45 protein-coding genes, 1 tRNA gene, 1 pseudogene and 2 riboswitches (2 of these 49 only partly in view) are annotated in these 57,671 nt (G+C 53.3%); of the genes and pseudogenes, 40 read left to right on the forward strand and 7 right to left on the reverse strand.

From position 1 onward, the window contains the following. The 3 genes from IDM49_RS02990 to ygfZ form a co-directional block, all read left to right on the forward strand. On the forward strand, window positions 1-324 hold the final stretch of the coding sequence (locus tag IDM49_RS02990) for an MDR family MFS transporter (protein ID WP_228008168.1). It extends 2,136 nt beyond the left edge of the window; the window shows 324 of its 2,460 coding nt (coding positions 2,137-2,460); the start codon falls outside the window, past its left edge; its stop codon occupies window positions 322-324. Window positions 325-461: 137 nt separating this feature from the next. Beyond that, window positions 462-1,136, forward strand: a complete 675-nt coding sequence (locus IDM49_RS02995) for an FABP family protein (protein ID WP_190724980.1) — start codon at window positions 462-464, stop codon at window positions 1,134-1,136. Then, window positions 1,136-2,275: a CAF17-like 4Fe-4S cluster assembly/insertion protein YgfZ gene (gene ygfZ / locus IDM49_RS03000; RefSeq protein WP_190724981.1), complete on the forward strand. Its 1,140-nt coding sequence runs from the start codon at window positions 1,136-1,138 to the stop codon at window positions 2,273-2,275. The genes IDM49_RS02995 and ygfZ overlap by 1 nt, the downstream gene beginning before the upstream one ends. A gap of 93 nt (window positions 2,276-2,368) precedes the next feature. Here the strand turns inward: ygfZ and IDM49_RS03005 are convergent, their stop codons facing one another. After that, window positions 2,369-3,397 carry a 6-phosphofructokinase gene (locus IDM49_RS03005; protein ID WP_168614527.1) on the reverse strand — a complete coding sequence of 343 codons (1,029 nt, stop codon included), beginning with the start codon at window positions 3,395-3,397 and terminating at the stop codon, window positions 2,369-2,371. Between the two features lie 373 nt (window positions 3,398-3,770). Here IDM49_RS03005 and IDM49_RS03010 point away from each other — a divergent pair, with 373 nt between their 5' ends. After that, entirely contained in the window at window positions 3,771-4,013 is a 243-nt protein-coding gene (locus IDM49_RS03010) for an NUDIX domain-containing protein (RefSeq protein ID WP_190724982.1), read from the forward strand. Window positions 4,014-4,115: 102 nt separating this feature from the next. Then, the gene (locus tag IDM49_RS03015; protein ID WP_190724983.1) at window positions 4,116-4,838 is read left to right on the forward strand and encodes an HAD family hydrolase; all 723 of its coding nucleotides are present in this window, start codon (window positions 4,116-4,118) and stop codon (window positions 4,836-4,838) included. 80 nt (window positions 4,839-4,918) lie between these two features. Here IDM49_RS03015 and IDM49_RS03020 read toward each other — a convergent pair whose 3' ends face one another. Continuing rightward, window positions 4,919-6,121 carry a pyridoxal phosphate-dependent aminotransferase gene (locus tag IDM49_RS03020; protein ID WP_190724984.1) on the reverse strand — a complete coding sequence of 401 codons (1,203 nt, stop codon included), beginning with the start codon at window positions 6,119-6,121 and terminating at the stop codon, window positions 4,919-4,921. Between the two features lie 305 nt (window positions 6,122-6,426). On the opposite strand from IDM49_RS03020, the gene IDM49_RS03025 reads away from it, so the two are divergent. The 12 genes and pseudogenes from IDM49_RS03025 (at window position 6,427) to IDM49_RS03085 (ending at window position 18,147) form a co-directional block, all read left to right on the forward strand. Further along, window positions 6,427-6,499: transfer RNA gene (locus IDM49_RS03025), tRNA-Trp, on the forward strand. Window positions 6,500-6,585: 86 nt separating this feature from the next. Beyond that, window positions 6,586-6,852 carry a preprotein translocase subunit SecE gene (gene secE / locus IDM49_RS03030; RefSeq protein WP_168614530.1) on the forward strand — a complete coding sequence of 89 codons (267 nt, stop codon included), beginning with the start codon at window positions 6,586-6,588 and terminating at the stop codon, window positions 6,850-6,852. 134 nt (window positions 6,853-6,986) lie between these two features. Beyond that, on the forward strand, window positions 6,987-7,748 hold the full coding sequence (gene nusG, locus IDM49_RS03035; RefSeq protein ID WP_190724985.1) for a transcription termination/antitermination protein NusG: 762 nt from the start codon (window positions 6,987-6,989) through the stop codon (window positions 7,746-7,748). Between the two features lie 267 nt (window positions 7,749-8,015). Continuing rightward, window positions 8,016-8,444 (forward strand): 50S ribosomal protein L11, encoded by a 429-nt coding sequence (gene rplK, locus IDM49_RS03040; protein WP_168614532.1) that lies wholly within the window; start codon window positions 8,016-8,018, stop codon window positions 8,442-8,444. A 120-nt stretch (window positions 8,445-8,564) separates the two neighbouring features. Continuing rightward, window positions 8,565-9,260 carry a 50S ribosomal protein L1 gene (rplA, locus tag IDM49_RS03045; protein ID WP_168614533.1) on the forward strand — a complete coding sequence of 232 codons (696 nt, stop codon included), beginning with the start codon at window positions 8,565-8,567 and terminating at the stop codon, window positions 9,258-9,260. A gap of 623 nt (window positions 9,261-9,883) precedes the next feature. After that, complete coding sequence (gene rplJ / locus IDM49_RS03050) at window positions 9,884-10,420, forward strand: 50S ribosomal protein L10 (RefSeq protein ID WP_168614534.1); 537 nt, start codon at window positions 9,884-9,886, stop codon at window positions 10,418-10,420. A gap of 108 nt (window positions 10,421-10,528) precedes the next feature. Beyond that, window positions 10,529-10,903, forward strand: a complete 375-nt coding sequence (rplL, locus tag IDM49_RS03055; protein WP_168614535.1) for a 50S ribosomal protein L7/L12 — start codon at window positions 10,529-10,531, stop codon at window positions 10,901-10,903. A gap of 389 nt (window positions 10,904-11,292) precedes the next feature. Then, window positions 11,293-12,714 (forward strand): annotated as a pseudogene (locus IDM49_RS12195) (glycoside hydrolase family 32 protein). Window positions 12,715-12,821: 107 nt separating this feature from the next. After that, entirely contained in the window at window positions 12,822-14,327 is a 1,506-nt protein-coding gene (locus tag IDM49_RS03070; protein WP_190724987.1) for a glycoside hydrolase family 32 protein, read from the forward strand. Between the two features lie 184 nt (window positions 14,328-14,511). Continuing rightward, entirely contained in the window at window positions 14,512-16,593 is a 2,082-nt protein-coding gene (locus tag IDM49_RS03075; RefSeq protein WP_190724988.1) for a sucrose-specific PTS transporter subunit IIBC, read from the forward strand. A gap of 222 nt (window positions 16,594-16,815) precedes the next feature. Further along, window positions 16,816-17,385, forward strand: a complete 570-nt coding sequence (locus IDM49_RS03080; protein ID WP_190724989.1) for a PTS sugar transporter subunit IIA — start codon at window positions 16,816-16,818, stop codon at window positions 17,383-17,385. Between the two features lie 126 nt (window positions 17,386-17,511). Further along, entirely contained in the window at window positions 17,512-18,147 is a 636-nt protein-coding gene (locus IDM49_RS03085; protein WP_190724990.1) for a GNAT family N-acetyltransferase, read from the forward strand. Here IDM49_RS03085 and IDM49_RS03090 read toward each other — a convergent pair. The 5 genes from IDM49_RS03090 to moaA all read right to left on the reverse strand — a co-directional run bounded on the left by IDM49_RS03090 (window position 18,144) and on the right by moaA (window position 22,443). Continuing rightward, window positions 18,144-19,151, reverse strand: a complete 1,008-nt coding sequence (locus IDM49_RS03090) for a LacI family DNA-binding transcriptional regulator (protein ID WP_190724991.1) — start codon at window positions 19,149-19,151, stop codon at window positions 18,144-18,146. The genes IDM49_RS03085 and IDM49_RS03090 overlap by 4 nt on opposite strands. 102 nt (window positions 19,152-19,253) lie before the next feature. Continuing rightward, the gene (locus tag IDM49_RS03095; RefSeq protein ID WP_190724992.1) at window positions 19,254-20,459 is read right to left on the reverse strand and encodes a molybdopterin molybdotransferase MoeA; all 1,206 of its coding nucleotides are present in this window, start codon (window positions 20,457-20,459) and stop codon (window positions 19,254-19,256) included. 21 nt (window positions 20,460-20,480) lie between these two features. Beyond that, window positions 20,481-21,071: a molybdenum cofactor guanylyltransferase gene (gene mobA / locus IDM49_RS03100; RefSeq protein ID WP_190724993.1), complete on the reverse strand. Its 591-nt coding sequence runs from the start codon at window positions 21,069-21,071 to the stop codon at window positions 20,481-20,483. A gap of 6 nt (window positions 21,072-21,077) precedes the next feature. Then, the gene (locus tag IDM49_RS03105; RefSeq protein ID WP_168614544.1) at window positions 21,078-21,347 is read right to left on the reverse strand and encodes a MoaD/ThiS family protein; all 270 of its coding nucleotides are present in this window, start codon (window positions 21,345-21,347) and stop codon (window positions 21,078-21,080) included. Window position 21,348: 1 nt separating this feature from the next. After that, window positions 21,349-22,443, reverse strand: a complete 1,095-nt coding sequence (gene moaA, locus IDM49_RS03110) for a GTP 3',8-cyclase MoaA (RefSeq protein WP_190724994.1) — start codon at window positions 22,441-22,443, stop codon at window positions 21,349-21,351. Window positions 22,444-22,570: 127 nt separating this feature from the next. Here moaA and modA point away from each other — a divergent pair, with 127 nt between their 5' ends. The 23 genes from modA to rpsJ form a co-directional block, all read left to right on the forward strand. Beyond that, window positions 22,571-23,356 carry a molybdate ABC transporter substrate-binding protein gene (gene modA, locus IDM49_RS03115; protein WP_190724995.1) on the forward strand — a complete coding sequence of 262 codons (786 nt, stop codon included), beginning with the start codon at window positions 22,571-22,573 and terminating at the stop codon, window positions 23,354-23,356. A 69-nt stretch (window positions 23,357-23,425) separates the two neighbouring features. Beyond that, complete coding sequence (locus IDM49_RS03120; protein ID WP_228008221.1) at window positions 23,426-24,184, forward strand: ABC transporter permease; 759 nt, start codon at window positions 23,426-23,428, stop codon at window positions 24,182-24,184. Further along, window positions 24,181-25,515, forward strand: coding sequence for a molybdopterin molybdotransferase MoeA (locus IDM49_RS03125; RefSeq protein ID WP_190724996.1), 1,335 nt, complete (start codon window positions 24,181-24,183; stop codon window positions 25,513-25,515). The genes IDM49_RS03120 and IDM49_RS03125 overlap by 4 nt, the downstream gene beginning before the upstream one ends. Before the next feature lie 43 nt (window positions 25,516-25,558). Beyond that, window positions 25,559-26,059, forward strand: a complete 501-nt coding sequence (moaC, locus tag IDM49_RS03130) for a cyclic pyranopterin monophosphate synthase MoaC (RefSeq protein WP_190724997.1) — start codon at window positions 25,559-25,561, stop codon at window positions 26,057-26,059. Then, on the forward strand, window positions 26,060-26,545 hold the full coding sequence (locus tag IDM49_RS03135; RefSeq protein WP_190724998.1) for a MogA/MoaB family molybdenum cofactor biosynthesis protein: 486 nt from the start codon (window positions 26,060-26,062) through the stop codon (window positions 26,543-26,545). Next, on the forward strand, window positions 26,535-27,014 hold the full coding sequence (locus tag IDM49_RS03140; protein ID WP_190724999.1) for a molybdenum cofactor biosynthesis protein MoaE: 480 nt from the start codon (window positions 26,535-26,537) through the stop codon (window positions 27,012-27,014). Before IDM49_RS03135 ends, IDM49_RS03140 begins: the two co-directional genes overlap by 11 nt. Further along, complete coding sequence (locus tag IDM49_RS03145; protein WP_190725000.1) at window positions 27,011-28,210, forward strand: ThiF family adenylyltransferase; 1,200 nt, start codon at window positions 27,011-27,013, stop codon at window positions 28,208-28,210. Before IDM49_RS03140 ends, IDM49_RS03145 begins: the two co-directional genes overlap by 4 nt. A gap of 76 nt (window positions 28,211-28,286) precedes the next feature. After that, window positions 28,287-32,009 carry a nitrate reductase subunit alpha gene (locus IDM49_RS03150; RefSeq protein WP_190725001.1) on the forward strand — a complete coding sequence of 1,241 codons (3,723 nt, stop codon included), beginning with the start codon at window positions 28,287-28,289 and terminating at the stop codon, window positions 32,007-32,009. Further along, entirely contained in the window at window positions 32,009-33,643 is a 1,635-nt protein-coding gene (narH, locus tag IDM49_RS03155; RefSeq protein WP_168614554.1) for a nitrate reductase subunit beta, read from the forward strand. Before IDM49_RS03150 ends, narH begins: the two co-directional genes overlap by 1 nt. A gap of 5 nt (window positions 33,644-33,648) precedes the next feature. After that, window positions 33,649-34,404, forward strand: coding sequence for a nitrate reductase molybdenum cofactor assembly chaperone (gene narJ / locus IDM49_RS03160; RefSeq protein WP_168614555.1), 756 nt, complete (start codon window positions 33,649-33,651; stop codon window positions 34,402-34,404). A gap of 3 nt (window positions 34,405-34,407) precedes the next feature. Continuing rightward, window positions 34,408-35,214 (forward strand): respiratory nitrate reductase subunit gamma, encoded by an 807-nt coding sequence (narI, locus tag IDM49_RS03165; protein WP_190725002.1) that lies wholly within the window; start codon window positions 34,408-34,410, stop codon window positions 35,212-35,214. A gap of 42 nt (window positions 35,215-35,256) precedes the next feature. After that, complete coding sequence (locus IDM49_RS03170; RefSeq protein ID WP_190725003.1) at window positions 35,257-36,474, forward strand: MFS transporter; 1,218 nt, start codon at window positions 35,257-35,259, stop codon at window positions 36,472-36,474. A gap of 114 nt (window positions 36,475-36,588) precedes the next feature. Further along, window positions 36,589-36,694, forward strand: a riboswitch (glycine riboswitch). Continuing rightward, a riboswitch (glycine riboswitch) is annotated at window positions 36,695-36,805 on the forward strand. A gap of 55 nt (window positions 36,806-36,860) precedes the next feature. Beyond that, window positions 36,861-39,704 carry an aminomethyl-transferring glycine dehydrogenase gene (gene gcvP, locus IDM49_RS03175; RefSeq protein ID WP_190725004.1) on the forward strand — a complete coding sequence of 948 codons (2,844 nt, stop codon included), beginning with the start codon at window positions 36,861-36,863 and terminating at the stop codon, window positions 39,702-39,704. 183 nt (window positions 39,705-39,887) lie between these two features. Further along, window positions 39,888-41,003: a glycine cleavage system aminomethyltransferase GcvT gene (gene gcvT, locus IDM49_RS03180; protein WP_190725005.1), complete on the forward strand. Its 1,116-nt coding sequence runs from the start codon at window positions 39,888-39,890 to the stop codon at window positions 41,001-41,003. 104 nt (window positions 41,004-41,107) lie between these two features. Continuing rightward, window positions 41,108-42,589 (forward strand): L-serine ammonia-lyase, encoded by a 1,482-nt coding sequence (locus IDM49_RS03185; protein ID WP_228008169.1) that lies wholly within the window; start codon window positions 41,108-41,110, stop codon window positions 42,587-42,589. Window positions 42,590-42,985: 396 nt separating this feature from the next. Next, window positions 42,986-46,483, forward strand: coding sequence for a DNA-directed RNA polymerase subunit beta (gene rpoB, locus IDM49_RS03190; protein WP_190725006.1), 3,498 nt, complete (start codon window positions 42,986-42,988; stop codon window positions 46,481-46,483). A gap of 73 nt (window positions 46,484-46,556) precedes the next feature. Beyond that, window positions 46,557-50,447 (forward strand): DNA-directed RNA polymerase subunit beta', encoded by a 3,891-nt coding sequence (locus tag IDM49_RS03195; RefSeq protein ID WP_190725007.1) that lies wholly within the window; start codon window positions 46,557-46,559, stop codon window positions 50,445-50,447. A 476-nt stretch (window positions 50,448-50,923) separates the two neighbouring features. Next, window positions 50,924-51,298: a 30S ribosomal protein S12 gene (gene rpsL, locus IDM49_RS03200; protein WP_168614562.1), complete on the forward strand. Its 375-nt coding sequence runs from the start codon at window positions 50,924-50,926 to the stop codon at window positions 51,296-51,298. Beyond that, window positions 51,298-51,768, forward strand: coding sequence for a 30S ribosomal protein S7 (gene rpsG / locus IDM49_RS03205; protein ID WP_168614563.1), 471 nt, complete (start codon window positions 51,298-51,300; stop codon window positions 51,766-51,768). Before rpsL ends, rpsG begins: the two co-directional genes overlap by 1 nt. Before the next feature lie 75 nt (window positions 51,769-51,843). Beyond that, window positions 51,844-53,961: an elongation factor G gene (gene fusA, locus IDM49_RS03210; protein WP_168614564.1), complete on the forward strand. Its 2,118-nt coding sequence runs from the start codon at window positions 51,844-51,846 to the stop codon at window positions 53,959-53,961. A gap of 199 nt (window positions 53,962-54,160) precedes the next feature. Further along, window positions 54,161-55,351, forward strand: coding sequence for an elongation factor Tu (gene tuf, locus IDM49_RS03215; RefSeq protein ID WP_168614565.1), 1,191 nt, complete (start codon window positions 54,161-54,163; stop codon window positions 55,349-55,351). 241 nt (window positions 55,352-55,592) lie between these two features. Continuing rightward, on the forward strand, window positions 55,593-56,978 hold the full coding sequence (gene brnQ / locus IDM49_RS03220; RefSeq protein WP_190725008.1) for a branched-chain amino acid transport system II carrier protein: 1,386 nt from the start codon (window positions 55,593-55,595) through the stop codon (window positions 56,976-56,978). Between the two features lie 491 nt (window positions 56,979-57,469). After that, window positions 57,470-57,671, forward strand: the 5' portion of a protein-coding gene (gene rpsJ, locus IDM49_RS03225) for a 30S ribosomal protein S10 (protein ID WP_168614567.1). 107 nt of this gene lie beyond the right edge of the window; the window shows 202 of its 309 coding nt (coding positions 1-202); it begins with the start codon at window positions 57,470-57,472; its stop codon lies off the right edge, out of view.

Raw genomic sequence — 57,671 nt, forward strand, 5'->3', positions numbered from 1 at the left:
GAAGATCCTGCAAAGACCGAAGACAAGGTTGAATCTAAGCCTTCAGCATCCCGCGATTTCACCTACTCGGATGCGGCTCCCGTTGCAGCTGTAGTAGCGCCCGCGCCGGAAATTGCAGACCGTGAGGCCGTGCGCGCTCACGACAGCCGTGCGACCGCAGAAGAACCAGCAGAGCAACCGGTGTATAACGTGCGCGTTGTACCTTCTGCTGATCACTCGGCACCGGCGCAGCGCATTTCAACGGAAAGCATGATTGCGCTTGCCACCTCTACAATGTCGATGATCGTTGCAACTATTGCCTTGATTAAATCAAGCAAGAAGTAACAACTTTTCGACACAAGCGGCCAGAACCCCAGACGGTTCTGGCCGCTTTTTCGCATCCTGAGAGAAACGTTGTGAGGCCTGTTCACCGCAGGGATAACTCTCTGTGCCAACCTATAGCGCCGTAATAGACTAGAGACATGGCTATTGAAATTCCTTCAAATCTTTCACCCGAACTCGTACCGCTTTCTTGGATGCTTGGCACCTGGGAAGGTACCGGTTCCCTCTGGTACGAAGGCGAGGAGCAGACTCCTTTCGGTCAGATCATTACCTTTACTCAAGACGGTTTGCCCTTCATCGAATACCGCGCGGAGTCTTTTTTGCTTGACGATGACGGCAACAAATTGCGTCCTATTTCTGTCGAGACAGGTTTTTGGCAAATTGACCGCGAACAAAAAGACGGCGACGTTGGCCCCGGTCTGGTAGCGGCAGATATCGTCCCCGAGTTTGCAGACGCAGAATCCGTCGAAAAGCTGCGCAACGCTGACGACGGCTTCAACATCATGGCAACCATCAGCCACCCCGGCGGCATCAGCGAAAATTACGTGGGCATGGTTAAAGGCCCCGTTGTGCGTATGCAGACCGGTAACCTCATGCGCGATGAAATCTCTAAAGAATACGCGGGATCTGTTCGTCTGTGGGGTCTTGTAAACGGCAACCTCATGTGGGACTGGGAAACCGCCAATCCCGAGACCAAGAAGCTCGAGAAGCACGCATCCGCAGAACTGCGCAAGACCTCCAGCATGAGCGGTGAATCGCTGGGTACTACCATGTTCGGCTCACTGGATGAGAGCGAAGAAAGCAACGACAAATAATGAGTGATTACGTCAGCCCTTTGATGCAGCGATACGGCACGTTCTCTGCAACGGGAGCGGACGCTGGCGTCGCGGCACACTATGGCGATCCAATGCGTGAACAGCGCCGTTTGGCACGCGCTACCGATCAGCCCGTTATCGTTGATTTTTCTCATCTGGGTGTTGTAACAGTCACCGGTGCTGACCGAGGGACATGGTTGACCACCTTGTCATCCCAGGTCATGACTTCTCCCGATGTTGCTCGGGGCAGTGAGTTGCTTTTGATGTCGGTTCAGGGGCGCATTGAGTTTTACGCTCACGCCGTTGAAGCTCACGACACCGTGTGGCTAATTGTCGAACGCGACCAGGCTCAGCCGCTCACTGATTTTTTGAACAGCATGAAGTTCATGCTGCGCGTTGAGATTGAAAACCGCACAGCAGAGTACGCGGTAGTGGGATCAACTCAGAACATGGCCCAGCTTGATGCTGCACCCGATACTTTGAAGGACGCAGTAACCTGGTGCGACCCTTGGCCTGGCATCGTCACCGGTGGCTTCAGCTATGCTGCAACCGACAATCACCCTGGAACGGAACGCAACTGGTATCTGTATATTCTTCCCGCTGAGCACCTTGAGGCTCTGGGGGAGAGCTGCGAACTAGCCGGTACGTGGGCTGCAGAAGCACTACGCGTAGAGGCATGGCGTCCTCGCGCAGCTTACGAAATCGATGAGAAAACAATTCCTCACGAGCTCGACCTCATGCGCACCGCTGTCCACCTCAATAAGGGGTGCTATAAAGGTCAGGAAACCGTGGCACGCGTGCACAACCTGGGTCACCCGCCGCGCCGTCTGGTCTTTCTGGACCTCGACGGCACGGAGCATACACAGCCTCCGGTAGGTTCAGCGGTGTATGCGGGAACCAAGAAGGTCGGACGCGTCACCTCGGTAGCCTTGCACCACGAGGCAGGACCAATCGCGCTTGCAGTTATTAAGCGAAACGTAGATCCTAAGGCGCAGTTGATTGTTAGTGAAGAATCGTTAGCTGATGACGGTGAAAAGAACGCACCTACTGTCGACTACGCAGCCTCACAGATGGTGATTGTTGCACCCGACGCCGGTCAGGTTGTCGGACGTCGAAATATGGGAGACTTCCTCCGCTAGGAGCCTAACAGCCCTCTAAACTGCAAAAGAAAAGCGTCCGCACTCACTACCGAGTGCGGACGCTTTTCTATAACTTCCTAAAAGAGCCTTGGCTTAGCGGCCGAAGAGAACCTTAGCCTCCTCCCAGCGGTGCTGGGGAACGGTCTTAAGACCGTCGAGTGCCTCTGAGAAGTCAACACGCTTGATATCGGTGCCCTGCAGAGCAACCATCTTGCCCCATTCCTTGTCATGGATCATGTCGACAACGCCCATGCCCAGGCGGGTTGCAAGCACGCGGTCAAAACCGGTGGGGGCGCCACCGCGCTGGATGTGACCCAGGGTGGTGTTACGGGTTTCGATGCCGGTGATGCGTTCGATTTCGTGGGTGACGTATTCGCCGATGCCACCGAGGCGGGGACGACCGTCCTTCTCTACGCCCTTGTCGTGCATTACTTCTTCGAAACCTTCGGGAATGAAGCCCTCAGCAACAACAACGAGCGGTGAGCGGCCGCGGTCGTGTACTTCTTTGACCCACTGTGAAACCTGTTCCATGGAGACCTTCTGCTCGGGAATCAGCACAGCGTGAGCACCTGCTGACATACCTGAGTGCAGAGCAATCCAGCCTACGTGGCGGCCCATAACCTCTGCGACCATGCAACGGTGGTGTGATTCGCCGGTGGTGCGGATGCGGTCCATTGCGTCGGTTGCGATGGAAACAGCGGTGTCGAAACCGAAGGTGTAGTCGGTTGCCTGAAGATCGTTATCGATGGTCTTGGGAACACCAACAACGGGAAGACCCGCGTCAGCCAGGCGCTTTGCACCAGCGAGGGTGCCTTCACCACCGATAGCTACGATTGCATCGATGCCGTTCTTTTCAAGCATGATTTCGATGTTCTCGGGGCCACCGTTGCCATCGAAGGGGTTAGTGCGTGAGGTGCCGAGGATGGTGCCACCTTGGCGTGCCAGACCGCGAACCTTGGTACGGGGGAGATCCATGTAATCGCCCTCTACAACACCGCGCCAGCCGTCGCGGAAGCCTACGAATTCGTAGTCGTATGTTTTGATGCCGTTGAGTACAGCACCGCGAATAACAGCGTTGAGGCCGGGGCAGTCGCCGCCGGAGGTGAGCAGACCGATCTTCATGGGAGGATCTCCTAAAATTTTCCAGGTGGAAATGGTTGATGTTGGCACCGTGATGTATGTTTGTGATCTTTTTGCACGAGTTTTCATCTTGTGCGACGACTGTAAACACCAATGCCAGTTGGTTTCTATTGTAGTAAATCTGTTGTTATGTGGGTAGCTGTGGAAGTGGTTGTTGAGTATGAACTTTCCCTCTGCATTAGGTGTATTTTTACCTAAACAAACCGCGGAGAAGCAGTGGGGTTAGCGTAATACTTCAGCATTGTGGCAAGAATGTATGGATGCGATGGCGACAGTCGCTACGATGAGGCGAGCCCTAATATCGAGTTGAGATGATGTTGACCATTCTCAGCATGTCACGCAAAGCAGGTAAATTATGTCGAATGACCGTCCCACCTATGCTCTCAATGACCCCATCCAAAAATCAGCATTGGTGACAGTACGTGACGGCAAGCTTTTGGTGGCTCGTAGCTATGGTAAGGACGCGTTTTACGTGCCCGGCGGTAAAATCGAGACTGACGAAACCGCTGAGCAGGCTTTAGAGCGAGAGGTTCAGGAGGAGCTGGCAACGAAGCTGGTTGAAGAATCCGCGGTCGAGCTCGGCGTGTTTACCGGTTAAGCCCACGGTAAGCGCGAAGGTGAACAGGTCAATCTTCACGCTTTTGCGGCCGTCCTTGAGGGGTCTCCGCAGGCGTCCGAAGAAATTGAAGAGCTGCGGTGGGTGGGCGGTGCAGAGGCAGAGCAGGTTTCATCTGCCGGGCAGTTGATTCTTGCTGACCTCGCCAAAAAGTCTGTGGTGACCGGTGCTGCTAACTCGCGTCGTGCTGTGCTTTTTGACTTGGACGATACCCTGTTTTTAACGCGTGAGGTCAAGTGGGAGCACCATCGGTTTGTTGCTAAGGATTCTTTCGGTATCGACCTGACGGACGAAGAACTTACCGAGCACTGGGGTAAACCGTTCGAAGAAATGATCGCCCTGCTCTATGGCGGACTGGGAACACCCGAGGAACGTCTTGAGGCCAATAAAGCTAGCAATGAGCGTTTTCCTAAAAAGCCTATCGACGGTGCATTGGACGCGGTGAACGAACTGCTGGATCGCGGTATTGCGGTGGGAATCATTACATCTACAGTGACGGAACGAGCGGTCGCTGAGTTGACACGCCACGGATACCCGATGGATCGCCTTTTGCTGGTGCAGGGAGCTGATCTTACTGACTTCCATAAGCCTGATTCTCGCGTCTTTGGCAGAGCGTCCAAACTTTTGAAGGCGTTAGGGAAAACCGAGGTTACCTATGTTGGCGATGCACTGACAGGCGAGCAAGCGGCATTGGATGCCGGGTTCAACTTTGTTGCGGTAACCACCGGTCTTTTTGAAGCTGATGACTTCAGCTCTCGCAGCACTGTTCTATCGGATCTCAAGAATCTGCCTGAGCTTTTCGCATAGACCTTATCCATGGATAAGGGACAACAATAGCCTCTTGCCAGCACAAAGTGGCAAGAGGCTATTGTTTGAAAAGAAACAGTTTACTTGGCGGTTGCCAAGAGCTTCTGGATGCGTCCTACGCCTTCTGCGAGGTCGTCATCGCCGAGTGCGTATGAAAGACGCAGGTAGCCTGAGGGACCAAATGCTTCGCCCGGAACCACAGCAACTTCTGCTTCGGTCAAAATGATTTCGGCAAGCTCAGCTGAGGTCTTCGGGGTCTTGCCCGCGATTTCCTTACCCAGTAGCTCACGCACATCCGCATACACGTAGAAGGCTCCCTTAGGAGTGGGGCAGTGGACACCCTCGATAGCGTTGAGAGCTTCGACGATGGTCTTGCGGCGGCGATTAAATGCTTCGTGCATCTTGTTGACGGCATCCAGTGAACCTGAAACTGCGGTGAGCGCTGCAATCTGAGCTACGTTGTTGACGTTGGAGCTCAGGTGCGACTGCAAGTTGGTTGCTGCTTTGACAACGTCGGTGGGGCCAATCAGCCAGCCCACGCGCCAGCCTGTCATAGCGTAAGTCTTTGCTACGCCATTGAGGATGACGGTGTTCTCAGCCAGTTCGGGAACGGCTTTAACCATGGAAGTGAAGGGAACGCCGTCGTAGGTGAGGTGCTCGTAGATTTCGTCGGTGAGAACAAAGATGCCCTTAGCCAATGCCCACTCACCGATAGCTTTGGTTTCTTCGGGAGTGTAAACAGCGCCGGTGGGGTTAGACGGAGAAACAAAAATGAGTGCTTTCGTCTTTTCGGTGTAGGCTTCCTCGAGCATCTCGGGGGTGACCTTGTACTCAAGCTCAGATCCGGCAAAAACTTCAATGGGGTTACCACCGGCTAGGCGGATTGCCTCGGGGTAGGTCGTCCAGTAAGGAGCGGGCAGCAACACATCGTCGCCCTCATCAATGACGGTTGCAAAAGCTTCGTAGACTGCCTGCTTGCCGCCGTTAGTAACAATCACCTGAGCAGGATCAATGTCGATGCCTGAATCACGCTTGGTCTTCTCAGCGATTGCCTTCTTGAGCTCGGGCAAACCAGCGGCGGCTGTGTAGCGGTGATTTTTGGGGTCGCGAACGGCTTTAGCTGCTGCTTCGACAATGTAGTCGGGAGTGGGAAAGTCAGGTTCACCCGCGCCGAAGCCAATAACCGGGCGTCCTTCTGCTTTTAGAGCCTTAGCTTTGGAGTCGACAGCCAAGGTCGCACTCGGAGCAATCGCCGCAATCCGGCGTGAAATTCGTGATGACATGGGACGCTCTCTTTCCGTGGTGCACGTTTCTAGCGGTGCGATAACAGTAATGTCCGTGGTTAAAAGCATAATGATGCGCGCGGAGCGGAGCGTGTATTGTCGCCGTGAAATACCGCAGTGAGACATAATCAACTGTGTTTTGGCGGGCCGCAGGGGTGCAATAGGGCGCACGGTGCAGAACGCTGAGACCAGCTGAATTGCAAAATATTTTTTTATCCCTTAGAGTTGTACCTGTTGTTCGCAACCGGACAACTGTTTTATGTCTTGTATCAAGACATAAACCCTAGAAGTAATTAGTACTTCAAAGGGCGGTGGCTCAATTGGTAGAGCAGCGGTCTCCAAAACCGCAGGTTGCAGGTTCGAGTCCTGTCCGCCCTGCTTTCAAGCCTCAGTTATATTATTTTTTCAAGCGGTTCATCTGGCGCGATATCCGCTCATGAATCAACGAAAGGGGCGTCGCATCTATGGCTAAGTCTGTTGTTGCTTCTGCCGGACGCACACCCGAAACTGACAAGCGTCGTGGATTCTTTGGTCGCATTTTGCAGTTCTTCCGCGAAATCATCGCAGAACTCAAAAAAGTTACTACTCCCACTAAAAAAGAACTGGCCAACTATGTAGCTGTTGTTCTGGTATTTGTGGTTTTCATGATGCTCCTCATCTTTGGTCTTGACTACCTCTTTGGTCAGGCAGCATTCTGGATTTTCGGTAACGGAGATATGCCTGGCGCTTAGCGTTGAGTGCTTAAGTTACCAAAATAATTTAGACTTGAGTTTAGAGATTTAGACTTAACTGAACGAACTAAGAACCTTCGTTACATTTTGTGTGTAACGCGAGGTTCTTTCAGTATCACGGAAAGCAGGCAAAAGTGTCCGACCAGGAACTTTCACCCGAAACCGAAGAAGTTGTAGAGACTTCTTCTCAGCACACCGAAGAAATCGACGCGGAGTCAACCGGCGCCGAAGAGCCCGCTGAGGCTGTTGAGGTAGCTGCTGCTCAGGTAGCGGAAGAAACTGAAGATGCGCCTGCAGTGGATCCGATGGAAGAATTCAAGTCCAAGTTGCGTCGCCAGGAAGGTGAATGGTTCGTCATTCACACCTACGCTGGCTACGAGAACCGCGTGAAGACTAACCTTGAAACCCGCGCTCAGACCTTCAACGCCGAAGAAGACATCTTCGAGATTCAGGTTCCGATGGAAGAGGTCATGGAAGTTAAGAACACTTCCAAGAAGCTCGTTCGTCGTGTGCGCATCCCCGGTTATGTTTTGGTTCGCATGAACCTGACCGATGAGACCTGGGGCGTTGTCCGCCACACTCCCGGTGTGACCGGCTTCGTGGGCCAGGACGCTTACAACCCTGTGCCCTTGCGCTTGGATGAGGTTGTTGACATGTTGGCTCCTGTCTTCGAAACCGAGCAGGCCGACGCAGGCGAGGCACCTGCGGCTGCACCCCAGTACGAGACCGGCTGGGAAGTTGGCGAGGCTGTCACCGTCAAGGAAGGCCCGTTCGAGGGTATGCCCGCGACCATTTCAGAAATCAAGCCCGAATCATCCTCAATGGTTGTTCTTATTTCTGTCTTCGAGCGCGAGACCCCCGTGACCTTGAACTTCAACCAGGTCACCAAGATGTAAAACTTTTGATACGAAAGCCCCACTCCCTGTTCAGGGAGTGGGGCTTTTGTAGTGGTAAGGACGGTTGTTCGGATAGTTGGTGTGAAGAAAAGAACACCGGGGGAATTCAGCTTTCATTGGTTTTAAAACCTTAAAGCCACTAAGATATTTAGTTGCATGTGTTCGCTCACGCTTAGCGGGCTCATGCAGGGCAACCGCGCCACGGTTGCCAACCGCCAACGTCACGCTCCTGTGCGTTGGTTCCACAGCTAAGAAAAGGACGCTACATTGGCTCCCAAGAAGAAGGTCTCAGGCCTCATTAAGCTGCAGATTCAGGCAGGCGCTGCTAACCCGGCTCCTCCCGTTGGTCCCGCACTGGGTCAGCACGGCGTGAACATCATGGAGTTCACCAAGGCTTACAACGCTGCAACTGAACACATGCGCGGCAACATCGTTCCGGTTGAAATCACCGTTTACGAAGACCGTTCATTCACCTTCATCACCAAGACCCCTCCGGCGTCAGGCCTCATCAAGAAGGCTGCTGGCGTTGCTAAGGGTTCAGGTGTGCCCCACACCAACAAGGTTGGTTCAATCACCGAGGCACAGGTTCGCGAAATCGCTGAAACCAAGATGCCCGACCTCAACGCGAACGACATCGATGCAGCTGCAAAGATCATTGCAGGCACCGCTCGTTCAATGGGTATCGAGGTTAAGTAAGGCCTCCCGTAGCGCAAGCTACACTTGAAAATTTTTAAGCGCTTACACCTACACGAGTGTGAGCATGTGGCAGGGCCCGCGCGGCTCATAATGACCACAACTGCATAAGGAGATAAGCAGATGGCAAAGCGCAGCAAGGCGTACAAGGCAGCTGTAGCCAAAATTGAAGAGGGTAAGTTCTACACCCCCGCAGAAGCAATTGCTCTTGCGAAAGAAACCTCTTCAACTAAGACCGACGCAACCGTTGAGGTGGCTCTTCGTCTTTCAGTTGACCCCCGTAAGGCTGACCAGATGGTTCGCGGTACTGTAAACCTGCCTAACGGCACCGGTAAGACCGCTCGCGTCGTAGTTATTGCTGAAGGCGATAAGGCAGCTGAAGCAGAGGCAGCAGGCGCAGATTTCGTTGGTTCAGACGAACTGATCGCTAAGATTGCTGGTGGCTGGGTTGACTTCGACGCAGCAGTTGCAACCCCCAACCTGATGGGTAAGGTTGGTCGTTTGGGTAAGGTTCTTGGTCCTCGTAACCTCATGCCGAACCCCAAGACCGGTACCGTCACCATGGACGTTACCAAGGCAGTTAACGACATCAAGGGCGGTAAGATCGACTTCCGCGTTGACCGTAACTCAAACCTGCACTTCATCATTGGTAAGGCATCATTCTCAGAAGCACAGCTTGTTGAGAACTTTGAAGCAGCACTTGAGGAAATCAACCGCCTCAAGCCCTCATCATCAAAGGGTCGCTACATCTCAAAGGCTACCGTTGCTACCACCTTCGGCCCCGGCATTCCCGTGGACCCCTCAGAGGTTGCGGCATAATCTAGCTTTGTAGATTAGAGCTTTTATAAAAATCCGGCGTCTTTCCTGTAGGGGAGGGCGCCGGATTTTTATTACTGAAACAGTCTGAGGTTTTGGGGATGTGCGTACGTTCGAAGGCAAGTATAGTAAGCGGCGAACTGGTGGGTCTGGCATGAATCGCCTCATGAGCGAAGCGAATCAGGCGAGAAGGATTGTTTGCCGCTTGCTGTACTTTCCGCGGGCAGCACTCAGCGAATGTACTTCAACGGCTTTCGATAGCCGTTCTATTTTTAGGTTTCTTCGGACTGGCAGTGAGCCTCATCTACAGACGCCAGCATCGTAACTCCGCCACATTTAAGTGATTAACCGCGCTTAAACGATGAAAGTGAGCATCCCAGCTTGTCGGCTCGCCGTTTCTGTGGTTTGATAGAAGAACCAAAGACCGCTGGTCTATGCCTTCTTTATCAGAAGTTTGGCAGAGAAGAGTTCGAAAGAACCGCCCGCGTAGGTGATGGACAAACACAAACGGTTTTTAGAAACCGAAACTATTATTGTGTTCTACCTCGTCGCTTACGCGCCGGGGTTTTTTTATTGCCGAAAGGCTCAAAAGAACTCGGCCAGCGACCAAGAACGGAAGGAATACCATGGCGACAGCAGAAAAGGCAGCTGCGGTTGTTGAGCTGAAGGAACGCTTCGCAAGCTCAAACGCAGTAGTCCTCACTGAGTATCGTGGTCTCTCAGTAGCAAAGCTCAAGGAGCTTCGCCGCGCACTGGGCGCAGAGACTGAATATGCCGTGGTGAAGAACACCCTTGCTGGTATCGCAGCAAAGGAAGCTGGCATCGACGCATTCGAAGGTCAGCTTGCAGGTCCTAGCGCAATTGCATTCATCAACGGTGAATTCATTGACGCTGCAAAGGCACTGCGTGACTTCGCCAAGGAAAACCCCCAGCTGATCATCAAGAGCGGTTACTACGAAGGTGAAGCTCTCGATCAGGCAGGCGTTGACCGCTTCGCAAGCCTCGAATCACGCGAGGTTCTGCTGGCAAAGGTTGCAGGCGGCGCAAAGGGTGCACTCTCCAAGATTGCACGCACCGTGGATGCACTGCGCATCAAGCTCGAAGAAACCGAAGGTGCAGCACCTGCAGCAGCAGAAGAAGCACCCGCAGAGGACGCAGAGTAATTCTGATCCGCTGATTTTTCAGCTTCGCTCGGCACGATGCTCGAGCAAACCCAAAGATTTTTCACATGTAGGTACATTACCTACACCTGATAAAGAAGGAGCCTAACAATGGCTAAGCTTTCCATCGAAGAACTCATTGAAGCATTCAAGGAACTCTCACTCGTAGAGGTTTCAGAATTCGTTAAGGCATTTGAAGAAGAATTCGACGTAACCGCAGCAGCTCCCGTTGCAGTTGCAGGCGCAGCTGGCGGCGAAGCAGCAGCTGAAGAGAAGGACGAATTCGACGTAATCCTCGAATCAGCAGGCGACAAGAAGATCGCAGTGATTAAGGAAGTTCGCGCACTTACCTCACTCGGCCTCAAGGAAGCTAAGGACCTCGTTGACTCAGCTCCCAAGGCTATCCTCGAAGGTGCTTCAAAGGAAGACGCAGAAAAGGCAAAGGAACAGCTCGAGGGCGCAGGCGCAACCATCACCCTCAAGTAATTCCATTACTTTTCGCAGCGTTTTCGCTGTTCTTACGCACAGGGCGGTATCACCTTACGGTGGTGCCGCCCTGCGGCTTTTAACTGTGGTATAGCCCAAACTCGCACACGTGGGTACAGTGCTTGATAGCATTTTGCATTAAACGAAGTATATTGCCTAGTCAGACCCTCAATGGGAGGGATCTTTGAAGGTTATCACCCTGCTTATAAGAGCGACTTATCACGTTGAGAGGTGAGCGTTGAACGAGTAGAGTATTGACTCTTGCACGAATATGACAAACGATTGACATATTGAAGGATTGACACCACTTGAGCATCTACGCGCCGCGTCCTGACGCCGATCAGCTACTTCTGGATTCAGAGCAGGTTTACACCGACTATGTTGAAACCGTGAGTGCTGACCCGGAGTATCCTAAACTCCATCTGGCTCCGCCTGTAGGGCGTCTCAACGATCCCAACGGTCTTATTTATGATGACGGCGTTTACCACGCTTTTTACCAGTACTCGCCGCTGCACCCTACCCGCGCTGTCTTCTGGCGTCATGCTGTCAGTACTGACCTCACCAACTGGAGCGATCAGAAAACGGCGATTGCACCGATTAGCTGGTATGACAAGTCGGGCTGCTATTCTGGCTCGGGTTTTGTGGCCCCCGACGGATCTTACGAGTTTTTCTACACCGGTAACGTCAAAGATGAGATGAACAACCGTAGTGCCTATCAGTCGATGTTCACCTCAAATGACAAAGGTAAAACTTTTGAGCGCGAAGAAAACAACCCGCTGATTTTTGACCAGCCAGAAGGGTACACCGCTCATTACCGAGACCCCCACCTTGTAGAGCGCAACGGCATCTACTACGCCTTTTTGGGTGCGCAGCGCACTAATAACACTGGCGCTGTGGTGTGCTACTCGTCCTCGGATTGACGCGAGTGGACGTTTGAGGGAGAAATCGAATTTTCGGACACTTCAATCGGCGATATGAGCTACATGATTGAATGCCCTATTTTCTTGACCACTACTGACACTGCTACCGGTGAAGAAAAAGATATCTTTATTTTCTGCCCGCAGGGTATGCAACCCGATGGCGATAAGTACAACAACATCTATCAGTGCGGTTATGTGGTAGGGAAGCTTGATGGTCTGAAATTCGACATTGAGCAACCTTTTACCGAGATCGACGCCGGTTTTGAGTTCTACGCTCCGCAAACTGTTCACGCCGCGGATGACGAGCATGATGCTCCCGTGCTGATGGGCTGGTTTGGTAATGCTGAAGAAGACGATCATCCCAGCTGGGAAAACCGTTGGGTTCATATGCTTACTTACCCACGCGAACTCGAGCTTCACAACGGAAAACTTTTCCAGCGTCCGGTCAAACAGCTCGATGAGGTCTTGCCCCTGCAGGCAGCACAGATGAGCGAGGACGGAATGCTGGCTGATGTTCGTGGCCGCCGCCAGTTCCGCCTCAAAGGAACCCTCAACGTGGGGAAGCACAACGTGCAGCTGGGGCTCCGTGACGAAAAAGGCGAGCCTGTGGTTATGACTTTCGGGCAGGACTTCGCGGCTCTCGACCGCGGATTCGCTCGCTATCAAGCGGGGGGCCCTATTCGTCGCCGGATGCTGACTCCCAGCAACTCGCGTCAGTTTGAGATTCTCTTTGACGGCTCTGCTCTTGAAATGTTTGTGGACGCCGGAGCTGAGGTTTTCTCGGCCCGCATCTATCTAGATGGCGCACCGCAGGCTGTCTTTGTGCGTCCTCCCGAACAGGGCGGAGTACCTTCGGTAGAAAATCTGAGCGTCGCGTATTTGGAAGATTAACCAGTCTTTGACTATGTGCCGGGTCACTGCCACGGGGCAATTTTCGGTATTCTGGGAATGTGTTTGATGAGACAAACGTTTGACACTTCCTACTGAAAGACCGATTGATGGTAGATCGCACACCCCACGCAAACCCGGCACAGCTGTATGCAAATGCAGAGCATGAATACCGCACCTGGCATGAAACCGTTATTAATGACCCCGATTATCCGGTGCTTCATCTTGCGCCTCCTGTGGGGCGTTTGAATGATCCTAACGGTTTGTTCTACGACAAAGGTATCTACCACGCCTTCTATCAGTATGCGCCTACGCATCCTGAGCATCAGGTGTTCTGGCGTCACGCAACCAGCACTGATTTGTTGCACTGGCAAGATGATAAAAGCGCTATTGATCCCGTTGACTGGTATGACAAGCGAGGTTGCTACTCGGGGTCGGCATTTATTGCGCCCGATGGCACCTACGAGTTCTACTACACCGGAAATGTGAAAGACGAGAACGAAGTTCGATCGTCATACCAGTGTCTAGTGACTTCAGATGACGAGTGCGAAACCTTCGTCAAACAGCACGATGTTAACCCGCTGATTATGTCTCAGCCTGAAGGGTACACCGCGCATTTTCGCGATCCCAAAGTTTGGGAAGAAGACGGCAAATACTATGCCTTGTTAGGTGCTCAGCACGATGATTTGACCGGTGCGATTCTCAAGTATTCATCGGATGATCGTCGCAATTGGACTTTTGACGGTGAAATTACGTTTGACAAGCCGTTTGAGCAACACATGGGCTACATGTGGGAGTGCCCGGCTGTCGCCCGCATGACCGATACCGCTACCGGCCAGGTACGCGACGTTTTGATTTTCAGTCCGCAGGGCATGGACGCGGCGGGTAATCGCTTTGCCAACCTTTATCAGTGCGGCTACGTAGTGGGCGAGCTGAACGGCACGCACTTCACGCTGGATTCAGAGTTCATTGAGCTCGATGCCGGTTTTGAGTTTTATGCACCGCAGCCTTTTTACAACATTGAGGGCGAAAACGGTGAAATTACTATCGGCGCGTGGTGCGGTTTGTCTGACCAAGATATGCATCCCAGCTGGGAGAACCACTGGTTGCACTGCCTGACTCTTCCGCGCATCTTTACCCTGACGAATGGACGCATTGTGCAGCGTCCTGCTGATCAAATTAACGATGAATTGACGCTGAACGCTACTGAATTCATCGACGGTGAAGTTGCCGCGATCAAAGATCAGCGAGTATTTAGAGTCAGCGGCACTGTTGATGTTTCTAACGGTCCCGTGAGCCTTGAGTTGCATGATCAGGCGGGTAAGACCATGTACGTGACCTTTGCTGAGAAGTCGGTGGTTATGGACCGCTCCGGTAATCGTTACCTGGCTGCTGGCAAGACTCGCACAGCTGATCTTTCTGCGAAAGCTGAGCGTACCTTTGACCTCATCGTTGACTCATCGGTTGTAGAAATCTTTATCGATGGGGGAGAGACTACTTTCACCGCGCGTTGCTACTTCAACGATGATTCCCGCACGCTAAAATTCACGAACGAATTTTCCCAGGATGCGTCTTCGCAGGTCAGCGACCTGAAGTTTGCCGCACTGCAGAAGTAGCGAAAATAAGTTCAGAATCTGGCATAAATTCTGCGGTAATAATCTGCCTCACTTTGATACGTGACGGCAACCACGTGCTAGAGTGTCAAACGATTAGCATATTTGATGCTGAACCTGCATCACTAACCTTGCCTTCTCTTGTTGCAACAGGAATCGGCAAGATGCACTGTACAGAGGAGAAGACATGGATCATAAATCCGTGGCAGAGCGCGTTCTGACGAACGTCGGCGGGCTCGATAACATTCAGGCTGGTGCGCACTGTGCAACCCGTCTGCGCCTCGTCCTCAAAGACGAAGGCCTGATCAATCAGGCTGGTCTGGATGATGACGATGATTTGAAGGGTACCTTCAACAACTCGGGCCAGTTCCAGATTATTGTCGGTCCCGGCGATGTCGACGAGGTCTACAAGGTGATGGCTGCCCGCGGTATGAAGCAGGTCAGCAAAGATGAGCTGAAGTCAGTTGCTGCCTCAAAGGGCAACATTCTGACCCGTTTTATCAAGGTCATCTCCGACATCTTCCTGCCCCTGATTCCGGTGCTGGTTGGTGGCGGTCTCTTGATGGCTATCAACAATGTGCTGGTTGCTAAAGATCTCTTTGGCCCCCAGTCACTGGTTGAAATGTACCCTGCATGGACCGGTTTCTCTGAGATTGTTAACCTGATTTCAGCAGCGCCGTTTGCTTTCTTGCCCGTTTTGGTGGGCTATTCAGCAACCAAGGTGTTCGGCGGTAACCCCTACCTGGGCATGACCATGGCAGCTGCTATGGTGTCGCCGGCACTGGTTAACGGTTACGGCGTAGCTGCTGCTTTGCAGGACGGCACCATGACCTACTGGGACGTCTTTGGTCTGCAGGTTCAGCAGGCAGGTTACCAGGGCACCGTGCTCCCCATCATTTTGGTGGCATTCATCCTTTCGCACCTTGAGAAGTTCTTCCACAAGGTACTCAAGGGCGTTGTAGACTTTATTTTCACTCCCACTCTTACCCTGCTGATTACCGGCTTCTTGACCTTCCTGCTGGTTGGTCCTCCCATGTTCAAGCTCGGTACTATGCTGGGCGACGGCATCAACTGGTTGTACAACACTGCAGGACCTTTGGGCGGTCTGATCTTTGGTCTGTTCTACTCACCGATTGTTATCACCGGTTTGCACCAGTCATTCCCCGCTATTGAGCTTCAGCTCTTTACCCAGGGTGGCTCTTTCATCTTCGCAATTGCTTCTATGGCTAACGTCGCACAGGGTGCAGCTGCTTTGGCAGTCTTCTTGACCACCAAGGACAAGAAGCTTAAGGGTGTTGCGGGTGCATCAGCTCCTTCAGCTTTCTTGGGTATTACCGAACCTGCAATCTTCGGTGTAAACCTGCGCCTGCGCTGGCCTTTCTTCGTGGCAATGGGCGCGGCAGCTGTAGGTGGTCTTTTGGTTGCTCTGTTCGGTATTAAGGCAAGCGCCCCCGGTGCTGCTGGTTACCTGGGCTTCCTCTCCATCATTCCTAACACTGGCTGGGGCTGGGGCGGCTTCTTCATCGCTCTGGTCACCACCACTTTGCTGTCATTTATCGCCAGCTTCATTATGGGTAAGCGTAAGTTCGCCGGTCAGGCATCTGAGAAGGACGCTGAAGTTGCGGCTCTCAACGCGGCACCGGCTCACACTCCTGCTGGCGGCTCTGTTGCCGCTCATACCGAAGCAGCTAGTTCAGAACGCGCAACCACTGAAAACGGTGCAACCGCAGGCGCTGGTGTGGCCACCGCCGCCGTTGCAACCGGTGTTGTTGGCGTAGCGTCCGCGACTTCAGGTGAGGTCGTAGAACTCGGCGCCCACCTTAACGGTAAGGCTCTGGAACTCTCACAGGTTTCAGACCCCACCTTTGCATCCGGTGCTCTTGGCCCCGGCGCCGCTATCGAACCTACCGAAGGCAAGCTCTACGCTCCTGCAGATGGCAAGGTTACCGTGGCGTTCCCCACCGGCCACGCAGTAGGTATGCGTACCGAAACCGGACTCGATTTGCTCATGCACATTGGCTTCGACACCGTTGAACTCGATGGCAAGCATTTTGATCTCAAGGTTGCTAAGGGCGATACAGTCAAGCGTGGTGACGTCCTGGTTGAATTCGACCCCCAGGCAATTGCTGCCGAAGGCTACCCGCTGGCAACTCCGTTGGTGATTACCAACGCGAAGAAAGCTGTGCAGGGTTCATCCCTCACCGCGGGCGTTGCTCACAACGGTAACGTAGTAGCTGGTAGTGACTTCTTGAGCGTTACTAAGAAGTAACAACCTTATTTTCACGCAAAAAGTGCTGGCATACTCACCCGAGTATGCCAACACTTTTTGTCTACCGAGAGAAAAACTTTTCGAAAACTGGAAAAGCGGTGTAACCCAACAAAGCACCAAAATCAGAAGTTACCGGAATGCTAAAATCGTGATAACACGCATCCGACTTATTATTTTTTGTTGACGACGCGTAATACTCAATGAAGCATCAAGGAGGCTCCTATGGCTGGCTTTTTCTCAAAACTTTTCGGTGGCAAAGAAGACACCGCCCCTACCTCAACTGAGCAATCTCCCGTTCAATCGGGTGGCGAGATTGTTACTCTTGGCGCTCACTTGACCGGTACAGTCCGCGAGCTTTCTGAGGTTTCAGATCCCACCTTCTCAACCGGCGCTCTCGGCCCCGGCGTGGCGATTGAACCCAGCGAAGGAAAGCTGTATGCACCCGCTGACGGTGTACTGACGGTAGCTTTCCCCACCGGTCACGCTGTAGGTATCCGCACCGACGAAGGTCTTGAGCTACTAATTCACATTGGTTTCGACACCGTTGAACTTGACGGTCAGCATTTCGATATAAAGGTTGCTAAGGGTGATATCGTCAAGCGCGGTGACCTTCTTGTAGAATTCGACGTAGATCAGATTAAGCGTGCCGGCTATGAGGTGACCACTCCTTTGGTAGCAACCAACCACCGTCGATTGGTCACAGGAACGTCACTGATTGATGGCGTGAGTACCGGTAGCCAGACCGCTCACGGTGCTGATCTTGTGACATTCTCTATCGACGCGAGCGCATAATACAAGATTTTTTCGAATAAAGCAGGACGTTCTCAGAGCGTCCTGCTTTTCTGTATTCATCGGTATATTAAAATCTTTTGACGTATATTCCTCTTCCCCACATAAAACCACGCGAAAAGAGAATAGATGAGCGAGCAGATAATTATTCGCCAAGCAACTAAGGCCGATCTACCGGGCGCTGTCGAGGCGCTGGTGGATGCCTTTAAAAAGGATCCGGTGATGAGCCGGGCTTTAGGCGGACAGATGAGAATTCGTCGTTTGCGAGCTCTCTTCACTTTTCAGATTGAGCATCATTTTGCTCAGGAAGAGTACGGCATTATTGACGTAGCCGTGGATGATCAGGGTACTGTGCTGGGGGCGGCTCTGTGGGAATCTCCCGAACGTAAAAATGATCTCATGAAAGATCTTCACTCGGCGCGCGGTTATGCTAAAGCGCTCAAGCTGGGCCTTGCACGAGCTGCACTGGTTGAAGTGGGGCTGTTGCGCGCGCGTCCGGTCTTTACCCACTGGTACCTGTACTGTGTAGGAGTGCACGGGAGCGCCCGAGGTAAAGGAGTAGGCGGAGCTCTGCTCGAATATCGTTGTCAGCAGCTAGGGGAGTATCCTGCCTACCTTGAAGCATCAAATTATGACGCGGCGGCGCTGTATCGGCGCCACGGTTTTATTGAGATGGGCGGTTTCGGCAAGCTGAGCAACGCTGTGTTGGGGATGTGGCGTCCCTCGCCGGTGTCGGTTATCGACAAAAACCGGGGTAAGCGTTAGGGCAGTCGTACGGTGGTTCCCGGCCGAAAGACGGTCGGGAAAACATCGTTTTCGAGGCGGGATTCATCGGCCATGACCTCGTGCGGAGTTGAGGACTCCATTGCTTCTACGAGTCGCTCTACTGCCCTTTCAGCCATATCTTCAATGGGCTGAACAACGGTAGCAAGGTGCGGAAGTAACGAGTGAATAGCCTGAGTGCCGTCGAAGCCTACTACTTGGAAGTCCTGCGGAACTTTTTTCTCCTGTACTTGAGCCCAGTTCAGCGCGTAGGCTGCGTACGTATCGTTCGAACCAAACACAGCATCTACCTCGGGGTGCTGGTCAAGGTAATCGGTAATTGCCCTATTTTTGGCAGCGCTCTCAGCCGCGAAACCCACCTCTAAAATACGAGGTTCGAGATTGTTCTTCTGCATGACATCTAGGTAGCCTCGCTGACGCTGATTCGTATCAGACTGTGTAGAGGTAATGTGCACAATATGGCGCGCCCCCGCATCAATAAGAGCCGAGGTAGCCTTGCGTGCCCCGCCGTAGTTATCGCACCGAATATTGGGATAGCGCTGGCTCTGCTCGCGATCAATCGTCACCAGAGCAGAACGCAAGGTGGGGTAGTTGGCGATAGCATCGGAATGAGCGCCGGTAATAACACCATCGACGTGATGCGAAAGCAACATATCAATGTAGTCGCGTTCGCGCTCGGGATGATCTTGGCTATTGCATAAAATCACCCTGTACCCGCGATCGGATAGCCGCTCTTCAAGGTACGTTGCCATCGCCCCGTAAAAAGGATGCGCGACTGTCGGGAAAATCAAAGCAACGATTTTGGTTTTCTTGTTCTGCAAAGAACGCGCGATAGCGTTGGGGCGGTAGTCCAACTCCTGCATCGCTGCGAAAACTTTCTGCTTAGTTTTCTCGCTCAAATAGCCGCGGTTGTTCAGCACGCGTGAGACGGTGGTGGGCGATACGCCAGCGATAGCCGCAACGTCTTCTAATGTTGGATTAACCATGGCTACTTTCTGCATCGAAAACTAACTCAGCCATTATATGCGGTGGTAAGCCTCACCCGAGCTTCGGAAAGCAAGCTATAAAGTGTCAGGTTTCGGCAGAACTTACAATCGGATGTAGCCTACTAGCTCACCTGCGCTCGCCCCGGATGCAGGTACTACGGCGAGCGCATCGGCGCTAGCGAAAGCTGTGAGCATGTGTGATTTCCGGTGTTCGAGGGGAGTTAATTCGCCAGAGTTCAGAGCGCACGGCAAAATAAGGGCGGTGCCGCCGCGTCCTGCCTGCGTATCACGTGCCAGTGGGGCTGTCGGTAGTGTTCTTAACTCTCTTTGGCAAGCACCATCGAGTAGCGCTGGAAGATATGAATACAGCGAGGTATAGGCGGCAAGCGGGTTGCCCGGCAGCCCTAGCAGGATGCGGTTGCCCGGCAGGAGTGCCGCCAGGGCGGGGTGTCCCGGACGTACCGAAACCGACTCAAAGACATAGGTGGCTCCAATTTCTGCCAGAGTATCGCGCACCATATCAACGCCTGAGGTGCTGGAGCCGCCGGTGACCATGAGCACCGGCGCGTCGGTTGTTTGAAGCCACGAGGTGAACGCTTGTGCCTCATCGGGGAGGCGACGAGACTGAACAACTTGGGCGCCGAGGGTGCTTACCATCGGTTGGACAGCGCCCATAAAGGCATCGCGCACTTCGCCCGGCCCCGGCACGCCAGAGGTAATGACCTCATTACCGCTAAAGGCAACAGCTACACCCACCGGCTCATAGACGTCGACCTCATCAATGCCGCCCACAGCTAAAGCGGCTGCTAACCGCGGCGTGACGCTGGTGCCTGAGCGGGCAAGCAAAGCACCGCGATCCAGCTCTTCGCCAGCTCGGCGAATATCTTTTCCAGCAGCTGGCTCGCCATGCTCCGAGAAAAGCAGGGTAGCAGCATCCTGCTGTTCTAGTCTGGCGTGCTCACTGCGTACAATGCTCTCACAACCCTCAGGAATCAGCCCGCCCGTGAAGATGGGGGTGGCCTCTCCGGCTGCCAGCGCAAGGGTGAGCTTGTGAATATTCTGGGTGCTGTCATCAGGATAATCAGGGATTTTCAGCGTCCACGGTGAGCGACCAGCAACTGCGTAACCGTCCATTGCTGAAGAATCATAGTGAGGCACCGGCATCGGCGATAAAACATCGCGCCCAAGCACATACCCAATGGCATCGTGAACCGTGAGCGTCATAACTGCGGGTGAAAGGCGCGCGCGGGCAATCTCGAAGAGAGCGGCACGCGCTGAATCCCAGTCGATAGAGGCAGGATGGTGCATGAAAGCCTTCTGTTCGTTCTTCTAAAGTTGACGGTCAAACCCGGTGGCTCGGGCGGATTCCCACGTATCAACATCATCGGTTGACCCGGCTGGCAACTGTACGATCGCAGGAGACAGTGGACGCAGGGCAAACCGAACAGAGCAATCCGTCATATCGCTAGACAGCGCCTGAACTAGCTGAGAAGTGCGATAAATGCCGACAAGGGGCTGACGTATGCCTTCAGTTTCACCCATAAAACCCAGCACATCGGGAGCCGCGTCGGTAGTTGCCTCCACAAGCGCGGTGAGAGCCGTCGAAATATAGGGCATATCTACGCTGAGAATAACCGTCCACTCAGCGGGTGAACCCAAGGATGCGAGGCGCGAAGCACCTGCCGCCAACGCTGCTGCCGGTCCGGAGAACGGTGGGTCTTCACGCGTTAGCAGCACATTTTCAGAAACCGGCAAATCAGCTGGGCCAACCACAATCGTGTGACGGGCATCGGACACTGCCTTTATTGTGGATGCAAGTAACGTTTTTGATCCGTCAGACAGTAGAGCCTTTGGGGTGCCACCGAGTCGGGAGGAGCGTCCACCGGCAAGAATAATCGCGTTAAAATTCACGCCAGACACCGCGATTTATCCTCCAGCGAATGGAGGCAGAACATCTACACGGTGCGCGTTTTCAAGGGACGTGGTGAGGTCGGTGGTGCTCACACCGTCTACCAAAAATGAGCATCGCGTGAGGACGTCGGCAAGTCCCATAGCGCCGGTGTTCTTGCCTTCAAAATCTCGGCCCAATACATCGATCAGCGCGCCGAGGGAAGGACTCGACAACTGATGATGCTGAACCGTTGTCTGCGCCGTTCCTGCGGCAGCACGTGCAGCTGCAAAAAAATGAACGTCCATATTAGCCTCCAATAGCACTCATCGAGCGTTCCGGCTGAACAAAGTCCTCAGCCTCAAAACCAGCACTGTTCTTACCGTGAGCCGCGGGCTTATTCCACATAGCATTTTGCCAGATAGCGGCAACCTCTTCATCGGATGCGCCGCTGCGCATTGCACCCATCAAATCGGTCTCGGTCAGCGAGAAGAGGCAACTTCTCACCTTACCGTCTGAGGTGATGCGGGTGCGGGTGCAGGCCGCGCAGAAAGGCTCTGTCACCGAGGCAATAATGCCCACCTGCCCCAGCACGTCGGGACTACCCATGGGGTGCACGTCCCAAAGCATCGCCGGTGAGCTTTTACGTGGTGCCGGATGCGGCGTTAAATCGTATTTGATAGAGAGTTGCTCTTTAATGTCGTGAGCGGTAATTAAGTTATCGCGATCCCACTGGTGGTCAGCGTCCAACGGCATCTGCTCAATAAAGCGCAACTGGTAGCCGCGTCCTAGGGCCCAATCGACAAGCTCCGGAGCCTCGTGGTCGTTCACGCCGGGCATCAGAACAGCATTGATCTTAATGGGTTTGATGCCGCGAGAGGCTGCGTAATCGATACCTTTGACGACGTCATCAAGACGGTCGCGGCGGGTGAGCTTGGCGAAGGTTTCTTTGCAGATGGTGTCCATCGAAACATTCAGGCGGGTTAGACCAGCATCAATGAGCTCATCAATCTTCTTCTCCAGTCCCAGACCGTTAGTCGTTACAGACAGGGGAACCTCATGAAACTCCTGACGAATCTGGCGCAGAATAGTGGGAAAATCAGCGCGAACCAGGGGCTCGCCGCCGGTAAAACGGATCTCTTCAACGCCGAAAGTGCCAATACCGATGCGAGCAATACGCACTACTTCGTCAGCTGTGAGCAACTTGGACTGAGGCAACCAGTCGAGACCTTCTGCCGGCATGCAGTATGTACAGCGTAGATTGCACTTATCAATGAGTGAGATGCGCAGGTCTGTCGCGACTCGTCCCCACTGGTCAATCAGCTGAGAGCTGCCCTGCTTGGCGTTGGGGCGGTTGCGCGGTGGCATAGCTATTGCACCGAGGTGTTGAGGGGATGAGTTCATACACACACCTTTGCACGTGAAAGAAAGAAATTTGCATATGGTAGGTATATTTAGACTAGCCGAATTGCAGTCAACATACCATCCGCGTCATTATACGTAAGTTTACTTACGAAAGGGAATGTCTGTTATGAACACAAAGGTAGCACTGGGCGTTACCGCCGCGATTTCAGGGGCAGTCTTAGCGGGATGCTCACAAGGGGCTGACTCTCAAATAAAGGCCGATTCTCCCGGCGAAGCGTCTTCTACCGCGCCTATCATTGTGTTTGCTGCTGCCTCGCTTAATGCCGCTGGAGATGAGCTTGAGAAGAAATATGAAGAAACCCACAACGTCGATGTGCAGATTAATTATGCGGGTAGCTCAACGTTAGTGCGCCAATTGGCGGATGGTGCACCCGCTGATGTGCTGATTACTGCGGATGCTGCAGCTATGGAAAAAGCACATTCTGAGGTGGATTCGCTGGAGAAGGATACCGAGGTTATTGCTACTAACCAGCTCGTTTTGGTCACAGCTCCCGGTAATCCTAAAAATATTCAGTCCATTCAAGACCTGCAGCGCGAGGATGTCGTGACTGGTATCTGCGCCTCTGACGTGCCGTGCGGACGCTTGGCTACCACTGCTCTTGATAAAGCAGGGGCGACGGTGTCAACCCGGTCAGAAGAAATTTCCGTCAGCAAAGTTGCGACAAAGCTTTCAAATGGTGAGGTGGACGCCGGTTTTGTCTACACCACCGATGCTCGTAATATCAAAGACGCACGGGTTATCGAACTTGCGGATGTTCCGCCTAATGAATACCCGCTGGCGCTGACCTCGCAGGGCGAATTGAACAGCGCAGCGACGGATTTCGCGCAGTGGCTCAATTCAGCTGAAGCCCAATCTGTCTTGGAAAAATACGGATTCGATAAGGCACAGTAATTGTCTTCATACTTCAGACATGCCCATTCCTTGGTTCCGCGGTGGTTTTATGGCGCCGCGCTTCTTGGCGTGTGCTTGACTGTTGGCCCTTTCGTGGGATTAGCGGTAGCTATCCCGTGGGGTCAGCTTTCTGAACTGCTGGCGAACCCGCAGGTGAAAGCGGCAGCGTTGCTGTCGGTGAAAACCGCGGTTGCCTCCACCCTTGTGTGCATGATTATTGGTGTGCCCCTCGCTATTGTGCTGGCGCGGGTGCTACCGCGCACCCGCTGGAGTTCAATCAGTAACGCTCTGTACGCTCTCATCTACGCGCCAGTAGTGCTGTCGCCCGTAGTATCGGGACTTGCGCTGGTTTATTTTTGGGGGCGCAAAGGACTCATCGGACACTGGCTCAACGAGTTGGGCTTCACCGTTACCTTTACACCGATTGCCGTGGTGCTGGCACAGGTCTTTGTTGCCTTGCCCTTTTTCGTAGCAACCTACGTCAACGTGCTAAGAACCGTACCTGTAGAGTTCGAAGAAATTGCGCTCACCGAAGGGGCAAACGCCTATGATATTACCTTCCGCGTATTGCTGCCCGTCACCGGATTTGGTCTAGCCACCGCATCCTTGATGAGCTTTGCGCGAGCGCTGGGCGAATACGGTGCAACACTCATGTTCGCTGGAAATCTAGAAGGTAGAACGCGTACCTTGCCGCTCAATATTGAGCTGATGCTCTCCTCAAGCGACAGCGCAGGTGCCCTGGGGAGCGCACTGGTCATGATCGCAATCTACCTCTTACTCATCGGGGTTTTTGCACTAACCTTGATAGTGCACAAGAAGGGGGCATGATGCTTTCTGCTGAAGATAATTTTTCAGAACTATTTTCTGCGCACGACGAGTCTCCACAACAGTATGCGCAACGGCTTACCGCCATACTGCAACGCGTTGCCTTCCTTGCACCGCATCGTGTGCCGCTTGCGGACGCTTTAGGGCAGGTTTTAGCTGAACCCATTGATGCCGCACTGGATTCACCGTCTTTTGATAACTCTCAGATGGACGGTTATGTTCTCACCGCGGCAGATGCTCTCTCTGATGCGCGAGAGTTTACGGTGGGGCACGATATTCCCGCAGGTTTTCAAGGTTCTGTTGACGTTTGCGACCGCGTCGTTCACCCTATTATGACTGGCGCCCCGATTCCTCAGGGCTTTAGCGCTGTAGTTCCGGTGGAACGCTCACAAGCAGTGGATTCTGAGGTGGATGCCCAGGGATTTGTTGCAGAAGGAGGACGCGTGCGCCTGCCCGATGTAGAGCCGGGCACTTTTGTACGAACCGTGGGCGAGGACATTAGACGCGGCACTCGATTAGTAGATGCAGGTACCGTTCTTGGCGCTGTTCATCTTGGCGTTTTGGCGGGGCAGGGCATCGGTGAGGTTCTCGTGCACCGACGTCCTCGCGTCCTGGTGTATACCGGCGGTGAAGAAGTCCAGGCAGATTCTGACTCTTTGCAGGCCGGTAAAATTTACGATGCGAACGCGCCGCTTCTTACCGGGCTGCTGGCTGCTGACAAGATTACTGAGGTAACGGCTCGTCGCATCACTGATGATGCAGAAGAATTCCAAGGTATCCTCGCCACCGATAGCGCAACATATTCGCCGGATCTCGTGGTGACCTGCGGTGGTATTAGTGCTGGGCGCTATGAGGTTGTGCGTAACGCTCTCAATGCCCTAGCGAAAAAAGGGGAGGCTGACTGCTGGTTTGGGCATATCAGCCAGCAGCCCGGTGGGCCACAAGGTGTAAGCGTGCTGTCGCTTACCGAACAACGAATTCCTGTCATTTCGTTGCCGGGTAATCCCGTAAGCACTCTGGTGACGTACACACGGGCGGTCCGCGTTGCCTTGAACGCTGTGTACTTTCTTGGAGTCACTGATCAGCCGGTGACGGCTCAGCTCTCTACGACTGATACGGTGAAAGGGCTGGATGCTAAAACCCAGTTCAGGCGCGGCACCACAACGATGGGCTTCCTCCCCGATGGAGCCGCTGTCCTCACAGCTGAAATAAAGGGTGGGGCGGGGTCGCACCTCTTGCATGCCGCATCAGAATCGAACTGCCTGATCGAACTAGAACCCGGCCGCGAGTACAAGAATAAGGATGCGGTGCGTATCTGGTATTTACCGGACTAAAACTACTTCACCTCAAACCCACACGACCTCACGAAAGACTAAGATGACTTCGGAAAACCTCACCCATGTTCGTGAAGACGGTAGCGCTCACATGGTAGATGTAACAGAAAAAGCAGTCACCACCCGCACGGCAATTGCAGAGGGCTTTATCTACACGCGTCCCGATGTGATTGAGAAAATTTTTGACGCAGACTTGCCAAAGGGCGACGCGCTGCCGGTAGCACGTGTTGCTGCGATTATGGGTGCTAAGAAAACGCCCGAGATTATTCCGCTCTGCCACCCTTTACCGCTGGGCAAGATTACCGTGGACTTTGATCGCGGTGATAACTACGTTCGCGTTGAAGTTTCCGTGAAAACACGCGGCGTGACGGGGGTGGAGATGGAAGCCCTGACCGCCGTCTCAACCGCTGCACTAACTGTCTTTGACATGATTAAGGCGGTTGATAAATACGCAGTCATAGAAGGAATCCGAGTGCTCGAAAAATCGGGCGGTAAATCGGGGGATTGGTCAGTGACGGATAAACCTGCAAGCGAGGGTAAATAAATGACGGCACGTGGCACAGCTTTAGTGATTGTCGCGTCCACTCGTGCAGCTAAAGGCATTTACGAAGACAAGTCAGGACCTATTGCGGTGAACTGGCTTCGTGAACAGGGGTTTGAAACCCCCGATGCCGTTGTGGTGACCGACAATGACTTTCCTGCCTACTTTACTCAACTGGTCGAAGACGGAAATCTGCCCACTATCATCTTGACCTCAGGTGGTACCGGGTTAAACTCCGATGACCGCACCGTTGAGGCTGTCCGCACGTACGTGGATAAAGAAATACCCGGGATTATGCACGCATTTTGGGCGCGTGGATTGCAGAATACTCCGGCGGCGGTTCTCTCACGCGGCATCGCGGGAGTTATCGGCAGGACGTTTGTAATGACCCTGCCCGGATCTCGCGGGGGAGTGCGCGACGGTGTAGACACTCTAGAACCAATTTTGAGTCATATCCTGCGTCAGATGGAGGACTACCATGATCACTAATCCGCACCTCGAAAAATATCCTTCAACAGAGCCGGCGCAGTCAGCGGTGGTGCACACCGATATCATCGCTGAACCTCTCGAGCCTTTTTTCACTCAATGGCGCGAGCTAGTGATGACGGATGCGATGGGTGGCCTTGTTATTTTTGACGGTATCGTGCGCAACCACGATCACGGTGAGTCAGTGCGCGGTCTTTCGTATTCCGATCATCCTTCATCGAAAGACGCCATCGCGCAGGTGGCGCACAAAATTGCTGGTGAAGTAGACGGCGTGCGAATCTTGGCAGTGCACCGCGTTGCAGATATCCCCATCGGGGAATCCGCCTTGACGGTGATGGTTGCTGCAGCCCATCGCGGTCTAGCTTTTGAGGTCTGCGAGAAAGTCGCAGACACTATCAAAGCCGAAGTACCCATTTGGAAAGAACAGACACTCACAAGCGGAGACGTGGAGTGGGTAGGAATTGACTCATGAGCGTAGAAAACTTCAGTTCTATTGAAATTCAGCTGTACCGTCGCCAGCTTATTCTGCCGGAGTGGGGAGCATCAGCCCAGAACGCGGCTAAAGAATCTCACGTAGCTGTGATTGGTGCCGGGGGATTGGGCGCGCCCGCTCTCTTGTACCTGGCGGCTGCTGGTGTGGGAACCATTACCGTGATTGACGATGACAGCGTCGAAATTTCTAATCTGCATCGCCAGGTGATTCACACGTTTGCATCCGCTGGTAACTCCAAGGCCGAGTCAGCGGCACTGGCAATGCGCTCGCTGAACCCTATCGTGCGCATCAACGTCCTTAAAGAACGCCTCACCGAGAATAATGCGGCAGAGCTGTTGGACGGCGCGGACGCTGTGCTCGACGGTAGCGACAACTTTGAGACGCGTTATATTGCCTCGGCAGCCTGCGCACAATTGCAGATTCCGCATGTGTGGGGCGCGATTCTTGGTTTTGATGCTCAGATGAGCGTGTTCTGGTCAGGGCGAGGTCCTGTCTATGAAGACCTGTATCCCCAAGCGCCGGAACCCGGCTCTGTTCCTAACTGCGCGACTGCTGGCGTCCTCGGTGCGCTTGCCGGTGTGGTGGGTACTTCTATGGCGCTTGAAACCCTTAAGGTGCTCACCGGTGTTGGTACGCCCCTAATGGGTGAAGTTGGTTATTACTCCGGTCTTGAAGGACGCTGGGAATACATTCCTTTGCTGGCTGGGGACTCGGATGGTCAAGAAAAAGAATCGACTCCTATCACGGTTTCCGAATCGGAAGCAAATAATGCGGAAGAAACGTCGCGAGAAAGCGTCATAAATAGTCATAATTCAAAGAGTGACGCAGTGCTCAGTGGAGAAAAAGGTGTTCGCGAAGTTGACTTTGAGCAGGTAAAAAAGGAGCTTGAAGAAGGCTCGGTTTATCTGTTGGACGTGCGTGAACTGCATGAACATGAGGCTGTGAGTATCCCTGGTTCTCACCACTGGGCGCTGAGTGAAATTCGCTCGCTATCTGGTAAAGGTGCACTCAAGGGCGATATTCCGCGCCATTTGGGGGATGGTGGCAATCAAGTACTCGTTTACTGTGCCGGTGGTGTGCGCTCGCTAGAGGCTGCGCACCTACTCTCAGAGGTTGCCGATGGCGAGTTTTATTCCCTGCGGGGTGGAATTAACTCCTGGTTTGAGAATGCTTGAAGCGTAAAGTTTTGATGAATTAGGTCATATTTTTATTTGGTATTTTTTATGCCGAATAATTTATATTCTGGTCTGTATGACTCAGACTTCCCACGCACCCGGACCAGACGGCCCGATCTCGGACCGCCTCATCAAATTTGGCAAGTTCTTCTCCAAATGGGACGAATCAGAAGATAGTCGTACCGTCTACCGTAAAGGTGGACGAAAAGGCGATGTTTTCTACCGCGACCGTTGGAGCTACGACAAGGTTGTTCGCTCAACCCACGGCGTTAACTGCACCGGTTCCTGCTCCTGGCAGGTATTCGTCAAAGACGGTGTGATTACCTGGGAAGCTCAGGCAACCGACTATCCCACAGTTGGCCCTGACCGCCCCGAATATGAGCCTCGCGGTTGCCCCCGCGGCGCTGCATTCTCGTGGTACACCTACTCACCAACCCGCGTGAAGTACCCCTACATTCGTGGTCCCCTGCTGGAGATGTACCGCGAAGCTAAAGCGCGTTTGGGCGACCCCGTCGATGCGTGGGAATCCATCGTGACCGACCCCGAAAAGCGTCGTCGCTACACCAGCGCACGAGGCAAGGGCGGTCTGGTTCGCGCTACCTGGACCGAAGCTCTTGAAATCGTAGCTGCCTCACAAATTCACACCATCCGCACCTACGGCCCCGACCGCAACATCGGCTTCTCACCGATTCCTGCAAAGTCCATGGCATCACACGCATCCGGCGCTCGCTACATTGAGCTCATCGGCGGCGTCATGACATCTTTCTACGACTGGTACGCTGACCTTCCCGTAGCATCACCGCAGGTATTTGGTGACCAGACGGACGTTCGTGAGTCAGGCGACTGGTGGGACGCAACCTACCTCATGATGTGGGGCTCGAACATCCCCGTTACCCGTACCCCCGATGCGCACTGGATGGCAGAGGTTCGCTACCGCGGAACCAAGGTCGTCACCGTGTCACCGGACTACGCTGATAACACCAAGTTTGCCGATGAGTGGCTTCCCGCTCAGCCCGGTACCGACGCTGCACTTGCAATGGCGATGGGTCACGTCATTCTTAAGGAAAATTTTGTCGATCAGCGCGTTGAATTCTTTGAAGACTACGTCACCACCTACACCGACTTCCCCTTCTTGGTTCGCCTTGAAACCCGCGAAGACGGTGTAAAGGTACCTCACAAGTTTGTGAAGGCATCCGACCTTTCCATTGGTGAGGGCCAGGCAGATGCAGACTTCAAGACCGCTTTGATTAACCGCGATAACGGCGAAGTCTTCATTCCCAACGGCACCATGGGCCACCGCTACAACGAGCAGGACATGGGCAAGTGGAATCTTGACCTCAACGGCATCAAGCCCGCTCTGTCGATCAACGACGTTCCCGGTGGCGCTACCGGCGTAGCCGAAATCAAGATGCCTGCCTTCGATACCCCGAACGGTGATGGTTACGTTGTTTCACGCGGCGTTCCCACTATCAACGTCGAAGGTATGGAAGTCACCACTGTCTTCGATTTGATGCTGGCGCAGTACAGTGTTGGTCGCCCGGGCTTGCCCGGTGACTGGGCAAAGGGTCTAGACGATGTTGAAGCTCAGTACACCCCTGCATGGCAGGAAGAAATCACCTCGGTTCCGGCAGAAGCTGTCATTCGCGTAGCTCGCGAATTCGCGAAGAACTCCATCGACTCTAAGGGTCGTTCTATGGTGATTCTCGGTGCTGGTGTTTGCCAGTGGTATCACGGTGACGCTACCTACCGCGCGATTCTCGCTCTGCTCATGATGTGTGGCTGCGAAGGCCGCAACGGTGGTGGCTGGGCCCACTACGTTGGTCAGGAAAAGGCTCGCCCCATTACTGGTTGGGCTAACATGGCGAACGCACTTGACTGGATTCGTCCTCCGCGCACCCAGGCAGGTACCTCTTTCTGGTTCATGCACACTGACCAGTGGCGCAAGGACGGTTACTCCTCGGATTCCGTTCAGTCACCGCTTGCGAAGGGTGAGCTGAAGGGCGTACACACTGCAGACATTGTTGCTCGAAGCGCACGCATGGGCTGGATGCCGTTCTACCCGCAGTTCCCCGAGAACTCGCTGGATTTGGCGGACAAGGCGGCAGCTGCCGTCGATGCCGGTGCCGCTGAAAATCCCGCGTCGTACGTTGCAGACCGCCTGAACTCAGGCGATCTTGAATTCTCCGTTGAAGACGTCGACAACCCCGTCAACTGGCCGCGCACACTCATGCTGTGGCGCAATAACCTTCTGGGCTCATCGGCTAAGGGCGAAGAGTACTTCCTCAAGCACCTGCTCGGCACCCACAACAATGTGCTGGGCAACGGTGACTCCGACGTACACCCGCGCGAAGTCAAGTGGACCGAAACCGCACCCGAAGGCAAGCTGGACCTGCTGGTCACCGCGGACTTCCGCATGACCTCATCAACCTTGTCATCAGACATCGTCTTCCCGACCGCAACCTGGTACGAGAAGTACGATATCTCGTCAACCGATATGCACCCCTATATCCACGCCTTTACCCCGGCAATTGATCCTCCCTGGGAAGCTAAGACCGACTACCAGACCTTTAAGGAACTGGCATACGTCTTCTCCAAGCTAGCTGCCAAGCATTTGGGTACTCGCCAAGATATGGTCTCGGTGCCGCTCCAGCATGATACCCCCGGTCAGATTGCTCAACCAGGCGGTCACGCCCCGGACTGGAAGAACCAGGGTATTAAGGGTGTACCTGGCAAGAACATGCCAAACTTCACTGTGGTTGAGCGTGATTACCCCGCCTTGTACGACATGTACACTTCAGTCGGTCCGCTCATGTCTAAGCTTGGTACCACCACCAAGGCAGTGACCGTGGATGTGAACCCGCAGCTCAAGAAACTTGCTGAAGAGCACGGCGTCATGAATTCCGGTAAAGGCCAGGGCCTGCCCGCGATGGACACCGTCGAAAAACTTTGTGACACCATCCTTGCTCTTTCGGGCACCTCTAACGGGCCCGTAGCTATTGAAGGCTTCAAGCAGCTTGAAAAGCGCGTCGGCAAGAAGTTCGTGCACCTGGCAGAAGGCAATGAAGAAAAGCGCATCACCTTCCGTGATACGCAGGATCGACCCTGCCCCGTCTTCACCTCACCCGAGTGGTCAGGTTCAGAAACCGGCGGTCGCCGCTACGCACCGTTCACTCTGAACATCGAGCAGCTCAAGCCCTTCCACACCCTCACCGGTCGTATGCACTTCTTCTTGGATCACGACTGGATGAGCGAAATGGGCGAGCAGATGCCGACCTACCGTCCGCCGCTGGATATGCACCAGCTCTTTGGTGCCCCTGTTCTGGGGGAGCAGACCGACGAGGTCACTATCGCGGTTCGCTACATGACCCCGCACAACAAGTGGTCCATCCACTCCTCATACCATGACAACCTGTACATGCTGGCACTATCTCGCGGTGGTTCGCACGCATGGATCTCACCCCAGGACGCAGAACGCATCGGAGTCAAGGACAACGACTGGATTGAGTGCATCAACGACAACGGTGTCTTTGTAGGACGCGCGGTCGTTTCGCACCGTCTGCCGCAGGGCGTCGTCTATGTGCACCACGCACAGGAACGCCTGGTTGACATTCCTAAGTCCGAAACCACGGGTAAGCGCGGCGGTATTCACAACTCCGTCACCCGCATCCTGGTTAAGCCCACCCACCTTATTGGTGGTTACGCCCATTTGGCATACGCCTTCAACTACTTGGGCCCCACCGGTAATCAGCGAGATATCGTTTCAGTTATTCGCCGTCGTAAGCAGGAGGTAACCTACTAATGCGAGTTATGGCTCAAGTTTCTATGATCATGGCACTGGATAAGTGCCTTGGTTGCCACACCTGTTCAGTCACCTGTAAGCAGGCGTGGACCAACCGTACCGGTACCGAGTACGTGTGGTTCAACAATGTTGAGACCCGTCCCGGTCTTGGCTACCCCAAGCGCTACGAGGACCAGGAGCGCTGGAAGGGTGGCTGGGAGCTAAATAAACGTGGTCGCCTGGAGCTCAAGGGCGGTAACCGCTTCAAGAAGCTCTTCACCATTTTCGCGTCCCCGGTTCAGCCCGAAATGAGCGACTACTACGAACCGTGGACTTACGAATACGAGAACCTGACCAACGCTCCTTTGGGCGATGACTTTCCGGTTGCAAAGCCTAAGTCTTTGATTACCGGTGAAGACACCGCTATCGACTGGTCGGCAAACTGGGACGATGATTTGGGCGGTACCTACGCTACCGGTCACCAAGATCCCATTGTTGAGAAGATTCGCACAGAGTCAGAAGAGAAGATCAAGTTCGAATTCGAAAAGACCTTCATGTTCTACTTGCCGCGCATCTGCGAGCACTGCCTGAACCCCTCTTGCATGGCGTCCTGCCCCTCAGGTGCTATCTACAAGCGTGAAGAAGACGGCATCGTGCTCGTCGACCAGGATCGTTGCCGCGGTTGGCGCCAGTGCATCACCGGCTGCCCCTACAAGAAGATTTACTTCAACCACAAGAGCGGCAAAGCAGAGAAGTGCACCTTCTGCTACCCCCGTATCGAACACGGTATTCCTACCGTATGTGCTGAAACCTGTGTTGGTCGTATGCGCTACATCGGTATCTTCTTGTACGACGCTGACAAGGTTACCGAAGCAGCGTCCGTACCCGATGAGAAGGACCTCTACCAGTCACAGCTCGATTTGATGCTTGACCCCTTTGATCCGACAGTTATTGCCGAGGCGAAGAAGAGCGGTATTCCTTCATCATGGATTGATGCGGCTCAGAAGTCACCTGTCTACAAGCTGGCGAAGGTCTGGAAGATTGCGCTTCCGTTGCACCCCGAGTACCGCACCATGCCCATGGTTTGGTACGTACCGCCGCTGTCACCGATTATCGATCTACTCAAGGAACAGGGTCACGACGGTGAGTCCAAGGATAACCTCTTCGGCGCCATCGACTCCCTGCGTATTCCCGTGGAGTACCTGGCTGAGCTCTTCACTGCCGGCGATACCGGCATCATCGTTGACGTTCTCAAGAAGCTTGCTGCGATGCGTTCGTACATGCGTGATATCACCTTGGGCAATGTGGGTGATGAGTCCATTGCTAACGCTGTGGGCATGACCGGAGAAGAAATGTACGAGATGTACCGCCTCATGGCAATCTCAAAGTACTCCGAGCGTTACGTGATTCCTTCGGCTCACATGGAAGAAGCACACAACCTCGAAGAAATCGGTTGCTCGCTGGATGGCGACGGCGGCCCCGGCATGCTGTACGACGATGCCTTTACCGGCATGGGCGACCGTCCCGTACCCGTTTCAGCGGGATCCTACGCAAACACCGCGCGCGCTGACGGCAAGGTCGACATCTTCATGTGGGACGGCAACAGCCGCCCCGACGCGATGTTCCCTAACACCAGCGGCTCAAAGAAGGCGTAGCGTTCGTGGCTGGTTTTTTCTCAAAACTATTGGGCAAAGCGGACTCAGCTTCAGCTGGGTCCGCAGCACCCGCGTCCACTGATCCTTTCGACGCTGACCACGGTGAGGCAAGCGATGCCGAGCGCGTGCTCTATCAAAGCGCATCAGTGCTCATGCGCTATCCCAGCGAAGAGATCCGATCATTTATTCCCGAGTTTCTAGAGTTAGCCCGCGAGGTTAACCATGATGCTCTGGTCAATGCTATCGAGGACGTTCAGCGCTGGTACGATTCCGCTCCGCTTGAGGATATCGCGGGGCAGTACGTGCAGGAATATGACCTATCCCGCCGTCATTCTTTCCATATGTCGTACTGGACCGAAGGCGATACCCGTCGTCGCGGTGAAGCTCTAACTCGCTTCAAAAAGATGTACCGAGATTCGGGCATGGTTACCGACTTGCACGGTGAGTTGCCCGATTACCTGCCGCTGGTTCTAGAATTCACCGCCCTGGTCGATTCCCGTGCTGGCCGCGCAGCTCTTCAGGCATACCGTCCCTCGCTTGAGCTTTTGCGTTTTGCGTTGCGCGATGATTCTTTAGCGTTCTACGGGCTGGTGCAGTGCATCTGCGATTCGTTACCGGGAGAATCACCGCAGTCTTCTGCCGAGATTCAGAAGATGGCGCGTCCTAACCCACCCAGCGAGACCGTGGGGCTTGAACCAACGGACCCCAGGCTATTGCCTCTTCTTCAACCTTCAACACCACCTACATCTGCCAGGAGCTAACCGATGAACTTCCTCGACCACTTACTGTGGGGGATTTTGCCGTACATCTCCATCGTTCTTTTGATCGGTGGCACGATTTGGCGCTATAAGTACGATCAGTTCGGCTGGACCACTCGCTCATCTCAGGTTTATGAGTCCAAGATTTTGCGCATCGCATCCCCGCTGTTTCACTACGGTCTAGTGGGTGTGCTGGGCGGTCATATTATCGGTTTGGTTATTCCGTGGAGCTGGACTGACGCCGTTGGAATTTCCAACGAGATGTATCACTTGTTCGCGATTATCGCCGGTCTGCCGTTTGGTATTGCCGTGATTGTTGGTCTTGCGGTGATGATTTTCCGCCGTCGAACCAACGCAACGGTGTTCCGCGCGACCACTACTAACGATAAGATCATGTACATCTTCTTGATGGGCGCAATTGTTCTTGGTGTGGCTTCCACCGTCATTAGCGCTTTCCAGGGACATCACGGCCACAATTACCGCGGCGATATCTCACCGTGGTTCCGTTCGCTGTTTACCTTCCAGCCTGATGTGGGCTTGATGAGCAACGTACCGATGGAGTTCAAAGCACACATCGTTGTAGCTTTCTTGCTCTTTGCATTGTGGCCTTTTACCCGCTTGGTACACGCTTTCACCGCGCCGTTCCACTACCTCTTCCGTCCTTACATTGTGTACCGTTCACGCGGTAATGAAGGACGCGGCGCGCGAGCACCTCGTCGCGGCTGGGAACCGATGGCTACCGCTGCCAAGCTTTCTGATAAGAGCGCTGAAGAGCAGCGTCGCGGTCTGCATCTGCACCGCATGAAGAAATAATTCTTATCTAATTGACACACTCACACCCGTAGTAGAGGAAAAATGAGTACTACAACCATGGAGCGAGACCCGCAGCTTAAGGGTCAGCTCAAAAACGTCATTATGGCTACGCTTGCCTCGACGATTGGCTTCTGGGGTTGGACCATGATTGGTCCGTTGGCTAAGTCTTACTACAAAGAGGCTTTCCACCTTACTCCCGGTCAGCTTTCTGCCCTGATTGCTATGCCTGTGATTGTCGGTGCTGTGGCTCGTATTCCTGTGGGTGCGCTGACCGATAAGTTCGGCGGACGCATCATGTTCACCTGCTTGCTGGTTCTGACTTCTATCATGGTGCTGATTACCGCTTTGATCGGTCAGACTGGTAATTACCCCTTGCTTTTGGTGTCTGCTTTCTTCTTGGGCATTGGCGGTTCTATCTTTGCTGTGGGTATTCCTTTCTCGGCGTCGTGGTATGAGCCTCACCGTAAGGGTTTGGCGACCGGTATTTTCGGCATGGGTATGATCGGTACCGCTGTTGCAGCTTTCTGCAACCCTCGCATGGTTAAGGCTTTTGGTTATTTTGAAACTCACCTGATTATCGCTGCTATCGCGCTGGTTTACGCTGTGATTGTGTGGTTCTTTTTGAAGGACTCACCGAAGACTCGCGGTAAGAAGGCTGAGCCGATTATGCCGAAGATCAAGCACGCTATGAAGGATATTGCTACCTGGGAACTGTGCTTTATCTACGGTGTTATCTTTGGTGCGTTTGTGGCGTTCTCAAACTACATTCCGACTTACATGAGTAACGTCTACAACTTTGATCCTGTTCAGGCTGGTACCTTTGCGGCTTTGTTCGCTACCTGCGCTGTGGTTGCTCGTCCATTTGGTGGTGTAGCTGCTGACAAGCTTGGCCCTCGTCCTGTTACTTTGATTATGTTCGCGGCGGTTGTTGTGCTTTCACTGCTGATTGCTCAGCAGTTCGCATCACCTGCTGTTTACTACGCTTTGTTCATCATCATGGCGGTCTTTATCGGTTTCGGTACCGGTACCGTGTTTGGTTGGGTTGGACGCGCTGCTAAGCCAGAAGATACCGGTACTGTTGGCGGTCTTGTTTCTGCAGCAGGTGGTCTCGGTGGATACTTCCCTCCGCTGGTTATGGGTGCTGTCTACGGCGCTAATGGCCACTATTTCTGGGCGCAGGTTGCTCTGGCAATCACCGCCGGCGTGGCGTTGCTGATTTCCTTGGTCATCAAAAACGGCAACAAGCCTAAGGCTCGCTAACTCTCAAACTAGCGTCCTGGTTAATACCCCCCCCTTAAAAGCACCATCTGAGGCATCTGCTCTCAGGTGGTGCTTTTGTGTTATGTGTGGCACACTTAGTAGTGATTTTGCTGTCTACTGCTATGCGGGAGAGACCGTCGACCGGTGAGGGCCGGGACGCGGCGCCGAAGGAGCAAACCCTCCCCGGGAAACTCTCAGGCAAAGGTACCGCTAGCTCAGGCAACTCTGGAGAGGGGCGTAACACCTCCACCGAAGGGGCAAGCGTTCGTATAGGTTTTGCGTGGAAACCTTTAAACGTGAAAACTCTCAGGTCTACGACAGAGCGGGGAGGGCACTTAAAACACTAGAGCGAGCCATCGCGGTGTCGCTTTTTACCAGGAGTTTTCATGTCCTTCACCGACCGTCATCTTGGCCCCAACGAAAATGAGACTGCGCAGATGCTCTCAGATTTGGGTTATGAGTCTCTCGATAAGCTGATTGATGCAGTAGTTCCCTCTCAGATCCGACTTGATGCCGATTTGAACCTGCCCGAGGCGTTGAGCGAGCACGAGGCTCAGGCAAAGCTTGCAGAGTATGCAGCTCAGAACGACGTGTACGCGCAGATGATTGGTGCGGGTTATTACGATGCTGTTACCCCGCCTGTATTGCGCTGCAACATTCTTGAGAATCCCGGCTGGTACACCTCGTACACTCCTTACCAGCCTGAGATTTCGCAGGGTCGTCTTGAGGCTCTGTTGAACTTCCAGAACACTGTGATGGAACTGACCGGCCTGGATATCGCTAACGCGTCTTTGTTGGATGAATCCACCGCAGTTGCTGAGGCCGTTGTGATGATGCACCGCGCAAATAAGAAGGTGAAGAATGGCTTCTTTGCTATTGATTCACGTGTGCTTCCGCAGACTCTTTCTGTCGTCAAGGGGCGTGCCGATGCGTTGGGCATTGATTTTGTGATTACTGACTTCTCCGACGGTTTGCCTGAGGGCGATTTGTACGGTGTTGTGTTCGCGTACCCCGCTCACGACGGTGAAGTTCGTGATGTCGCTCAGCTGGTGAAGGACGCTCACGAGCGTAATGCGCTGGTGGCAATTAATGCTGACCTGCTGGCGCTTACCTTGCTGAAGTCTCCCGGCGAGCTTGGCGCTGATATTGCTGTGGGTAACACTCAGCGCTTTGGTCTGCCGTTCTTCTTCGGCGGCCCGCATGCAGCGTACCTTGCTATTCACAAGGGTATGGAGCGTAACCTTCCCGGCCGTCTGGTGGGTGTTTCACAGGACGCTGCGGGTAAGCCCGCGTATCGTCTGGCATTGCAGACTCGTGAGCAGCATATTCGTCGTGAGAAGGCGACCTCAAATATCTGTACTGCTCAGGCGCTTCTTGCAATTGTCGCTGGTGCGTACGCTGTGTACCACGGCCCTGCCGGTCTGCGTGCTATTGCTGAGCGTCTGCACACTAATGCTTCACGCGTCGCTGCTGGCCTTTCAGAAGCAGGCTTGAAGGTCGTTCACGATAGCTTCTTTGACACTGTTGCTCTCGAAGCTAAAGGACGCGCCGATGAACTGGTTGCTCAAGCGCTTGAGGCCGGCGTCAATATCCGCCGTATCAATGCTGACCGCGTTTCAATTTCTGTGGGCGAGTCTCACGGTGAAGAACTTTTGGCACGTCTTGTGAAGGCTCTGGGCGGAACCCTGCCGGAATCAGCAGAAGGGTATGAGCTGGTAGCTGAGCTTTTGCGTACTGACGAGTACATGCAGCACCCGGTCTTCCACCTCTACCAGTCAGAAACCGCTATGATGCGTTACCTGCGTCGTTTGTCTGACAAGGATCTCGCGCTTGATCGCACTATGATTCCTCTGGGCTCATGCACCATGAAGCTCAACTCAGCTGCTGAGATGGAACCCATTTCTTGGCCTGAGTTCGCGGCTATTCACCCGCTGGTTCCTGAGAATCAGGCAAAGGGCTGGAAGCTTCTCATCGATGAACTTTCAGGTTGGCTCACCGAAATTACCGGCTACGACGCAATTTCACTGCAGCCTAACTCTGGCGCATCGGGTGAGTACGCTGGTCTTCGCGCTATCCGCGCATACCACGAAGATAATGGCGATACGCAGCGCGATATCGTTTTGATTCCGCAGTCGGCACACGGTACTAACGCTGCCTCAGCTGCACTTGCCGGTCTTAAGGTTGCTTCTGTTGCTACCGCGTCCGACGGCTCTGTTGACGTTGACGATCTCAAGGCAAAGATTGAGAAGTACAGCGACACCATTGCGGGCATTATGATCACCTACCCGTCAACGCACGGTGTGTTTGAAGAGCAGGTCAAGGACGTTTGCCAGTTGGTCCATGATGCTGGCGGTCAGGTTTACGTTGACGGTGCGAACCTCAACGCTCAGATGGGTCTGGCTCAGCCCGGTCAGTTCGGCGGCGATGTTTCACACCTCAACCTTCATAAGACTTTCTCTATTCCTCACGGTGGTGGTGGCCCCGGCGTTGGTCCTGTTGCTGTGGGTGCTCACCTTGAGAAGTACCTACCCGGTAACGGTTACCTCGCCGATGCAGAAGGCAATATCGAGGGCGCACCTCTGCCGATTTCTCAGGCTATGTTCGGTTCAGCCGGTGTACTGCCGATTTCGTGGATGTACATCGCAATGACCGGTGCAAAGGGTCTGCGCGCATCCAGTGAGTACGCAATTTTGAACGCTAACTACATTGTTAAGAAGCTTTCAGACAAGTACCCGGTTCTTTACACCTCAACTGAAACCGGCCTTGTTGCCCACGAGTGCATCTTGGATTTGCGTGAGCTGACTGCGGCGTCCAAGGTCACGGCTGAGGATGTCTGTAAGCGATTGATGGATTACGGATTCCACGCACCTACCCTTGCGTTCCCTGTTCCCGGCACCCTGATGGTTGAGCCTACCGAGTCTGAGAACTTGGAGGAGCTGGATCGCTTTATTGAGGCTATGGAAAGCATCCACGCTGAGATTCAGGAAATCATCGATGGCAAGGTCAGCGTTGAAGACTCTGTCATTCGTCATGCACCCCACACTCTTGAAGACGTCACCTCAGATACCTGGGACCGTGCCTACACCCGTAGCCAGGCAGCTTACCCTGTTGCTTCGCTGCATCAGGCTAAGTACTTCACGTCTGTAGGACGCATCGATGGCGTGGGCGGCGATCGCAACTTTGTGTGTGATTGCCCTCCGATGGACGCATTCGACATCGAGTACAAGTAAGAAGTTCGCGCCCGAGACATAGCTTCGTAGCCCCTGCGTTTTACGAGCAACGGGCTCTGGCACGGACACTAGCAAGCGCGGCGGGGCTGTCTTTTATCAACGGCGTCTTGCCGCGCTCTGCGTTCTCTTTTTCATTTTCTTAAAGGGTGCAACGAAGCATCGTCAACAGAAGGTTTTTATATTATGACTCCTCAGAAAACAGCTCTTTACGATGCCCACGATAAGTTGGGCGCATCATTTACCGATTTCGGTGGATGGGATATGCCGCTGAAGTACAAGAACGATGTTGCTGAGCACCACGCCGTGCGTCAGTCTGCTGGCGTTTTTGATCTCTCGCACATGGGTGAGTTCCGTGTGAAAGGTGCAGATGCAGGCGCATTTTTGGACTACGCGCTGGTCTCAAATATGTCGATTTTGAAGGTCGGTAAGGCTAAGTATTCGATTTTGGTTAATGAAGAGGGCGGCGTCATCGACGACCTCATTACTTACCGTCTTGCTGATGATGAATTCATGGTTGTACCGAATGCGGCAAACGTTGAGGTCGATTTCAAGACGATGAGCGAGCGCGTCGGTGATTTTGATGTTGAGTTCACCAATGAGTCTGAAGAGACTTCTTTGGTTGCTGTTCAGGGTCCTCTTTCAGAGAAGATTGTTCTGGCAATGGGTGTCAGCGATGAAGACGCTGTGCGCGAGCTCGGTTACTACGCTTCTGTGCCTGTCACTATTGCCGGAGTCGAAAATTTGTTGGCTCGTACCGGTTACACCGGCGAAGACGGTTTTGAAATCTATGTGAAGAACGTGGATGCACAGACTATTTGGGATGCCGCTCTTGAAGCTGGCAAGGATGAGGGCGTTGAGCCTGCAGGTTTGGCTGCCCGCGATTCTTTGCGTCTAGAAGCCGGCATGCCGTTATACGGTCACGAGCTTGGTCTGGACATTACTCCTTTTGAAGCTGGGTTGGGTCGACTGGTTGAAATTGCTCTGACCAAGAAAAAGGCTGATTTTGTAGGACGCGAGGCGTTGGCAAAGATGGCTGAGTCTGCACCCGCGCGCTCGCTGGTTGGTTTGAAGGCGCAGGCTAAGCGTCCTGCTCGTGCCGGATCAACACTGGTTGATGGTGAGAAGACGATTGGCGAGATCACCTCCGGCATTCCTTCGCCCACACTGGGGTACCCCGTTGCCATGGCTTTGGTAGAAACCGATTATGCAACTGTTGGTAACACCATTAATGTTGATATTCGCGGCAAGCAGGCTCCCTTCGATGTAGTTGAGCTTCCTTTTTATAAGCGCGAAAAATAGAATAATAGGGGTGCTTATTAAAAAATGAATAAGCACCCCTCATTCTGAGGCATCATAGACAGTAGGTGCGCTTGTGTGCACCGCAAAGAAGAAGGCGAATATTCTTGGACATTAGTTCCGAACTTAAGCAGGCAGAGGCGCTGGAATACGACATCAGCGTTTTTGATCTTTTCAGCATTGGTATTGGTCCTTCCTCATCCCACACCGTTGGACCGATGCGTGCAACCAACCGTTTTGTTGCAGAGCTTATTGACGAAGGCGTCTTTGAGTCTGTAGATCGTGTACACATTGACTTGTATGGTTCTTTGGCGGCCACCGGCGCCGGCCACGGCACTATGAGCGCAGCACTCAAGGGTCTGTGCGGTTTTGTTCCCGAGACCATTAGCATCGCTGATGCTGATCTCATGATGGAACGTAACCAGGTTGATGGCACTTTGCCGCTGGCCGGTTTTAGTTCCGCAACCTATGAGAAGGGCGCTCCGTCTCGTGATCAGGGTCTGGTTGAAGGCCCCGTAGTGAACTATAAAGAGTCAGACATGACTCTGCGTCCGCTTACTATCTTGCCGCGTCATACAAACGGTATTAAGGTGGCGGCTTTTGCGGGGGAGAAGGTGCTCCTTGAGCGTACCTACTTCTCGATCGGTGGCGGCTTCATTATTGAAGAAAATGAAGAGGCAGCGTCCGGTGGCGGGCTTGACCACGCTCCTTACCCCTTCGGTTCGGCTGAAGAAATGGTTGACATGGCTAACTCAAATGGCCTTACCATCGCTCAGCTCAAGATGGAAAACGAGAAATCTGAGCGTTCAGAGCAAGAGGTGCGAGAAGGTATCTTGGCTATTCGCCAGGTCATGCGTGAGTGCATTGGCTCATCGCTCTCTCGCGTCGGTTACTTGCCTGGTAACCTCAAGGTTCGTTGCCGCGCCGGTCAGTGGCATCGTGATTTGATGGAAGAAGACAGCGGTAAGTCCATGGAAATGGCAACCGATTGGGTTAACCTGATCGCTCTTGCTGTCAATGAAGAAAACGCCTTTGGCGGACGTGTCGTAACCGCGCCTACCAACGGTGCTGCGGGCATTATCCCGGCTGTTCTGCATTATGCGTTGAACTACGTTCCCTCGGTTCGTAGCCACGGTCAGAAAGCACAGGATGACGCAATCGTTGACTTCTTCCTGGCGGCTTCGGCTGTTGGAGCGCTGTATAAGAAGCGCGCGTCCATTTCTGGTGCTGAAGTGGGATGCCAGGGCGAGGTTGGTACCGCGTCCTCCATGGCGGCAGCAGGTTTGGCTCAGGTGATGGGTGGAACCGTGGAGCAGGTGGAAAACGCTGCTGAAATCGCGATGGAACACAACCTTGGTCTGACTTGTGACCCGGTGGGTGGTCTGGTTCAGATTCCGTGTATCGAGCGAAACGCTATGGCTGCTACCAAGGCAATCAACGCTGTCCGTATTGCCTTGCGTGGAGATGGTCAGCATCGCGTCTCTCTCGATCAGGTCATCGAAACTATGCGTCAGACCGGTGAAGACATGTCTAACCGCTATAAAGAAACCTCTATGGGCGGTCTGGCTGTCAACGTCGTGGAGTGCTAATTTATTCATGAAAAACTAAACACAAAGCCTACGCGTTTCAAAACTGCGTAGGCTTTGTGTTTTTAGAAGATAATTGTGCCGATTTAGCATCTGAAAGTTGCAAAATCTTACCCGAGAAGGTATAGACAATTTTTCTGTGTTGCTGTAATGTAAATACTTACGCTTTCCCTAACCTTCTGTGCCTTCATATAGCGGTGGGCATGTTGAATACAGAGTAAAGACGTCACACGATTTCTTGAACAGTCAACCTGCAAACAGCTAAAGCTCAACCAGCGGTAATCCCCTCATAGGGTTATCACTAGCGGGGTTATTGACTTTCAAGAATTCCACGTAACGACCTTTCCTCTGGCGGGATACAGCGTCGCAAATCTAACAGGTCTGTGGAAGGATCCAATCTTGGTCGCCTCGAGCACCTCTAATAACCAAACCGCTAGCGGCGGTGCACCCAGCCGCATTTCATTTGCAAAAATTTCCGAACCCCTTCAGGTTCCCAATCTGCTCTCACTGCAGACTGACAGCTTCGACCGCCTTGTAGGCAACGAACGCTGGGAAGCTCGCGTAGAAGCAGCAAAGGAAACCGGCGACAACTCAGTTGCTCAGATTTCAGGTCTTGCTGAAATCTTCGAAGAAATCTCCCCGATCGAAGACTTCCAGGGCACCATGTCCCTGTCATTCTCCGATCCTGAATTCGCTGACCCCAAGTACACCATGGAAGAGTCAAAGGATCGCGACGCGACCTACTCGGCTCCGCTGTACGTCAAGGCCGAATTCATGAACAACAACACCGGCGAAATCAAGCAGCAGACCGTGTTCATGGGCGACTTCCCGCTCATGACCGAGTCAGGTACCTTCGTCATTAACGGTACCGAGCGCGTCGTTGTTTCACAGCTGGTACGTTCACCCGGTGCTTACTTTGAAAAGTCAGCCGATCGTACCTCAGATAAGGACATCTACAGCGCGAAGATTATCCCTTCACGCGGTGCATGGTTCGAACTTGAAATCGATAAGCGCGATCAGGTTGGCGTTCGCCTTGACCGTAAGCGTAAGCAGTCAGTGACTGTTTTGCTGAAGGCACTTGGCTGGACCGAAGCTAAGATTCTGAGCGAATTCGGTGAGTTCGACTCCATCCGTGCAACCCTCGAAAAGGACTCTGTTGAGACCCGCGAAGAGGCTCTGCTCGATATCTACCGTAAGTTGCGTCCGGGCGAGCCCCCGACGGTGGATGCTGCTCAGGCTCTGCTCGATAACATGTACTTCACCCCCAAGCGTTACGACCTCGCGAAGGTTGGCCGCTACAAGGTGAACCGCAAGCTCGGTATCGACACTCCTTTGAACGATCCCAGCGCAATGGTTCTCACCCAGGACGACATCGCAGCGATGATTCGTTACCTGGTAACCCTGCACGCTGGTGGCTCATCCATCAAGGGCATCCGCGATGGCGAAGAGACCGACATCCGCGTTGATATCGACGATATCGACCACTTCGGTAACCGTCGCATCCGCGCTGTTGGTGAATTGATTGAAAACCAGATTCGCACCGGTTTGTCCCGCATGGAGCGCGTTGTACGCGAGCGTATGACCACCCAGGACGCCGAGGCAATCACTCCTCAGTCACTGATCAACATCCGCCCGGTTGTTGCATCCATCAAGGAGTTCTTCGGTACCTCACAGCTGTCACAGTTCATGGACCAGAACAACCCGCTGGCAGGTCTGACCCACAAGCGTCGTTTGTCAGCGCTTGGCCCCGGTGGTCTATCACGTGACCGGGCAGGCATGGAAGTTCGAGACGTTCACCCGTCTCACTACGGTCGTATGTGCCCCATTGAAACCCCTGAAGGCCCGAACATTGGTCTGATTGGTTCATTGGCTACCTACGGTCGCATCAACCCCTTCGGCTTCATCGAAACCCCTTACCGCATCGTTCGCGACGGTCAGGTCACCAACGAGGTTAAGTACCTCACCGCTGATGACGAAAAGGGCGCTATTATTGCGCAGGCAAACGCACCTTTGGACGATGATTTCCGCTTTAGCGAAGATCAGGTTCTGTGCCGTGCAGGCGATGGTTCTGGCGAAGCTGTTCTGGTTGAGAACGCAGAGGTTCAGTACATGGACGTCTCACCTCGCCAGATGGTGTCTGTAGCAACCGCGTTGATTCCTTACCTGGAACACGACGACGCTAACCGAGCACTGATGGGTGCTAACATGCAGCGTCAGGCTGTGCCGTTGCTTCAGTCAGAAGCTCCGCTTGTTGGTACCGGCATGGAGAAGTACGCAGCACTGGATTCAGGCGACTCTGTTCTTGCTAAGAAGGCAGGCGTTGTCTCCGAGGTTTCAGCTGACCTCGTTGTAGTTCGCAACGACGACGGCACCACTTCTTCATACCCGATTATGAAGTTCTCACGCTCCAACCCCGGTAACTGCTACAACAACCGTGTTGTTGTACGCGAAGGTGACCGCGTTGAAGCTCGTGGCCTCATTGCAGATGGCCCTTCAACCGACAACGGTGAGCTTGCACTCGGTAAGAACCTGCTCGTGGCATACATGTCATGGGAAGGCTTCAACTTCGAGGACGGCATCATCCTGTCCCAGCGCATGGTTTCAGACGACGTTCTGACTTCAATCCACATTGAAGAGCACGAGATTGACGCTCGCGATACCAAGCTGGGTGCAGAAGAAATCACCCGCGACATCCCCAACGTATCCGAGGACGTTCTGTCAGCGCTTGATGAGCGCGGCATCATCCACATCGGTGCTGAGGTTGAAGCAGGCGATATCCTCGTCGGTAAGGTAACCCCCAAGGGTGAAACTGAATTGACTCCTGAGGAGCGTTTGCTCCGCGCAATCTTCGGTGAGAAGTCACGCGAAGTTCGAGATACTTCTTTGAAGGTTCCTCACGGTGAGTCAGGTACCGTTATCGGCGTTCGTATTTTCGACCGCGACGACGATGACGAAGATTTGCCCGCAGGCGTGAACCAGCTCGTACGCGTGTACGTAGCTCAGAAGCGTAAGATTACCGACGGCGACAAGCTTGCAGGCCGCCACGGTAACAAGGGTGTTATCTCAAAGATTCTTCCCATCGAAGATATGCCCTTCATGGAAGACGGTACTCCCGTTGACATCATCCTGAACCCCATGGGTGTTCCCGGCCGTATGAACATCGGTCAGGTTCTTGAGGTTCACACCGGTTGGTTGGCTAAGCAGGGCTGGAAGATTGAAGGCAACCCCGCATGGCTCGACCGCATGCCGAACTTCCCCAAGGAATCAGGCCCCACCACCGTTGCAACCCCCGTGTTCGACGGTGCGTACGAAGACGAGCTGTTCGACCTGCTCGATCACACCAACCCCAACCGCGACGGTGAGCGTTTGATCAACCGTACCGGTAAGGCACGTTTGATTGACGGTCGCTCAGGTGAGCCTTTCCCCGAGCCGATTTCTGTGGGTTACCAGTACATCTTGAAGCTGCACCACTTGGTGGACGACAAGATTCACGCACGCTCAACCGGTCCTTACTCAATGATTACCCAGCAGCCCCTGGGTGGTAAGGCTCAGTTCGGCGGTCAGCGCTTTGGTGAGATGGAAGTTTGGGCGCTCGAAGCATACGGCGCCGCTTACACCCTGCAGGAAATCCTGACGATTAAGTCTGACGATGTTCACGGTCGCGTGAAGGTCTACGAGGCAATCGTTAAGGGCGAGAACATCCCCGAGCCGGGCGTCCCCGAGTCCTTCAAGGTTCTCATCAAGGAAATGCAGTCACTGTGCCTGAACGTTGAAGTTCTTTCAACCGACGGCCAGACCATTGAAATGCGCGATGTTGAGGATGAAGGCTACCGATCAGCGGATGCACTGGGCATCGACCTGTCACACGCAGAGCCGAACTCAGTAGAAGAGGTCTAAACCTTCTCGGTTTAGCACCCGCATCCTAAAAATTAGAAGTCTTCAAAACTTACGGAAAAGAGATAAGGACCAAATGTCCAACGAATCTTCACTTGGTTTGATGCGTATTGGCCTTGCCACCGCCGAGGATATCCGCGGCTGGTCATACGGCGAGGTTAAGAAGCCTGAGACCATTAACTACCGAACCCTGAAGCCTGAGAAAGAGGGCTTGTTCGACGAGCGTATCTTCGGTCCTACCCGCGACTGGGAGTGCTACTGCGGTAAGTACAAGCGTGTACGCTTCAAGGGCATCATCTGCGAACGCTGTGGTGTTGAGGTTACCCGCGCTAAAGTACGTCGTGAGCGTATGGGTCACATTGAGCTTGCTGCTCCTGTAACTCATATCTGGTACTTCAAGGGTGTTCCTTCACGCTTGGGTTACCTGCTTGATCTGGCTCCGAAGGACCTTGAAAAGATCATCTACTTCGCTGCGTACATGATTACCAGCGTTGATGAGGACGCACGTCACGAGGATCTGCCGAATCTTCAGGCAGCTCACGATCGTGACAAGAAGGTTCTCACCGATCAGATGAACTCCGACATCAACCTGATTGCTCGCGAGACCGAAGAGGAACTCGCTCGCATTGAGGCTGAGGGCGGCAAGAAGTCGCAGATCGATAAGCTTCGTGCGCAGGCTGAACGTCAGATGGCGTCAGTTCGCAAGAATCACGAACGCGAAATCGAGTTCCTTGACAAGGTATGGGACCGTTTCAAGAACCTCAAGGTTGCTGACCTTGAAGGTGATGAGGCGCTCTACCGCTCAATGGTTGATAAGTACGGCATGTACTTCGAGGGCTCAATGGGTGCTGAATCCATTAAGAAGCGCCTTGAGAACTTTGACATGCAGGCTGAAGCTGACGCTCTGAAGGAAATCATTCAGACCGGTAAGGGTCAGAAGAAGACCCGTGCGCTGAAGCGTCTTAAGGTTGTCAACTCATTCTTAACTACCGATAACTCACCTTTGGGTATGGTCTTGGACGTTGTGCCGGTTATTCCGCCGGAACTTCGCCCCATGGTTCAGCTTGATGGTGGCCGCTTTGCGACCTCCGACTTGAACGACCTCTACCGTCGTGTGATCAACCGTAACAACCGCCTCAAGCGTCTGCTTGATCTTGGTGCTCCCGAGATCATCGTGAACAACGAAAAGCGTATGTTGCAGGAAGCTGTTGACTCGCTGTTCGACAACGGCCGTCGCGGTCGTCCTGTGACTGGCCCGGGTAACCGCCCTCTGAAGTCACTGTCAGACATGCTAAAGGGTAAGCAGGGTCGCTTCCGTCAGAACCTTCTGGGTAAGCGCGTTGACTACTCAGGTCGTTCAGTTATTGTTGGTGGTCCTCAGCTGCAGATGCACCAGTGTGGTCTGCCTAAGCAGATGGCGCTTGAGCTGTTCAAGCCCTTCGTGATGAAGCGCCTGGTTGATCTCAACCATGCTCAGAACATTAAGTCCGCAAAGCGTATGGTGGAGCGTTTCCGCCCGCAGGTGTGGGACGTTCTCGAAGAGATCATCACCGAGCACCCCGTGCTCTTGAACCGTGCACCTACCCTTCACCGCCTGGGTATTCAGGCGTTCGAGCCTCAGCTCGTTGAAGGTAAGGCTATTCAGCTGCACCCGCTCGTATGTTCAGCGTTCAACGCTGACTTCGACGGTGACCAGATGGCAGTTCACCTGCCGCTGTCACCCGAGGCTCAGGCTGAAGCTCGTATTTTGATGCTCTCATCAAACAACATCTTGAAGCCCTCAGACGGCCGTCCTGTTGCGGTTCCTGACCAGGATATGATCATCGGTCTGTACCACCTGACCACTCCGCGTGATGGTGAGAAGAACGAGGGTCGTGCGTTTAGCTCATTGGCTGAAGCAATCATGGCAATGGATCTGCACGAGATTGAGCTGTACACCAAGGTCAAGATCGCTCTTGATGACTTTGTGCCTCCGGCAGGTTACGAGCTTCCGGAAGGTTACCAGCCCGGTGACCGTCTGCTCGTTGACTGCTCTGTTGGTCAGGTTCTGTTCAACCAGACTCTGCCCGCTGACTACCCCTGGTACGATGGCGTTGCAGATAAGAAGGGCCTTGGTGCTCTGATTAACGATCTGGCTGAGAAGTACCACATGGACGTCGTGGCACGTACCTTGGACAACCTGAAGAACACCGGTTTCTACTGGGCATCACGTTCAGGCGTTACCGTTGCGGTTTCAGATATTGCTGCGCCTCCGACCAAGCCCGCCATTATGGAAGGCTACGAGAAGCAGGCAGCTGATATTCAGAGCCAGTTCGATCTCGGTCTGATTGACGATGACGAGCGTCGTACCGAACTGATTGATATTTGGACCAAGGCAACTGACGAGGTTGCTGCAGCTATGCGCGATAACCTCTCAGGTCTGAACACCATTAACCGAATGGTTACTTCAGGTGCGCGTGGTAACTGGATGCAGGTTCGCCAGATTGCGGGTATCCGTGGTCTTGTGGCAAACCCGAAGGGTGAAATTATGCCTCGCCCGATTAAGTCTTCATACCGTGAAGGCTTGTCGGTCTTGGAGTACTTCATCGCAACCCACGGTGCGCGTAAGGGTCTTGCTGATACCGCGCTTCGTACCGCAAACTCCGGTTACTTGACCCGTCGTCTGGTTGACGTTTCACAGGACGTTATCGTTCGCGAGCACGACTGTGGCACCAAGCGTGGACTGACCTTGCCTTTGGTTCAGGTTGACGAAGAGACCGGTGCAGTAACCCTACATGATGAGGTTGAGAACTCAATCCACGGTCGTGCGTTTGCTGTTGATATCAAGGACGCTGAAGGTAACGTACTGGTTTCTGCTGGTGAGGACGTTTCCGATCCCGTTATCGAGAAGCTGTTTGCTGCTGGTATCGAGTCAGTCAAGGTTCGCTCGGTTCTGACCTGTGAGTCCGCAGTCGGTGTTTGTGCACTGTGCTACGGTCGCTCCATGGCATCCGGCAACTTGGTTGATATCGGTGAGGCTGTTGGTATTATTGCGGCTCAGTCAATTGGTGAGCCCGGTACCCAGCTGACCATGCGTACCTTCCACACCGGTGGTGTTGCATCAGCAGACGATATTACTCAGGGTCTGCCCCGTATTCAGGAGCTCTTCGAAGCACGTACCCCTAAGGGCGTTGCTCCGATTTCTGAGGTTGCAGGTCGTATCTCGATTGAAGATACCGAGAAGTCCTACAAGCTCGTAGTTACTCCTGACAACGGCGATGAGCCTATCGCATACCCCGTTCTGCGTCGTGCACGTTTGAATGTGGCTGAAGGCGATCACGTCAACGTTGGTGACCAGCTGGTTTCCGGTGCTGTTGATCCCAAGGAGGTTCTGCGTATTCGTGGTCCTCGTGAGGCTCAGAAGCACTTGGTTGATGAGGTTCAGGGCGTTTACCGTTCACAGGGTGTAGGTATTCACGATAAGCACGTTGAGGTTATCGTCCGTCAGATGCTCCGTCGCGTCACCGTGATTGAATCCGGCGATACCTCACTGTTGCCCGGTGAGCTGGTAGAGTCCACGACCTTCCAGTCAGCTAACCGTCAGGCACTTGCAGAAGGCAAGCGTCCTGCGGCTGGTCGTCCGGAAATGATGGGTATTACCAAGGCATCACTGGCTACCGAGTCATGGTTGTCTGCTGCGTCCTTCCAGGAGACCACCCGCGTTCTGACTCAGGCTGCTATGGAAGGCAAGTCTGATCCGCTGGTTGGTCTTAAGGAGAACGTCATCATCGGTAAGCTCATTCCGGCTGGTACCGGTCTGGCACGCTACAACGATGTTGAAGTTGAGCCTACTGACGAGGCTCGTGAGTCACTGTACTCAGCAACTCCGACCATGTTCTCTGATTTCAGCTACGCTGCTGAGAATGAGGGTTCTGTTGCTCCTGAGTTCCAGGCTATTCCGCTGGATGATTACAACTTCGGTCAGTAATCACTAGCTGATAAATAAAGGACGCGGTTTCTCTTCCACCGGGGGAGGGCCGCGTCCTTCGTTTGGTGGCTAAAGTAGTTAGCCAAAAGTCGCATAAGTTACATCGGTGCAATTTGGCAGACTCTAAGTGTCGTAAATCATCGAATTTAAGCCATATGTAGCGATATCGCGGTGTTAACGGGCTAGCTTAAGCGCTCGTATGCCGCTATAGTTTTATGTGAAGTAGTTAGCCTCAGTGTGAAAATATGAATTTTCTGATCTGTTGTTACAACAGATACGTTGCTATCTGGCTTCGAATCAATGGCAGTATGGATACAGTCCTTTGGCGTTGATCATTTTTGATCTGACGCCTAAATGCCATTTTTACGCATGCCCAGATACTTTTCTCTTGCTGGGAAAGCTGAGGCAAGCAATCGACAAGGGATTTATCCGGACGAAGATCGGTAAATTCTAAGAACAATCAAGGAACACGAATAGTGCCTACAATTCAGCAGTTGGTCCGCAAGGGCCGTACTCCTAAGGTCGTAAAGACCAAGGCGCCCGCTCTGAAGGGCAGCCCCATGAAGCGTGGCGTGTGCACCCGTGTGTACACCACCACCCCTAAGAAGCCGAACTCAGCACTCCGTAAGGTTGCTCGTGTAAAGCTCAACGGTGGCGTTGAAGTAACCGCTTACATCCCCGGTGAGGGTCACAACCTGCAGGAGCACTCAATCGTGCTCGTTCGCGGTGGTCGTGTTAAGGACCTCCCCGGTGTTCGCTACAAGATCGTTCGTGGCGCTCTGGATACCCAGGGTGTTAAGGGCCGTGGTCAGGCTCGTTCACGCTACGGCGCTAAGAAGGAGAAGAAGTAATGCCTCGTAAGGGTCCCGCTCCCAAGCGTCCTCTCGTCAATGATCCGGTTTACGGTTCACCGCTGGTAACTCAGCTCATTAACAAGGTTCTGGTTGACGGTAAGAAATCAACCGCTGAGCGCATTGTTTACGGTGCACTCGAAGGTGTTGCTCAGAAGAGCGGCTCTGATCCCGTAGTAACCTTGAAGAAGGCTATGGACAACGTCAAGCCTTCACTGGAAGTGCGCTCACGCCGTGTTGGTGGCGCAACTTACCAGGTTCCGGTTGAGGTTCGTGCAGGTCGCGCAACTGCGCTTGCACTTCGCTGGCTCGTTGGCTTCTCAAAGGTCCGCCGCGAAAAGACCATGACTGAACGTCTGATGAACGAGATCTTGGATGCGTCCAACGGTCTCGGTGCCGCTGTGAAGCGTCGCGAAGACGTACACAAGATGGCTGAGTCTAACAAGGCCTTCGCACACTACCGCTGGTAATTCTTTGAGTAGCCTGCCAGATTTGATATATGAATCTGGCAGGCTTTCAAAGTATCTTCACAAAGGGAGAGACAAGTGGCACAAGACGTGCTTACCGACCTTAATAAGGTCCGCAACATTGGTATTATGGCGCACATTGACGCTGGTAAGACCACCACTACTGAACGTATTTTGTTCTACACCGGTATTAACCATAAGATTGGTGAAACCCACGATGGTGCTTCAACCATGGACTGGATGGCACAGGAGCAGGAACGTGGTATTACCATTACTTCTGCTGCTACCACCTGTTTCTGGAAGAACAACCAGATCAACATCATCGATACCCCCGGCCACGTTGACTTCACTGTTGAGGTTGAGCGTTCACTGCGCGTTTTGGACGGCGCAGTTGCTGTATTCGATGGTAAAGAGGGTGTAGAACCCCAGTCAGAGACCGTATGGCGTCAGGCTGATAAGTACGAAGTTCCTCGTATCTGCTTCGTCAACAAGATGGACAAGCTGGGTGCTGACTTCTACTTCACCGTAGACACCATCGTTAAGCGTCTCGGCGCTAAGCCCCTCGTTATGCAGCTCCCCATCGGTGCTGAAAACGACTTCGTTGGCGTTGTTGACTTGCTGACCATGCAGGCATTTGTATGGCCTGGCGATGCTAAGGGCGACGTTACCATGGGTGCTTCATACGAGACCCGTGAAATCCCTGAAGAACTTCAGGAACGCGCTGAGCAGTACCGTGCAGAGCTCGTTGAAAACGTAGCCGAGGCATCAGAAGAACTCATGGAAAAGTACCTTGAAGAAGGCGAGCTTTCCATCGAGGAACTCAAGGCTGGCGTCCGTCAGTTGACCGTTAACAACGAAGCATACCCCGTATTCTGTGGTTCAGCATTCAAGAACCGCGGCGTACAGCCCATGCTCGACGCTGTTATCGATTACCTGCCTTCACCCTTGAACGTGCCCCCGATGATCGGTCACGACCCCAAGGACGAAGAGAAGGAGATGACTCGTAAGCCTTCAAGCGATGAGCCGTTCTCAGCTCTCGCCTTCAAGGTTGCGGCACACCCCTTCTACGGCCAGCTCACCTACATCCGCGTTTACTCAGGTAAGGCATCATCAGGTCAGCAGGTTCAGAACTCAACCAAGGGTAAGAAGGAACGCATCGGTAAGCTCTTCCAGATGCACTCCAACAAGGAAAACCCTGTTGATGAGATCCAGGCAGGTCACATCTACGCTGCTATCGGTCTGAAAGACACCACCACCGGTGATACTCTGTGCGATATGGCTAATCCCATCGTTCTTGAGTCAATGTCCTTCCCTGCTCCCGTGATCTTCGTGGCTGTTGAGCCCAAGACCAAGGGTGACCAGGAGAAGATGTCAACCGCTATTCAGAAGCTGTCTGCGGAAGACCCCACCTTCACCGTTTCACTGAACGAAGAAACCGGTCAGACCGAAATCGGTGGTATGGGTGAGCTTCACCTCGACATCATCGTTGACCGCATGAAGCGCGAATTCAAGGTTGAGGCTAACATCGGTAAGCCTCAGGTTGCTTACCGTGAGACCATCAAGAAGAAGGTCGAAAAGGTCGACTACACCCACAAGAAGCAGACCGGTGGTTCCGGTCAGTTCGCGAAGGTTCAGGTTTCATTCGAACCTATCGCACTGGATGCAGAAGAGCTTTACGAGTTCGATAACGTCGTTACCGGTGGTCGTGTTCCCCGCGAATACATCCCCTCCGTTGACGCTGGTATCCAGGACGCTATGCAGCTCGGTATCCTCGCTGGATACCCCGTTGTTGGTGTAAAGGCAACCTTGATTGATGGCGCTTACCACGATGTTGACTCATCTGAAATGGCGTTCAAGATCGCAGGCTCAATGGTCTTCAAGGAAGGCGCTAAGCGCGCTAACCCGGTTCTCCTCGAACCGCTGATGGCTGTTGAAGTTCGTACCCCTGAGGAATACATGGGTGACGTTATCGGTGACTTGAACTCACGCCGTGGTCAGATTCAGTCCATGGAAGACGCTGCAGGTGTGAAGATTGTTCACGCACACGTGCCGCTGTCAGAAATGTTCGGTTACATCGGTGACCTGCGTTCAAAGACCCAGGGTCGTGCAGTATATACCATGACCTTCGATAGCTACTCTGAGGTTCCGAAGGCTGTTGCCGACGAAATCATTCAGAAGGCTCGTGGCGGAGAGTAAAATCTCATTGCCCGTGACTTTATGAGCGAAACGCTGTAAAGTCACACTTAAATTTCACAAAAATGATACTTTGAGTACATCATCCAGTTTCAACATGCCGGCGTAATCCGCTATTGTTATGGCTAGACCGTTTTCATACGGGTTGCGCCGGTTGTTGAAACCGCAGCATGTATTCAAAACTGTTCTAGGAGGAACACCCTTGGCTAAGGCTAAGTTCGAGCGCTCCAAGCCTCACGTAAACGTTGGTACCATTGGTCACGTTGACCACGGTAAGACCACCCTTACCGCTGCAATCTCCAAGGTTCTGGCTGACAAGTACCCGGACCTGAACGAGCAGCGCGACTTCGGTATGATCGACTCCGCTCCTGAAGAGCGCCAGCGCGGTATTACCATTAACATTGCTCACATCGAGTACCAGACCGAGAAGCGCCACTACGCACACGTTGACGCTCCCGGCCACGCTGACTACGTCAAGAACATGATCACCGGTGCGGCTCAGATGGACGGCGCAATCCTCGTGGTTGCAGCTACCGACGGCCCCATGGCACAGACCCGCGAGCACGTTCTTCTTGCTCGTCAGGTTGGCGTTCCCACCCTGCTTGTTGCACTTAACAAGTCAGATATGGTTGAGGACGAAGAACTTCTCGACCTCGTTGAAATGGAAGTTCGCGACCTTCTGTCATCACAGGAATTCGACGGCGACGACGCTCCCGTTATCCGCGTTTCAGCTCTCAAGGCTCTTGAAGGCGACGCTGAGTGGGTAGCTAAGGTTGAAGAACTCATGGATGCAGTTGACAACTACATTCCGGATCCTGTTCGTGAAACCGACAAGCCCTTCCTCATGCCTATCGAGGACGTTTTCACCATCACCGGTCGCGGTACCGTTGTTACCGGCCGTGCAGAGCGTGGTACCCTCAAGATCAACTCTGAGGTTGAGATCGTTGGTATCCGCCCCATCCAGAAGACCACCGTTACCGGTATCGAGATGTTCCACAAGCAGCTCGACGAAGCATGGGCAGGCGAGAACTGTGGTCTGCTTCTTCGTGGTCTGAAGCGTGACGACGTTGAGCGTGGTCAGGTTGTTGTAGCTCCCGGCTCAATCACCCCCCACACTCAGTTCGAGGCAAACGTTTACATCCTTTCAAAGGATGAGGGTGGCCGCCACAACCCCTTCTACTCAAACTACCGTCCTCAGTTCTACTTCCGTACCACTGACGTAACCGGCGTTATCACTCTTCCCGAGGGTACCGAAATGGTTATGCCTGGCGATAACACCGAGATGACCGTTGAGCTCATCCAGGAAATCGCAATGGAAGAGGGCCTCGGCTTCGCTATCCGTGAGGGTGGCCGCACCGTTGGTTCAGGTCGCGTTACCAAGATCATCAAGTAATTGAGCGAATCTTAGAGAATGTGAACCTCAGAACTTAGGTTGATCTTTCTAGGTGGAGTCCGTAGCAACAGTTACGGGCTCCACTTTTGTTTAAAGTCAAAATTGCGTGCCATTCTATGAATTTTAAGAACGTGAGGAATGTCAAACCTGGATTCTTGAATGAGAGCCCTCAAAGTAAGCTATTCATTTGTTTTAGGGACTAGGGTTGTAGGGCATTATCAATTTACTGAGGATCAACCTTATGTCTCATTCAGATTCTTCTCGTGCAAAGGGAAATAACGGAATTATCATCGTTGCTGCGATGATGCTTTTTTCGATGTTTTTCGGTGCCGGAAACCTGATTTTCCCGCCAGTTCTTGGTGCTCAAGCAGCGGATAATTTTCCCCCGGCTATTTTGGGCTTTCTGACGACCGGCGTCCTACTGCCTGCTCTAGCGGTGATTGCTATTGCTATCACTGGAAGCGATATTCGTTCACTCACTTTGCGAGGCGGCAAAGTATTTGGTCTGATTTTCCCGGTCCTTGTTTACCTCTCAATTGGTGCCTTTTACGCTCTACCTCGTACCGCGACAGTAAGCTTTTCAACTATTGTGACCCCAAATTTTGGATGGGATTCTTGGGGATCGCGAATCGTTTTTTCTGCGGTCTTCTTTGCTATTGCTTTGGCGTTAGCATTCGAGCCCACCGGTATTGTCGACCGCTTGGGTAAATATTTGACACCCGCATTGCTCATATTGCTTTTGGTGCTCATTGTGATGGCGCTTGTAAAGATGACGAGTGCGCCCGCTGCGCCCGCTGAGGATTTTCAGTCTCTACCCTATGCAACAGGTTTTGTGGAGGGATATCTGACGATGGACTCGTTGGCTGGTCTGGCTTTTGGAATTGTAGTTGTCAGCTCGATTCGTGAAAAAGGCGTACCACGTGGACCCCAGCTGGTGAGCAGCGTCCTTAAATCAGCAATTATCGCTTGTCTTATTCTCGGTGCTGTCTACTTAGGTTTGGGCGTTATCGGACACCGTATGCCTAACGGGCAAACCTTTAGCGATGGAGCTACTCTGCTGGCTGAGGCATCTAACATCCTCATGGGCGGCGCAGGAGCGGTTGTCTTTGGACTCATCGTCTTGCTTGCTTGCATGACAACCGCAGTTGGACTGCTGGGTGCATGTTCAGAGTTCTTTGCTACATTGTTCACGAAGGTGTCTTACCGTGCATGGTTGATCATTTTTACTCTCATTGCGTTCGTAGTATCAACCACCGGTCTTGAAACTGTGATTGCCATTGCTGGGCCAATTATTGGTTTCTTGTACCCTTCAGCAATTACTCTCATTTTCTTGACGCTGGTTGAACCGTTGACGGGGCGACGTCTGAACATGACCTTTAAACTGGCTTTGATTGTCTCCATTGTGTGGGCGGGTCTCATGACGCTGGAGAGCCTCGGGATTGGAGCAAACGTCATTGCTTCTGCCATTGATTGGTCACCGGGGCACGCCCAGCAACTGGGCTGGGTGGTTCCCACTGTCATCGGTGGAATTATCGGTTTTGTTATTGACCTGATGGGCTCAAAGCGTGCTGTTCGATTGGGTGGCGAAACCCAAGCTGAAGCTGAGCGTCGCGTAGAAGCGCAATAAATGTTAGACGAGTAGGAAATGGGGCGTTGCCAGTGATGGTGACGTCCCATTTTTTGTATCTACGAAAGAACCTTAGCTAAGCGAATAGGGGAGTCATTCTGAAAATCTGAGAATAGCTTCTTTGTGTCTCTAACCACTTGGTTCATATATGTGTTGCGTTCATATGGGGTATCTGGCAAGATAGTAAACGTTGTTCAAGCGCTTATCGCTGTATACGAGCAAAAATTCTCACAAGAATGGATGCCAGATAAGCCCAAATATGACCCGATTCTAAATGTGCTCGGAAAATGTTTAGCAGGTTTTATGCGACACGCCCGAGCGCGGGGGTCGGTGCTTCAACAGGTTGAGGAACCCGAAACCTCGGATTCAGTCTGATTGAAGCGGCGCAAAAGAACTTCTCGAAGTTTCGTTAGTTCTTTTCCTTATAAAGCGCCACAATAAGGAGCAAACGCTCCGTTACAGGGAAGTACTTCAGAAAGAGAGTCCGACAGATGGCGGGACAGAAAATCCGCATCCGTCTGAAGTCATATGACCACGAGGTTATTGACTCATCAGCTCGGAAAATCGTTGAGACGGTTACGCGCGCAGGCGCTACAGTAGTTGGCCCCGTGCCGCTGCCGACCGAAAAGAACGTTTACGTAGTTATCCGTTCACCCCATAAGTACAAGGACAGCCGCGAGCATTTCGAAATGC

The sequence above is a fragment of the Rothia terrae genome (assembly GCF_014705925.2).
In the GTDB taxonomy this organism is placed as follows: Bacteria; Actinomycetota; Actinomycetes; order Actinomycetales; family Micrococcaceae; genus Rothia; species Rothia terrae.

Bases quoted from the DNA above. Each gene is read 5' to 3' on its own strand.
- IDM49_RS02995 (WP_190724980.1), top strand. From the start codon at position 462: ATGGCTATTGAAATTCCTTCAAATCTTTCACCCGAACTCGTACCGCTT.
- ygfZ (WP_190724981.1), top strand. From the start codon at position 1,136: ATGAGTGATTACGTCAGCCCTTTGATGCAGCGATACGGCACGTTCTCT.
- IDM49_RS03005 (WP_168614527.1), bottom strand. From the start codon at position 3,397: ATGAAGATCGGTCTGCTCACCTCCGGCGGCGACTGCCCCGGCCTCAAC.
- IDM49_RS03010 (WP_190724982.1), top strand. From the start codon at position 3,771: ATGTCGAATGACCGTCCCACCTATGCTCTCAATGACCCCATCCAAAAA.
- IDM49_RS03020 (WP_190724984.1), bottom strand. From the start codon at position 6,121: ATGTCATCACGAATTTCACGCCGGATTGCGGCGATTGCTCCGAGTGCG.
- secE (WP_168614530.1), top strand. From the start codon at position 6,586: ATGGCTAAGTCTGTTGTTGCTTCTGCCGGACGCACACCCGAAACTGAC.
- rplA (WP_168614533.1), top strand. From the start codon at position 8,565: ATGGCAAAGCGCAGCAAGGCGTACAAGGCAGCTGTAGCCAAAATTGAA.
- rplJ (WP_168614534.1), top strand. From the start codon at position 9,884: ATGGCGACAGCAGAAAAGGCAGCTGCGGTTGTTGAGCTGAAGGAACGC.
- rplL (WP_168614535.1), top strand. From the start codon at position 10,529: ATGGCTAAGCTTTCCATCGAAGAACTCATTGAAGCATTCAAGGAACTC.
- IDM49_RS03070 (WP_190724987.1), top strand. From the start codon at position 12,822: ATGGTAGATCGCACACCCCACGCAAACCCGGCACAGCTGTATGCAAAT.
- IDM49_RS03075 (WP_190724988.1), top strand. From the start codon at position 14,512: ATGGATCATAAATCCGTGGCAGAGCGCGTTCTGACGAACGTCGGCGGG.
- IDM49_RS03080 (WP_190724989.1), top strand. From the start codon at position 16,816: ATGGCTGGCTTTTTCTCAAAACTTTTCGGTGGCAAAGAAGACACCGCC.
- IDM49_RS03085 (WP_190724990.1), top strand. From the start codon at position 17,512: ATGAGCGAGCAGATAATTATTCGCCAAGCAACTAAGGCCGATCTACCG.
- IDM49_RS03090 (WP_190724991.1), bottom strand. From the start codon at position 19,151: ATGGTTAATCCAACATTAGAAGACGTTGCGGCTATCGCTGGCGTATCG.
- IDM49_RS03095 (WP_190724992.1), bottom strand. From the start codon at position 20,459: ATGCACCATCCTGCCTCTATCGACTGGGATTCAGCGCGTGCCGCTCTC.
- IDM49_RS03105 (WP_168614544.1), bottom strand. From the start codon at position 21,347: ATGGACGTTCATTTTTTTGCAGCTGCACGTGCTGCCGCAGGAACGGCG.
- moaA (WP_190724994.1), bottom strand. From the start codon at position 22,443: ATGAACTCATCCCCTCAACACCTCGGTGCAATAGCTATGCCACCGCGC.
- modA (WP_190724995.1), top strand. From the start codon at position 22,571: ATGAACACAAAGGTAGCACTGGGCGTTACCGCCGCGATTTCAGGGGCA.
- IDM49_RS03125 (WP_190724996.1), top strand. From the start codon at position 24,181: ATGATGCTTTCTGCTGAAGATAATTTTTCAGAACTATTTTCTGCGCAC.
- moaC (WP_190724997.1), top strand. From the start codon at position 25,559: ATGACTTCGGAAAACCTCACCCATGTTCGTGAAGACGGTAGCGCTCAC.
- IDM49_RS03135 (WP_190724998.1), top strand. From the start codon at position 26,060: ATGACGGCACGTGGCACAGCTTTAGTGATTGTCGCGTCCACTCGTGCA.
- IDM49_RS03140 (WP_190724999.1), top strand. From the start codon at position 26,535: ATGATCACTAATCCGCACCTCGAAAAATATCCTTCAACAGAGCCGGCG.
- IDM49_RS03145 (WP_190725000.1), top strand. From the start codon at position 27,011: ATGAGCGTAGAAAACTTCAGTTCTATTGAAATTCAGCTGTACCGTCGC.
- IDM49_RS03150 (WP_190725001.1), top strand. From the start codon at position 28,287: ATGACTCAGACTTCCCACGCACCCGGACCAGACGGCCCGATCTCGGAC.
- narH (WP_168614554.1), top strand. From the start codon at position 32,009: ATGCGAGTTATGGCTCAAGTTTCTATGATCATGGCACTGGATAAGTGC.
- narI (WP_190725002.1), top strand. From the start codon at position 34,408: ATGAACTTCCTCGACCACTTACTGTGGGGGATTTTGCCGTACATCTCC.
- IDM49_RS03170 (WP_190725003.1), top strand. From the start codon at position 35,257: ATGAGTACTACAACCATGGAGCGAGACCCGCAGCTTAAGGGTCAGCTC.
- gcvP (WP_190725004.1), top strand. From the start codon at position 36,861: ATGTCCTTCACCGACCGTCATCTTGGCCCCAACGAAAATGAGACTGCG.
- gcvT (WP_190725005.1), top strand. From the start codon at position 39,888: ATGACTCCTCAGAAAACAGCTCTTTACGATGCCCACGATAAGTTGGGC.
- IDM49_RS03195 (WP_190725007.1), top strand. From the start codon at position 46,557: ATGTCCAACGAATCTTCACTTGGTTTGATGCGTATTGGCCTTGCCACC.
- rpsG (WP_168614563.1), top strand. From the start codon at position 51,298: ATGCCTCGTAAGGGTCCCGCTCCCAAGCGTCCTCTCGTCAATGATCCG.
- brnQ (WP_190725008.1), top strand. From the start codon at position 55,593: ATGTCTCATTCAGATTCTTCTCGTGCAAAGGGAAATAACGGAATTATC.